Genomic DNA, 57,671 nt, shown 5'->3' with positions numbered 1-57,671 from the left:
CAGCTCCGCGCCGCCGCCGACGCCGTAGGCGCGGGCGCCGGCGCCCTCGACCCGCTTGGCCAGCGCGACGGTGCCGGGCAGCGTCGGGCCGGAGTCCGCGGCGACCAGCAGCGCGGGGGTCTGCGCGTCTACGACGGCGATCGGGCCGTGCAGCAGGTCGGCGTACGACAGGCCCATGGCGTGCAGGTAGCACGCCTCCTTGATCTTCAGGGCCAGCTCCAGCGCGGTGCCGAACGCGATGCCCCGCCCGGACACGACGGTGCCCGGGACCTTCGCCAGCTCCTCGACGATCTCCGGGAGCGCGGGGGACGCCTCGGTCAGCGCGATCATCCGGGCGGCCTCGTCGGGGACGCGGCGCAGGTCGTCCACGTCGACGTCGGCGCCGAGGCCGAGAGTGAACACCGCCAGCGCGGCGAGCTGCGTGGTGTACGTCTTGGTGGCCGGGACGGCGATCTCGGCGCCCGCGTCCGTGACCAGCGCGACCTCGGCGGCCTCGGCGAGCGGGGACCCGGCGCCGTTGGTGACCGCGACCGTCCGGGCGCCGCAGTCCCGCGCCCAGTCGAGGGTCTCGACGATCTCCTCGGTCTTGCCGGACTGGCTGATCGCCACGGCCAGCACGCCGTCCAGGTCCAGCCGGCGGCCGTACGCGGTCGCGATGGACGGCGCGGCCAGCGTGGCCAGTCGGCCGGTGTGCGCCTCCACCAGGTAGCGCCCGTACACCGCCGCGTTGTCGGACGAGCCGCGCGCGATGAACAGCACCTGCCGGGTCTCCCGCGCGAGCGCCGCGACGTCGGCGGTGCGCGGGAGGAGCGCGTCGATCGTCCGGCGCAGCGCGTCCGGCTGCTCACCGATCTCGGCGCGCATCTGACTGGTCATGATCCCCCTCCGAAGACTTTCTGCCCGTTGACCCACGTGGTACGCGCCCGGTGGTCCGGCCCCAGCCAGACGAGGTCGGCGGCGGCGCCGGGCGCGATCCGGCCGAGGTCGGAACGTCCGATGAGGTCGGCCGGAACCCGGGTCGCGGCGTCCACCGCGGCGGCCGGGTCGAGGCCGAGGCCGATCGCGTTGCCGACCGCGGCGTCCAGCCGGAGGCCGGACCCGGCGATCGTGCCGTCGGCGCGCAGCGGCGGGCCCTGCGCGGGCATCGTGATCGGCTCGCCGCCGAGGTCGTAGGTGCCGGGCGGCATCCCGGCGGACGAGGCGGCGTCGGTGACGAGGACGACCCGTCCCGGCGCGGCGCGGAACACCAGCTGCGCCACCTTGGCCGCGACATGGTGCAGGTCGAGGATGAGGCCGGGGTGGAGCCGGTCGTCGATGAGCGCCTGCACGGCGACGCCCGGGGCGCGGTGGCCGATGCCCGTCTGCGCGTTGAAGATGTGGGTGACCATGCGGGCGCCCGCGTCGGCCGCGGCCTCCGCCTGGGCGGCGGTGGCGTCGCTGTGCCCGACGCTGACCAGGACGCCGGCGGCGGTGAGGGCGCGGATCGCCGCCGGCGCGCCGTCGCGTTCGGGCGCGAGCGTGACGAGCTTGACGAGGCCGGTCTCCAGCAGCGTCTCGATCGCGGCGGGCGCTGGGTCGGTGAGGTACGCGGCGTTGTGCGCACCCTTGCGCTTCTCGGACAGGAACGGGCCCTCAAGGTGGACGCCGAGGACGCGCGTTCCGTCCGGCAGGTGCGGCAGGAGGTCGCGGGCCCTGCGCAGCGCCGCGGCCTGGGTCTCGACCGGCGCGGTGATGAAGGTGGGGAGGAACGCGGTCACGCCCGTCTCGGGGAGGCGGGCGACGACGGTGCGCCAGCCGGCCTCGTCGGCGTCCACCATGTCGTGGCCGAAGAAGCCGTTGACCTGGAGATCGACCAGGCCGGGCGCGAGCAGTCCGTCGGGAAGGTCGACGTCGGGCGCACCGGGCGGACGGCCCTCGCCGGCCTCCGCGACGACTCCGTCCACCACTCGGACGTATCCCGGGGAGACGACGCGGGTAGGAGTGCCCGCGGGGGTCATGATCATGCGGTCGGCCGTGATCAGTAGTGGTGCCATGGTGCGCGCTCTCTGTGACGCGATCGATCGCGGGGCGGTGTTCCCTCGGGGGCGAGGTGTTCCTCCGGGGCAACTGGTCTAGTCCGGACTAGACCAGTACGCACCATACTCCACGAATCGGATGGAGATGAAGATGCGGGGCGAAACTCGTGCGGGGCCGGATCCGTCGCCATCGGACGGGCCGCCCGCCGCCCGCCGGGACGGCGGCCCGAGGAGGGCGGGCCGGCGGAACCGAACCGGATGCCGCGTCCGCGAAGGCGGTCTGACCTGCGGTTTCTTCGATCTTGACAGGGCGGATGCGTGACCAGGTCGTTATAAATTCGTGCATTGACATGCCTTTCGATCCTGTGGTCTAGTCCGGCCTAGACCAGTACGAACCGAATCGAATACCTTCTATCCACCGCCAGTCCACTCTTCCGTCGCAACCCGGCGAACCCCGTCGATCCGGCCCCCGGCCATCGAGGACCCCCGTGACCACCATCGATCCGCACAGCCCCGTACCGAAGTACTTCCAGCTCCGCGCGATCCTGCTCGACCTCATCGAGAGCGCGGAACTGCCCGTCGACGCCCCGATCCCCTCGGAGCGCGAACTGTGCGTCCGGTACGAGCTGTCCCGCATGACCGTCCGGCAGGGCGTCGACCAGCTCGTCTCCGAGGGACGGCTCTACCGCGTCCCGGGGAAGGGCACGTTCGTCGCCCGTCCCAAGATCGAGATGCCGCTGCGGCTCGTCTCGTTCACCGAGGACATGCTGGCCCGCGGGCTGCGGCCGGGCGCGATCGACCTCGACCGCCGGACCGTCCCGGCCGACGCGCGGCTCGCCCGGATCTTCGACGTCGAGACCGGCACCGAGATCCACGTCATCGAACGCCTGCGCACCGCCGACGGGGAGCCCATGGCCCTGGAGCGCGCGCACATCCTGGCCTCCCTCGCCCCCGACCTGCTCGACCGCCGGCTCGCCGACCGCTCGCTCTACGGCGTCCTCGAAGCGGTGTACGGGCTGGTCTTCGACGCGGGCGACCAGACCATCGACGCCAGCCTGGCCGACGCCGCCGACGCCAGGCACCTGCAGATCGCCCGGGGCAGTGCCGTGCTGCTCCTGCAACGCCGCTCGTACACCGGAGGCGTGTGCGCCGAGCTGGGCGTGTCGACCTACAGGGCGGACCGCTACCAGATCCACACGGCCCTCGGAAACCCCCCGCCGCACTCCTAAAACCCCTGAGGAGGAACCTCGCGATGACTGCGACAACAGTGGACTCCGCACCGCGCCGAGGGTCGAGCACCCTCGCGGTGCTGCAGCGGATCGGCCGCAGCCTCATGCTGCCGATCGCCGTCCTGCCCGCCGCCGCGCTGCTGCTGCGCTTCGGCCAGCCCGACATGCTCGGCGCCGACGGCCTCGGCTGGGACCGCGTCGCCGAGATCGTCGGCGAGGCCGGCAACGCGCTGTTCGCCGCCCTGCCCCTGCTCTTCGCCGTCGGCGTGGCGATCGGCTTCGCCAAGAAGTCCGACGGCTCCACCGCGCTCGCCGCCGTGGTCGGCTACCTGGTCTTCGACCGGGTCTCCAAGATCATGTTCTCGCACACCGAGGAACTCAAGGGCAACGTCCTCATCACCAAGGTGGCGGACGGCGCGCAGTCGCAGGTCATCGACTGGGGGGCGAAGAACCCGACGGACGTCCTCGGCGGCATCCTGATGGGCGTCATCGCCGCGCTGCTGTACCAGCGGTACTACCGGATCAAGCTGCCGACCTGGCTCGCGTTCTTCGGCGGCCGCCGGTTCGTGCCGATCGTCACCGCCGTCGCCGGCCTCGCGCTCGGCATCGTGATCGGTTTCATCTGGCCGTACTTCGGCGAATGGCTCACCGACTTCGGCGAGTGGATCACCGGGGCGGGCGCCGCCGGGGCCGGCATCTACGGAATCATCAACCGCCTGCTGCTGCCCTTCGGCCTGCACCACATCCCGAACTCGCTCATCTGGTTCGTGTTCGGCGACTACAACACCTCCGACGGCGTCGTCCACGGCGAGATCAACCGCTACCTGGCGGGCGACCCCAACGCGGGCGGCTTCCTCGCCGGGTTCTTCCCCGTCCTGATGTTCGGCCTGCCCGGCGCCGCGCTCGCCATCTGGCACGCCGCGCCCAAGCACCGCCGCCCCGCGGTCGGCGGCATCATGATCTCGGCCGCGCTCACCGCGTTCGTCACCGGCGTCACCGAGCCGATCGAGTTCGCGTTCATGTTCGTCGCGCCCGTCCTGTACGGCGTGCACGTCGTCCTCACCGGCATCTCGATGGCCGTCCTGGAGGCGGCCGGCGCCAAGCTCGGCTTCGGCTTCTCCGCCGGGCTCATCGACATGCTGCTGAACGCCCGCAAGGAGAACACCTCGGGACTCCTGCTGATCCTCGGCATGGGCGTCCTGTACTTCTTCCTCTACTACTTCATCTTCAGATTCCTGATCACGAGGTTCGACTTCGCGACCCCGGGCCGGGAGCCCGAGGGCGAGGAGTCGACCGCCGCCGACCCGGGCGCCAGCCCCGAACTCGCCGGCGTGGAGAAGGAGAAGCGCCCCCGCGAGGACGCCGGCGAACCGCAGGAATCCCCCACCGGCTGACCGTCCCCCGGGCGCCGCGACGCCCCGCACCCCTTGTCGCGGCGCCCACCCCGGCCGGCCCAGCCCACCGGCCCAGCTCCCAAAGGTCCCGGACTCCCCGCACCCGTCCGGGACCTGCTCCCGAAAAGGCGGCGGGACGCCCCCCAGCGTCCCGCCGCCTTTTCGTGCGCCCGCCTCCCCTGGCGCCCCTGGGTGAAGGCCCGCGTTACAGGAGAGGCCGTATGCGGTCAGGACGTATTTTTCGCGGCGCGCGCGACTCCTGTTTCCAAACGACTCGGGAGGTTCTCATGCGTCGACGTCCGGTGGGCTCTTCGGCAGTTCGGATCATTCGGTACCGGCCGGTGCCCGCCACGCGGGGAGCGCTGGCGCTGCGGCCGGCGCCGATGCCGGTGCGAGGCCCCGGGTTGCGGGTCGTGCGGCCAGGGGACGGGGTGGACGCCGAGGTCCGGGCCGTCGCGGACACGGCCGTGCGGCTCGTCGTCGAGGTCCTGGCGGGGACGCGGCCCGCACACCAACTGTCGCTCGTGGCCGTCCCGGCGGTGTGCCGGGCGGTGGCCTCGCACGGGGACGCGGGGCCGCGCGGGAGGCGGATCGTCCCGCCGAAGGTGCTGTCCAGCCGAGTGCAGCGGCCGTCGCCCGCGGTGGCGGAGGCCGTCGCCGTGGTCGTCGTGGCCGGACGCGTCCACGCGCTGGCGCTGCGGCTCGCGCACACCCGGGGACGGTGGCGCTGCACCGCCCTGGAGACGACGGCGCCCTGACCCCGGAACGTGCTCTGACATGCGGAAGCGGCCTCCCCGACGTCCGGGAGGCCGCCTCGCGCGGGCCCTACTTGTTCTTGTTGCGCGGGTCGCCGTGGCAGCGCTTGAACTTCTTGCCCGAGCCGCAGGGGCACGGGTCGTTGCGGTTCACGTCGGCGTACTCGTCGGTCTCCTCGCTGTGCAGCTCGACGCCACCCTCACCGTCGACGGTCGGGGCCGAGTACTCCAGCTTCTTCGGACGGGACGGCTTCTCCAGCCCCTTCGCCTTGATGGCGGGGTGCTCGTCGGCCTCCTCCACGTCCACGGCGACGGCGCCCTCCTCGTCGGCCTCCTCGCCCGCCGCGGGGGCGGACTTGGCGACCGAGACGGGCGCGGCGCCGACGGTGGGGGCCTCCGGCTGCTCCTCGACCTCGACCTCGAGGTTGTACAGGTAGCCGACCGACTCCTCCTTGATGCCGTCGAGCATCGCGTTGAACATGTCGTAGCCCTCGCGCTGGTACTCGACCAGCGGGTCGCGCTGCGCCATGGCCCGCAGGCCGATGCCCTCCTGGAGGTAGTCCATCTCGTAGAGGTGCTCGCGCCACTTGCGGTCGAGCACCGAGAGGATGACGCGGCGCTCCAGCTCGCGCATGACCTCAGCGCCGAGCTCCTCCTCGCGCTTGGCGTAGGCGGCCTGCGCGTCCTCGCGGATCTTCTCGGCGAGGGTCTCGGCGTCCAGCCCGGAGATGTCGCCGCCGAGGTCCTCGACGAGCTCGTCCACCGTGAGGGAGACCGGGTACAGCTGCTTGAACGCCTTCCACAGCTTGTCGAGGTCCCACTCCTCGGCGAAGCCCTCGCCGGTGGCGCCCGCGACATAGCCCGCGACGACCTCGTCGATCATGCCGCGGATCTGGTCGTGCAGGTCCTGGCCCTCCAGCACCTTGCGGCGCTCGGCGTAGATGACCTTGCGCTGCCGGTTCAGGACCTCGTCGTACTTCAAGACGTTCTTGCGCATCTCGAAGTTCTGCTGCTCGACCTGGCTCTGCGCCGACTTGATCGCGTTACTGACGATCTTGGACTCGATCGGCACGTCGTCCGGGATGTTCAGCCGGGTCATGATCGACTCGACGCGGGCGGAGTTGAACAGCCGCATCAGGTCGTCCTCCAGCGACAGGTAGAACCGGGACTCGCCCGGGTCGCCCTGCCGGCCGGACCGGCCGCGCAGCTGGTTGTCGATGCGCCGCGACTCGTGCCGCTCGGTCGCGAGGACGTACAGGCCGCCGACGTCGACGACCTCCTCGTGCTCGCCCTTCACGGCCTCCTTGGCCTTCTCCAGCGCCTCCGGCCACGCCTCCTCGTACTCCTCGGGCGTCTCCAGCGGGTTCAGGCCGCGCTGGTGCAGCTCGAGGTCGGCGCGGAAGTCGGGGTTGCCGCCGAGCATGATGTCGGTGCCGCGGCCCGCCATGTTCGTCGCGACGGTGACGCCGCCCTTGCGGCCCGCCTCCGCGACGATCGCCGACTCCTGCTCGTGGTGCTTGGCGTTCAGCACCTGGTGCGGGATGCCGCGCCGCTTGAGCATCTTGCTCAGCTTCTCGGACTTCTCCACCGAGGTGGTGCCGACCAGGACCGGCTGGCCCTTCTCGTTCCGCTCGGCGATGTCGTCGACGACGGCCTCGAACTTGGCCTGCTCGGTCTTGTAGACGACGTCCGCGACGTCGTCGCGGATCATCGGCTTGTTCGTCGGGATCGGCACGACGCCGATCTTGTAGGTCTTGTTGAACTCCGCCGCCTCGGTCTCGGCGGTGCCGGTCATGCCGGACAGCTTGCCGTAGAGGCGGAAGTAGTTCTGCAGGGTGATCGTGGCGAGCGTCTGGTTCTCGTCCTTGATCGCCACGCCCTCTTTGGCCTCGATGGCCTGATGCATGCCCTCGTTGTAGCGGCGGCCGTGCAGGATGCGCCCGGTGAACTCGTCCACGATCAGGACCTCGCCGTTCATGACGACGTAGTCCTTGTCGCGCTTGTACAGCTCCTTGGCCTTCAGCGCGTTGTTGAGGAAGCTCACCAGCGGCGTGTTCACCGAGTCGTACAGGTTGTCGATGCCGAGCCAGTCCTCGACCTTCTCGACGCCGGACTCGGTGATGCCGACCGTGCGCTTCTTCTCGTTCACCTCGTAGTCGCCGGGGCCGTACTCGTCGACCTGGCCGGCGGTGCTGACCAGCTCGGCCCGCTTCAACCGCGGGACGATCTTGGCGAACTCCGAGTACCACTTCGAGTTCTGCTCGGCCGGACCCGAAATGATCAGCGGCGTCCGGGCCTCGTCGATGAGGATCGAGTCGACCTCGTCCACGATCGCGAAGTTGTGGCCGCGCTGGACGCATTCCTCCAGGCTCCACGCCATGTTGTCGCGCAGGTAGTCGAAGCCGAACTCGTTGTTCGTCCCATAGGTGATATCGCAGTTGTAGGCCGCACGGCGCTCGTCCGGGGTCATCTGCGGGAGGATGACGCCGACGTCCAGCCCGAGGAACTGGTGGACGCGCCCCATCCACTCGGCGTCGCGCTTGGCCAGGTAGTCGTTGACCGTGACCACGTGGACGCCGTCGCCGGACAGCGCGTTCAGGTAGGCGGGGAGCACGCAGGTCAGGGTCTTGCCCTCACCCGTCTTCATCTCGGCGATGTTCCCGAGGTGCAGCGCCGCGCCGCCCATCACCTGGACGTCGTAATGTCGCTGGCCGAGGACGCGCTTGGCGGCTTCGCGCGCGGTCGCGAAGGCCTCGGGCAGCAGGTCCTCGAGGGACTCGCCGTCGGCGATGCGCTCCCGGTACTTGTCGGTCAGCTCGCGCAACTCGGCGTCGCTCATCTCGAGGAAGTCCTCCTCGATCGAGTTGACCTGATCCGCGAGCTTCTTGAGCTTGCGCAGGGTTCGTCCCTCGCCCGCACGAAGGATCTTGTCGATGACTGGCGGCACTCTCGAAGGCTCCTTGCAGATCGTGGTTCACCGCTCTGGGCGGCACGCACACCACACGTACGATGCCATCGTAGGCGAGACCCAGAATGGTCTAGGTCACTCCGCAGCGCAATCCACAGCGGCTTCCGTTTGATTTTCCCGGCCCCGGAGAGGATCTCTCAGACCGTACGGAGGGAGTCCTGATGTCCTCAGAGGGTTCGCACGCCGGCCGGCCGAGTTCCTGGGCCGCCGTGGCCGTCATCTTCGCCGGCTTCGTCGTCGGCGGCCTCGCGCTCTGCCTCGGCCCCCTGTGGATCATGCTGTGGGTCGGGGTCGGCATCGTGGTCGCGGGCCTGCTCGTCAGCTGGATGGTCCACCTGTTCTCCGACGTGGTCGTGGACGCGCCCCGCGTGATCCCCGAGATCGTCGACTACTCCCTGTTCGGCGCCCGCTCGGCCAAGCGGCGCGGCGGCGAGGCGGGCGAGGTCATCGACACCCCCGTCTCGACCGACACGCAGGAATCCCCGCACGGCTGACCCGTCCCCCGGTGGCCGGTCCATTACGGTCCGGCCACTTCGCATGTCAACGCCCCGTCCCCCTCCCCCATTCCAACCGCCGCCACCCGCACGGTCCGGTCAGGCCGGGGCGGCGTCGTGCAGGGCGGTTTTGAGCAGGGCCGGGGGCAGGGGGGTGCGCTCCACCCGGACGTCGTCGCAGCCGACCCAGTCGGCGGCGCGCCACAGGGCGGTGGCGAGGGCGGCCGCCGAGGTCTCCGTCCGGGCGGCGGTGCGGGTGGCCCAGGGCTCCAGGGACGCCTGGCGGGCGATGAGAGTGCGGCCCTCGCGGGCGGGGTCGACCCGTCCGATGAGGCGGCCCCCGGCGAGGAGCGGCATCGCGAAGTATCCGTGGACGCGCTTGCCCTTCGGGACGTACGCCTCCAGGCGGTGGTCGAAGCCGAAGACGCGGGACGCGCGGGCGCGGTCCCAGACGAGGGAGTCGAACGGCGAGAGCAGGGTGGTGGCGTGCCTTCCCCTGGGCGCGGCCGACAGCGCCGCGGGGTCGGCCCAGGCGCGCTGGGACCATCCGGCCACTCTGGCCGGCACGAGCCCGGTCGCCTCGATCACCCGGTCGACCTGGTCCTGCCGGACCCGGTAGTAGTCGGCGAGGTCGCCGCGGGTCGCCACGCCCAGGGCGCGGCCGGCGCGGGCGACCAGTTCGGTCAGGCAGGCGTCGTCGTCCGGGTCGCGCGCGAGGAGCCCGGACGGGACGGCGCGCTCCGCGAGGTCGTAGACGCGACGCCAGCCGACCCGCTCGACGCAGACGACCTCGCCGATGTCCAGCAGCCACTCGATGCCGATCTTGTGGTCGCTCCAGTCCCACCACTCGGCGCTGGCCTTGGCGCCGCCGAGCTCCTTGGTGGTGAGCGGGCCGTCCGCGTTCAGGCGGGCGCGGATCTGGTCGCAGACGCCCTCCGGCACCTTGTGCCAGCGCCAGCCGCGCCGCAGGTAGGCGCGGCGCCGGAACGCGAACAGCGGCCAGTCGGCCATGGGGATCACGGACGCGGCGTGCGCCCAGTACTCGAACGCCGGATACCCGCCCCCGGGACGCGAACCGGGACGGCTCCCGGCACGCCCCTTCCCACCTGGGGCGTTCTGGCCGTCGACGCGCCGGGAGGCCGACTGGGAGCCGTCGCCCCAGTAGGCGGCCTCGATGGCAGTGCGCTCGACCGGGCCCAGGCGGGCGTAGGGCACCAGCTCGTGCGACCGCGCCAGGACCGAGATCGTGTCGAGCTGGACGGCGCCGAGCCGTTCCAGCATCGCCGGGACCCCGCCCTTCGGGCGCGCGCCCAGGAAGCCCTGGGCCCGCAACTGGAGCCGCCGTGCCTCGTCCGCGCCGAGTTCTACCTGGCCGGATGCGCCTGTACCGACTTCTGCGTCCACCACGCCCGCGATGCTACGACACAACACCGACAAAACCGGATTGCCGGTCTCACCGTCCGCGCGGGGCGGCTCAGGTGATCTCCAGGAGCTTCTCGCGGACGGCGTAGACCACGGCCTCCATCCGGGAGTGGAGCTGGAGCTTCTCCAGGATGTTGCGGACGTGGTTCTTCACCGTGTTCTCGGAGATGAACAGCTCGCGGGCGATCTCCCGGTTGCCGAGGCCGCGGGCGACCAGGCGCAGGACCTCCATCTCGCGCTCGGTGAGCCGCGGCGCGGGGACCTGCTGGGTGCGCTCCTCGCTGCGCTTGGCCAGCGCGGCGAACTCGGTGATGAGCTTGGACGCCATCGACGGGCTGATCAGCGACTGGCCGCCGTGCACCGCGCGGACGGCCTGCGGCACCTCGTCGATGGAGATCTCCTTGAGCAGGTAGCCGCTGGCCCCCGCCTTGATCGCCTCGAAGAGGTCCTCCTCCTCGTCGCTGATGGTCAGCATGACGATCTTCGCGCTGGGCGCGGCGTCCTTGATGGCGGTGCACGCCTCGATGCCGCTGCGGCGCGGCATCCGGATGTCCATGAGGACGATGTCGGGCAGCAGGTCGCCGGCCATCTCGACGGCCTCGTGCCCGTCGCCGCCCTCGCCGATGACCTCGATGTCCTCCTCGCCTTGGAGGACCATCTCCAGGCCGCGGCGGAACAGCGCATGGTCGTCGACGATCAGCACGCGGATGGGGTCGGCCGCTCCCGGCGGCGCCGCCTCCCGGCCGGCGGGGGCGGCATCGGCGCCGGCCTGACGGGGTACCGCCGCGGCGTCGCGAGTCTCGGGATTCTCGCTCACCAGAGTCGCGGCGTGGAGGAGACGCCGCTTCCCCCCTTCACTATTCAGCGATCTGGAACTACCGGAGGGTTGTCGTCCATCGGGTCGTCCTCGGGAACTTACGTGCTCCGGGGACGATCCCCGGGGATGTCGGACCGGGGTGTCTCCCGGTCGACCGCCGCGCGCCCCGGGAAATTCCCGGGACGCGCCGCGTCCGCGGATCGGCTGATGCGCCTTTTCAGATCATGACATGGTTCTAGCGGTGACGTGACGCGTCCGCCGCATCACCGAGCCCTGTCCCGGCGGCCCGCACCGGACAGAAGGCTCATTCTTCGACAAGCCTGATGACTCCGTAGTCCCAGCCTCTTCTCCGGTATACGACCGAGGGGTGCCCGGTGGCCTTGTCGCGGTAGAGGAAAAAGTCGTGGCCGACGAGTTCCATCTCGAAGAGGGCCTGCTCGATGCCCATCGGCTCGGCCCGGTGGAATTTCTCGCGGACGATCAGGGGGCCGTCGCCGTCCATGGGGATCGGGACGATGCCCTCTTCGGCGGTGACGGATTCGGGCGCGGTGTCCGCCCCGGCCTCGGTCCGGCCGGCGGAGGACTCCACGGGTTCGGTGACGGGTCCGGTGACGGGCTCGGGCAGCGTCTCGGGGAGGGTCTCCATCGTCGCGAGCTTGTCGCGGCCCTTGCCGTGGCTCTTGCCGTGGTTCTTGAGGCCGTGGCCCTTGCGCCGTTCGGAGTCGCGGCGCAGCCGCGACTCCAGCTTGTCGAGCGCGAGGTCGAGGGCGCCGTACCGGTCGTCGGCGGCGGCTTCGGCGCGGACCACGGGGCCGCGGGAGCGGATCGTCAGTTCCACCCGTTCGCGCTGGTCGGCCAGCCGGGGGTTGCGTTCCTCGGACACCTCCACATCCACCCGGATGACCTTCTGGTCAAGCCGTTCGATCTTGGCGAGCTTGTTGTCGACATGCCTGCGGAACCTGTCGTTGACCTCGGTGTGCCGGCCCCTCACGGTGATGTTCACGCGGGCCCCCCCTTCTCCCGGTTGCGCTTGTCGCCCAGCCCGGGACCCTGCCGGTCCCGGACGGGCACCACAGGACGGTGGGTCGCACCCGCCCGGCCGACCTGGTCTTCGTCCCCACATCCGCCTGCTGAGGGGCTCGCGGCGCTCTCGCCACTACTGCCCTTCTCCCGGTACGGGGGATGTCGGATCCCCCGATGGGGCAGGACTTACCTCTAAGGCGCACCGTGATCGGTCGACGAGAAGTCGCCTTACGTGGGCCGTTTCGCCTGCGCCTGGCATCGGCTAGCCGGATCGTCTGCCGTGCTCCTGACGAGCACTGCGATCCGACGCAACCACGGACCCGGGCGGGTGCCATGTCAGGAACGCTAACCCCTTACGCGACGAATGTCAGGAGGGTGGGCTGAGGAAAAACTCACGTACCGTCATCGGCGGCTGCCGCAGCGGGTTCCCCCGGCGCCTCCCGGACCCCCGGTCACCTGCCGTGAGCCCCGACGCGCCGGGCGTTCCCGCCGTTCTGCGCACGCGCAGGTCAGCCAGGACTGACCGCGGGGTGAGTTTGGAAAATCTCTACTCTCTCGATGACGAGATGTGACCTACATAACCCATGACACCCCCTCAAGACCAGACAAGCCGGACAGCGCCCGACTACATCGGGTAGCTAACTGCCGCCCGTCCGAAGAAAAGTGAAGAAAGTCACCATTGCCCGATTGCTCCTCCCCGGCTCACGGACACGGGCGCCGCGCCTCCCGGGGAGTCACCAGGGGCGGCGGCGCGGAGTCGCGGCGATGGTGGCCGCCGCGGTGACGTCCGCGCCTGCGGCGCGCAGCGCCCGCGCCGCCTCGGCGAGGGAGGCGCCCGTCGTGACCACGTCGTCCACCAGCACGACACGGCGACCGGCGACGCCGGCCCGCGCCTCGACGGCCCCGCGCAGGTTGGCGGCGCGCTGCACCGCCGTCAGCCCGGCCTGGTCGGCGACCCCGCCGCGCTGCCGCAGGGCGTCCAGCATGGTCAGCGGCGTACCGCCGGCCCGCAGCCGCCGCACCGCGACACCGGCCACGCCCTGCAACGGATCATGGCCGCGCCGCCGCACGGCCCGCCGCCCCGAGGGCACCCACACGACCACGGGCGGGTCGGGGCCCGGGGTCAGGGCGGCTCGGACGGCCGTGGCCAGGGCCTCGCCCAAGGGGACGGCGAGAGCCGTCCGGCCGCGTTCCTTGTAGGCGGCCAGGATCGCGCGCAGGGGCCCCTCGTAGGCGGCGACCGTCCACGGGGGAGGGAGACCGGCCGGCGCGGGCCTGGCGGGCCGTGCGGACGCGCGCAGGGGCCTCCCGCAGGCGTCGCAGAGCAGCACCGGCTCCCGCCCGCACCCCGCGCACCGCTCGGGCAGCAGCAGATCGATCAGGTCAGTGAAGAATGCCGTCCGGACGAATCCCATGCGCCCGACGATGCCGCGCCGCGCCCGGCGCCGTCCCGCGTTCCGCCGACTGTGGATAACCCGTCAGCGGGGGTAGCCGGGGTCCTTGGCGGGAGTGGGGCAGATCCAGGGGCTGTAGGAGTTGCTCGGGGAGCGCTGGCGGCAGACCTGGTCCTTGCCGGACGAGCGGGTGCCGATGAGGATCGCCGCGCCGGGGGCGGCGGCGATGGTGCGGGGCTCGCCGAGGGAGCCGACGCCCAGGGACGTGATGGCGCTGCCGCTGATCGGCATCAGGAACGGAAGGGTCTGCGAGTCGCGCTTGGCGCGGCCGAGGACGGCGAGGGTGCCGTAGTCGCGCCAGGCGAGGTCGACGGCGTCCTGGAGTTCGGAGCTCACCGGCAGGAAGGAGCCGACGTCCAGGGAGCCGTCGGGGTCGTAGGCGATGCGGCCGAGCTGCACTTGGGGGCGGCCGTCGATGCGGGCGATCACGGCGGCGCGGACGCCGTCGCGGGCGACGCGGAAGGCGAGCACCTCGCGGCCGCCGAGGCCCCAGTGGGCGGCGCGGACGGGGGCCTTGCCGGGGCGGCGCACCCACAGCCACGACTCGTCCTTCCTGCTCTCCACGACCCACAGGGTGCCGTCGCCGCTCCAGGACGGCGCGGTGAACCGGGCGCCCGCGTGCGCGGTGAGCAGGACGTGCAGAGGGGGCGAGCCGCTGACGGGGGCGGCGGCGAGCAGCTGCGTCCCGTCGGGGCTGAGGCCGGCGACCTCCTGGTAGCCGGGCGAGACCGCGGGGCGGGACAGGCGCCCGGCGGGGCCCGTCACGGTGGGCTGGGCGCGGTCGCCCTCCAGGGTGCCGAGGAAGCCGGACGGGCCGACGACGTAGGCGTTCTGGTGGACGCCCTCGTGCGACAGGCGGCCGTCGGGCGAGTTCTCCTCCCAGGCGTTCATGGGCTGGGTGGCGTCCATGCCGTCGGGGGCGACGGTCTCCCCGTCGATGCGCAGCCGCCACTGCTTGATCTCCGACAGCTGCCGCATCGTCCAGCTGAGCTGGGCCGACATGCGTCCGACGTCGCCGCCGCGGGCCTCCTTGGTGAGGTCGACGGTCGCGACCTCCTTGTCGATCTGGACGGTGCGGCGCAGCCGGGTGCCCTCGGGGAAGGCGCTGTCGACGGACCCGGTGAGCCAGGACGTCGGCCCGGCGAGCAGGGCCTGGACGAGCTGGGTCGGCAGCGACTGCCGGTTCGCGACCGGCAGGAAGATCCCGTTCGGGACGAGGGTGTGCCGGTCGGGCGCGAAGAAGAACAGGTTGACGGTGCGCATCGCGCGCTCGACGTCGTCCTTGGTGAGCAGCAGGCCGGACTTCTCGTCGCCGGGCAGACCGGTGATGCGCCAGACGCCCTGCGGCGTCCTGGCGAGCTGGAAGGCGGCGTCGAGGCTCTTCGGGGACGCGGTGTACTGGCCGTCCGCGGTGATGGTGCCGAGCTCCTCGCCGGTGATCCGGACGGTCGCCTGGTTCCCGGACGACTTGATCACGTGCGGGTCGGTGACGCGGCTCGCGAGGACGGTCACCGACGGGCGCAGCCCCGGGTTCCAGGACGTCTGCCCGCTCAGGTACATCTTGGCGACCTTGTGGCCGTCGTCGAAGCTGCCGGACGCGGCGAGGAACCCGGAGACGATCTCGGCGGGCCCCCAGTCGGGCCGCGGTTTGACCGGGATGAGCCGGACGTACGGGTCGTCGACGCGTTCGGCGCGTTCGGCGGGCCTGCCGCTGACGACCTGCCCGCCGCTCGGCACGGTGGCGCATCCGGCGCCGCCGAGGACGAGGACGGCCAGCGTCAGCAGGCCGGTGATCCGCCGGGTGCCGGGGCAGGCGCTCATTCGCCGGCCTCCAGTTCCGCGAACAGCGGGCGGGCGTCGCCGGCCCCCGGCGGGACGAGCGGCAGCGGCGAGCCGCGGAGCTCGGCGCCCGCGACACGGGGCAGCGACAGGCGGAACTGGGAGCCGGCGCCGGGTTCGCCCCATGCCTGCAGCCAGCCGCCGTGGAGCTGCGCGTCCTCGCGGGAGATCGACAGGCCGAGCCCGGTGCCGCCGGTGGTGCGGGCGCGGGCGGGGTCGGCGCGCCAGAAGCGGTCGAAGACCATCTGCCCCTCCCCGGGTTTCAGGCCGACCCCGTGGTCGCGGACGGCGACGGCGACGGCGTCGCGGTCGGCGGCGACGGAGATGACGATGTCCTCGCCCTCGCCGTGCTCGACGGCGTTGACGAGGAGGTTGCGCAGGATGCGCTCGACGCGGCGGCGGTCGACCTCGGCCATGCAGGGGTCGCCGGGCAGCTGCAGGACGACCTTGCTGCCCTTGCGCTCGGCGAGGCCCTGGATGTCGCCGACGACGCGCAGGACGAGGTCGCGCATGTCGAGGGACTCGGCGTCCAGCGTCGCGGCGCCCGCGTCGTGCCGGCTGATCTCCAGCAGGTCGGCGAGCAGCGACTCGAACCGCTCCAGCTGGCTCTGCAGCAGCTCGGCGGACCGTCCGACGGCGGGGTCGTCGAAGGTGTCGCGGTACTCGTAGAGCATGTCCGCGGCGATCCGGATGGTGGTCAGGGGCGTGCGCAGCTCGTGCGAGACGTCGGAGACGAACTGCCGCTGGACCTGCGACAGGTCCTCCAGCTCGCCGATCTTCTCCTGGAGGTTCGCGGCCATGTCGTTGAAGGAGCGGGCGAGCCGGGCCAGGTCGTCCTCGCCGCGGACCCGCATGCGCTCTTCGAGGCGTCCCGCGGCGAGCCGCTGCGCGCCCTGGGCGGCGAGCCGCACCGGTATGACGACCTGCCGCGTGACGAGCGAGGCGATGGCGGCCAAGAGCAGCACCAGGACGATGCCCACTCCGGCCAGGGAGCGGCTCACGTTGGTGAGGGTCTGCTGCTCCTGCGTCAGCGGGAACAGGTAGTACAGCTCGAACTGGCCGGTCCGGCCGCCGACGATGAGGCCGCGCTCGTCCGGCCTGCCCCCGAGGTAGGAGAGCCTGCCGTAGGTGTAGGCGCGCGAGCCCGCCGGCGCGCTCTTCAGCTCCTCGCGGAGCCGCTTGGGGACGCTCTCCGGGCGCAGTTCGTTGGTCGTGTACCCGTCGAAGTACTGCTCGTTGGTGTCGCGGATGTAGACCTCGTAGAGGCCGGACGGGCCGCTGCGCGACTTGAGGCGGTCGATCGTGGAGTTGAGCCTGCTGCCGTCCCCGGCGGAGTTGCCCAGGTCGCGCTGGACCTGCGCCAGGCCGTCGTCCAGCTGGAGGCGTGCCGCCTTGACCTTGCCGTCCATGAGCGCCGACGACATCTGCTGCATCAGGAACGCGCCGAGGATCGCCACCACGATCGCGGAGATGAACAGCGTGGACGTGACGACGCGGATCTGGATGGAGCGGCGCCAGCGCAGGTAGGCGGTGCCGACGACGCCGGCGAGGAAGCGGCGCAGCGCGCCCAGGCCGCGCCGGACGAACCGCCTGGCCCTCCTCAGGTCGGCCTTCATGGGGAGCCTGGGGGGCGGCGGTCGGGTCCGCACGGGCACTGGACGTTCATCGGCATGTCATGGGGACGAGGAACGGGACGGGCAGGGGGGACGGAGCGGCGAGGGGGGACGGGACGGGGAGGGGGGACGCGGCGGGTTCAGGCGGGCCCGGCCTTGTAGCCGACGCCGCGCACGGTGACGACGATCTCGGGCCGCTCGGGATCTTTCTCGATCTTGGCGCGGAGCCGCTGGACGTGCACGTTGACCAGCCGGGTGTCGGCCGCGTGCCGGTAGCCCCACACCTGCTCCAGCAGCACCTCGCGGGTGAAGACCTGGCGGGGCTTGCGGGCGAGCGCGACGAGGAGGTCGAACTCCAGCGGGGTCAGCGGGATGTGCCGGTCGCCGCGCTTGACCGAGTGCCCGGCGACGTCGATGGTGATGTCGCCGATCTGCAGGGTCTCGGGCGCGGGCTCGTCGGTGCGGCGGAGCCGGGCGCGCACGCGGGCCACCAGCTCCTTGGGCTTGAACGGCTTGACGATGTAGTCGTCGGCGCCCGACTCCAGGCCGAGGACGACGTCCACGGTGTCGCTCTTGGCGGTCAGCATCACGATCGGCACGCCGGACTCGGCGCGGATCTGCCGGCACACGTCGATGCCGTCGGCCCCCGGCAGCATCAGGTCGAGCAGCACGAGGTCGGGCCGGGTCTCCCGGAACGCCTCCAGCGCCTTGTCGCCGTCATGGACGAACGAGGGCTCGAAGCCCTCCCCGCGCAGCACGATGCCGAGCATCTCGGCGAGCGCGAGATCGTCGTCGACGACCAGTACACGTCCTCTCATGGCCCTCATCGTCACAAAGTCGGGGTTCGGTGGAGTGGGGTGCGTTGCTCCGGCGCCACCTTGCCAGGGAGAGATATACCTTGGCGTGCAAGGTTACCCGCGTTTGCGTCGTACATGGCTCCCCCGCATCGGCTGGGCGGCTCGGAATCGTAGAGGTGACTCCTGAAACTGGCGCAAGGTTGACATGTCGCCCGTGACAGGATGACCTGACCTCCGCTCACAGACCCAGGGAAAACCGCAGGGAGCCGAGAATGCCGGGACCGGACGGCTGGGACGACGACGACGCCGCCGACGTGGTGCGGGGCGTCCCGTTCCGTCCCATGTCCATCTCGGAGATGCTGGACGGCGCGATCGCCGGGATCCGCCGCCGGCCGCGCACCACGCTGGGCCTGGCGGTGGCGATCAGCACGGTGATCCAGGTGACCAGCTCGGTCGCCGCGTACTTCTTCATCGGCGACGAGGCCCGCGACGAGGTCACCCCGGACGTCCTGCTGGAGTCGCTCGGCGCGCAGGTCACGCTGACGGTGCTCGGGCTGGTGCTGTCGGCGTTCGGGATCCTGCTGATGGCGGGGCTGGTGGCGCCGATCCTGGGCCGCGAGCTGGTGGGGCTGCCGATGGCGCCCCGGCAGGCGTGGCGGGACGCGCGGCCGCGGCTCGGGCGGCTGGCCGGCGCCGCCGCGGCCGTCATGGGCGTGTCGCTGGGCGCGCTGGTCCTGCCGGTCCTGCCCTTCTTCGCGCTGATCGCCGTGGACGCGCATCCGGTCTTCGGCGTCCTCGCCGGGATCATCGGGTTCCCGGTCGGCATCGGCCTGATGGTGTGGCTGTACATCCTGTTCGTCCAGGCGGTCCCCGCCGTCGTCCTGGAGCGGCAGACGGTCGCGGGCGCGCTGCGCCGGGCCGTCACGCTCTCCAAGGGCCGCTGGTTCCGGACGTGCGGGACGCTCCTGCTGGCCATGCTCGTGACCGTGTTCATGGGCTTCTTCGCGCTCCGCATCCCGTTCCTGATCGTGCAGCTGATGTTCTTCGGCGACGCGTCCGGCAGCGGCGCGACGATGGGCGCGCTGGCGGTCGACACGCTCGGCCGGATCGTGAGCTGGTCGGTGGTGCTGCCGTTCGACGCGGGCGTGATCACCCTGCTCTACATGGACCGGCGGATGCGCCGCGAGGGCTTCGACCTCGACCTGCGCGTCCGGGGGCGGTCCGCCGCGGCGATCACCGGCGGCGGGGCCGGCCCGGACGCCCGCGACGACGGGTTCATCGACCTGTGGCGGACCGAGCCGGTGCCGGCACATCCGTGGACGGGAGCGAACCCGTGATCCTCGACCCGATCGGCCGCGACGAGGCCCGCGAGCTGGCCCGCCGCGAGCTGGAGAAGCAGATCTACCAGCGCGACAAGCCGTCCTGGCTGGAGCGCTGGTGGGGCGAGTTCACCGAGTGGCTGGCGCGGCTGTTCAGCCGGGCGCCGAACCCGGAGGCGCAGGGCAGCGGCGGCGGCTGGGCGTCCATCGCGATCATCGTCGTGATCGCGCTCATCGCGATCGCGCTGGTGGCGTGGCTGATGTGGGGCCGCCGCAACCCGCGCTCCCGCGCGGACGCGCTGCTGGACGACGAGCCGTCCACCGCCCTCGACCACCGGGACGCGGCGGAGCGGCACGCGGCGGCCGGGCAGTGGGCCGAGGCGATCCGCGAGCGGCTCCGCGCGATCGCCCGCGACCTGGAGGAGCGGGCGGTGCTGTCGGCGCGGCCGGGACGCACCGCGGACGAGCTGGCGGCCGAGGCGGGCGAGGCCGTGCCGGAGCTGGCCGACGAGCTGGCGGCGGGCGTGCGGGTCTTCGACGACGTCTGGTACGGCGACCGGCCGGGAACCGCCGAGGGGTACGCGCGGATGAGGGATCTGGACGAGCGGCTGCGGGCGACGAAGCCGAAGCCGCTGGAGAGCGACGACCTCAGCCTGGCCGGGGCCGGCGAGGAAGGGGGCCCGCGGTGGTGACCCAGGCCCCGCCCCAGGCCGGGCCCGCGGAGCCGTCCGCGCGGCAGGTCGCGGGCCGCCGCTGGCGGTCGGCGCGCGGCGTGGTCGCCGTGCTGCTCGCGATGCTCGTGATCGCGGTGATCCTGGCGGCGCTGCGCCCCTCGACGCCGGCGGACGCGCTCGACCCCGGGTCCGCGAAGCCGGACGGCGCGCGGGCGCTCGCGGAGATCCTGGGGCAGCACGGCTCGCCCGTGACCATCACCCGGAACACGCAGGACGCCCTCGTCCTGGCCGACCCCCGCGGCGCCGTCGTGGTGACGCGCACCGAGCGGCTCACCGAGGACGACCTGCGGATGCTGGGCGGCACGCAGGTGAACCTGCTCCTCGTCCGGCCGACGGCGGCCGCGCTGGACGTGCTCGCCCCGCAGGTGCGGCGCAGCGGCCCGACCTTCGAGGAGACCGCCGCGCCCGGCTGCGCGCTGCCGGTCGCGTCCCTCGCCGGGACGGCCGCGTTCCACGAGTCGGAGACCTACGAGGTCACCGGCCAGGGCACCGCGTGCTACAAGACCGAGTACGGCGGCGCCAGGGTCGTCCAGGTGCGGAACGGTTCGAGCACGATCACCGTCCTCGGGTCGGCGGCGCCGCTGACGAACCGGCGGCTCGCCGAGGAGGGCAACGCCGCGCTCGCCATGAACCTGGCGGGGCCCGGCGCCTCGACGGTGTGGCTCGTCCCGGACCTGCCGGAGGCGGGCGAGGGCGCCGGGCAGCAGTCGCTCGGCGACCTGCTGCCGTTCGGCGTCAAGCTGTTCTTCCTCGAACTGCTCGTCGCGGTGCTGCTGGTGGCGCTGTGGCGGGCCCGCCGCCTCGGCCCGGTCGTGGCGGAGGCGCTGCCCGTCGTCGTCCGGTCCGCCGAGACGGTCGAGGGCCGCGCCCGCCTCTACCGGGCCGGGCACGCCCGCGACCGCGCCTCGGACGCGCTGCGCTCGGGCGCCCGCGAACGGCTCGTCCCCCTCCTCGGGCTGCCCCGCAGCAGCGCGCAGGACTTCTCCGCCGCGCAGGAGATCGTCACGGCGGTCGCCCGTCGCACCCCGTACGACGAGGCGTACGTCGGGGCGGCCCTGTACGGTCCTGAACCCTTGGACGACGCCGGGCTCATCGCCCTCACGGACGTCCTCGACGACCTGGAAAGGCAGGTACGGCAGTCTTGAACACCCCTGTAGAGCTCGGGAAGGACGACGTGCCCGGCGGCGGCGCTGGGCCCGGGGCGCTGTCCGAAGAGGCCCGGCGGCAGGCCGAGACGGCCCGCGCGGCGCTGACGGCGCTGCGCGGCGAGGTCGCCAAGACGGTCGTCGGTCAGGACTCCGTGGTGACCGGTCTCGTCATCGCGTTGCTGTGCCGCGGCCATGTGCTGCTGGAAGGCGTCCCCGGCACGGCCAAGACGCTGCTCATCAAGACGCTGTCGCGGGCACTCGACCTCGATTTCAAGCGCGTCCAGTTCACCCCCGACCTGATGCCCGGTGACGTGACCGGCTCGCTCGTGTACGACAACCGGACGTCGGAGTTCGAGTTCCGCCAGGGTCCGGTCTTCACCAACCTCCTCCTGGCGGACGAGATCAACCGGACGCCGCCGAAGACGCAGGCGTCCCTCCTGGAGGCCATGGAGGAGCGCCAGGTCTCGGTGGAGGGCTCCGCGCGCCCCCTGCCCGACCCGTTCGTGGTGTGCGCCACGCAGAACCCGATCGAGTACGAGGGCACCTACCCCCTGCCCGAGGCCCAGCTCGACCGGTTCCTCGTCAAGCTGACCGTGCCCGTCCCCACGCGGGACGAGGAGATCTCCATGCTCCAGCGGCACGCGGCCGGGTTCGACCCGCGCGACCTGTCGGACGTGAAGCCGGTCGCGGGCGCGGGCGAACTGGCCGCGGGCCAGGCCGCCGTCAGGGGCGTCCACCTCGACCCCAAGGTCGCCGCCTACGTCGTGGACCTGTGCCGGGCGACCCGCCAGTCCCCGTCCCTCCAGCTCGGCGTGTCGCCGCGCGGCGCGACGGCGTTGCTGGCGACGTCCCGCGCGTGGGCGTGGCTGTCGGGCCGCGACTACGTGACGCCGGACGACGTGAAGGCGCTGGCCAGGCCGACGCTGCGGCACCGCGTCCAGCTGCGTCCCGAGGCGGAGCTGGAGGGCGCGACCGCCGACGGCGTGCTGGAGGGCATCCTCGCCCACGTCCCCGCACCGCGCTGATGGCGCTGACCGGGCGCCTGGGGCTGCTGGCCCTGCTCGGCGCGCTCGTCCCGCTGTTCGCGCCGAGCTGGTGGGCGATGCTCGCGGTCTGGGGCGTCCTGCTGCTCGGCGTCGTGGCCGACCTCGTCCTCGCCGGGAACGTGCGCGCGCTGCGGTTCCACCGCGCGGGCGACACCACCGTGCGCCTCGGCGAGACGGCCCGGGTGTCGCTGATCGTGGAGAACCAGGGCCGGCGGCGCCTCAAGGCCCGCCTGCGGGACGTGTGGCCGCCCAGCGCGGGCGCCGCCCCCCGCACGGTCGAGGTGGACGTGCCCGCCGGTGAGCGCCGCCGCGTCGAGATGACGCTGACGCCGACGCGGCGCGGCGACCGGAAGGCCGTCACGGTCGTCGTCCGGTCGGTGGGGCCGCTGGGGCTGGCGGCGCGGCAGCTGTCCCGGGCCGCGCCCTGGACGGTGCGGGCGCTGCCCGCCTTCCCGTCCCGCCGCCACCTGCCGGCGAAGCTGGCGCGGCTGCGGGAGCTGACCGGCGCGCACGTCGCGCTGATCCGCGGGCAGGGCACCGAGTTCGACTCGCTGCGCGAGTACGTGGACGGCGACGACGTCCGGTCCATCGACTGGCGGGCCACCGCGCGGCGCGGCGACGTCGTCGTCCGCACGTGGCGGCCCGAGCGCGACCGGCGCATCTACCTGGTGCTCGACACCGGCCGCACGTCCGCCGGCCGCGTCGGCGACATCCCCCGGCTGGACTGCTCGATGGACGCGGCGCTGCTGCTCGGCGCGCTCGCGTCCCGCGCCGGCGACCGGGTCGACCTGCTCGCCTACGACCGGCGCGTCCGCGCCCGCGTGGAGGGCGCGTCCCGGACGGACCTGCTGCCCGCGATGGTGCACGCCATGGCGCCGCTGGAGCCGGAGCTCCTCGAATGCGACGCCGCCGGGATGGTGTCGACGCTGATGGCGCGCGTCCGCCAGCGGTGCCTGGTGGTGCTGCTGACCGAGCTGAACACGGCCGCGATCGAGGAGGGGCTGCTGCCGCTGCTGCCGCAGCTCACCGCCCGGCACCTGGTGATGATCGCCGCCGTGTCGGACCCGCGGGTCGGCGAGATGGCGGCCGCGCGCGGCGACCTCGCGGCCGTGTACGACGCGGCCGCCGCCGAACGGGCCCGCGCCGAGCGCCGCCGCCTCACCGCCGAGTTGCGCGGCCACGGCGTCGAGGTCGTGGACGCCCCGCCGGACGAGATCGCCCCCGCCCTCGCCGACGCCTACCTCGCGCTCAAGGCGGCGGGCCGGCTCTGAGCGGGTCAGCCGGCGACGGGGGCCAGGTCGGGGCGCAGTTCGGCGTCGCCGGTCTCGCCCTGGCGGGTCGCGCGGCGGCCGAGGACGATCACGTAGCTGAGGAACGCGACCTCCGCGACGACGCCGATCGCGATGCGCAGCCACGTGACGTGCACCCAGCCGGTCACGAAGCCCTCGATCAGACCGGACACGAGCAGCACCGCGATCAGCCCGATGGCGATGCTGACGGCGGCGCGCCCCTCTTCGGCGAGGGCCTGGCCGCGGCGGCGCGGGCCGGGGTCGATGATCGTCCAGCCGAGCTTCAGGCCGCCCGCGACGGCCAGGTACACGGCGGTGAGCTCCAGCAGGCCGTGCGGCAGGATCAGCCCGAAGAACACGTCGCCCTTGCCGTTGGCGAACATCAGCCCGGCCGTCAGGCCGAGGTTGACCTGGTTCATCAGCAGGACGTACACGGTCGGGATGCCGAGCAGGATTCCGAACATCAGCGCGATCGCCGACACCCACGCGTTGTTCACCCAGACCTGGAACGCGAACGACGCCGCCGAATGCTCGGTGTAGTAGTTCGCGAAGTCGTGGTCGACCAGCTCGCGGATCTCGTCCGGCGTCGCGATGCTCGCCTGCACCTCCGGGCTGTGGACGACCCAGATCGCCAGGGCGAGGGCGAGCAGGTTGCCGAGGACGGCGTTGCCCAGCCACCACCACTTCATCCGGTACGCGGCCGCCGGGAACGACACCGTCGCGAAGCGGGTGACGTCCCGCCAGAGCGGCGCCTGGGCCCCGGCCACCGTGGCCCTGCCGCGCGCCACGAGCGACGACAGCCGGCCCACCAGCTGGGGGTCGGGCGAACTGGAGCGGACGACGGACAGGTGCGTGGTGGTCCGCTGGTACAGCTCGACCAGTTCGTCCGCTTCGGCGCCGCTCAGCCTGCGCCTGCGGTTGATGAGCTGCTCCAGGCGCCGCCACTCGGCGTTGTGCGCGGCCACATAGGCGTCGACGTCCACCCGGCGAGACTAACGTGTCGGCTTACCGGACCGGCAAAATGGACTTACCCCCGGCACAGGAGGAGCAGGACATGGCCGAACTCGTCACCGGCGAGGCCGTCGCGCTCGACATCCGCGTCGCGCGGCTGGCCAGCCGTGGCTGCGCCTTCCTGCTCGACCTGATCTTCCAGGGCGTGGCGCTCTACATCGTCCTCTACCTCACCGCGATGACCTCGCTCGTCGCGGACGAGGCGTGGACGGTCGGGCTGTCGCTGCTCGCCATGGTCGCCGTCCTCGTCGGCTACCCGTGCCTGTTCGAGACGCTGCTGCGCGGCCGGACGCTCGGCAAGATGGCCGTCGGGCTGCGCGTCGTCGGCGACGACGGCGGGCCGGTCCGGTTCCGGCAGGCCCTCGTGCGGGCGCTGGCCGGGTTCATCGAGTTCTGGACGTTCTACGGCTCCCCCGCGCTGATCACCTCGTTCTGCAACCGGCGCGGCAAGCGGCTCGGCGACCTGTTCGCCGGGACGATCGTCATCCAGGAGCGCGCCCCGGCGTCGGCGCTGTTCGGCCCGGTCGCGGTGATGCCGCCGCAGCTCGCCTGGTGGGCCCGGACGCTGGAGATCTCGATGCTGTCGGACGAGCTGGCGATGACGGCCCGGCAGTACCTGTCGCGGTTCTGGGAGCTGCTGCCCGAGGTGCGCGACTCGCTGGGCGTGCGGATCGCCGCGCAGGTCGTCGAGGTGATCAGCCCGCCCCCGCCGCCGGGGGTGCGGCCGGAGATCCTGCTGTCGGCGGTGCTCGCCGAGCGCCGGCACCGCGAGGAGGTGCGGCTCGCGGAGCGCTGGGCGCGGCGGATGCGGCGACTGGGCCTGCCCGCGTGGGGCCCGCCCGGCTCGGCACCGGCGCCGGTTCCGGCGATGGCGATGGCCGGGCCGCCCGCGGCCGCCGGCCCCGTCCGGCCGGGCCCGCCGCCTCCGCCGCGGTTCAGCGCCCCCGCGCCGGGCCAGCCGCAGTTCCTCCCGCCTCCCAACTACGGCGCGGGGCCGTACCAGAACGTCCTGAACACACCCCCTCCCCCACCCCCGCAACAGCCCCCGTACCCGCCTGGCCGCTGACGCGGACCGTTGGCAATCACGGACGTGGTCCGGCGCGTTCGTTGTGAACTTCTGTGGCTTCCCGGGGCTTCACGCTGCTTCTAATGTCCGAAGAAGTTTCGGGTTTTGGAGGCGGGATGCGCGTCCGTACTGCCCTCGGCCGGGTCGCTCTGGCGGCGCTCACCGTGGCCCCCGCGTTGGTCGTGGTGTCCCCGGCGCACGCCGATCCCGCGCCGCTCCCCGCCATCACCGACGACCAGGGCCGGACGCTCGTCTTGCACGGGCTCAACACGGCCGGCAGCGCCAAGGGGCCGGACGGGCTTCCCTGGGTCAGCCGGGACGACATCGTCCGCGAGGCCCGCGACCTTGGCACGAACTCCGTGCGATACCTGATCCAGTGGAAGAACGTCGAACCTGCGGCCGGTCAGTACGACGACGCATATCTGGACGACGTCGCCGAACGCGTGGCCTGGTACCGCGAACAGGGGATGCACGTCATCCTCGACATGCATCAGGACATCTACGGCCCGGCCGCCTGTGAGGGCTCGGGCAACGGCGCCCCGGCGTGGGCGACCTTCACCGACGGGCTGCCCTGCACCCCGCAGGACCCCTGGGTGCTCACCTATCTGCAACCGGCCGTCCTGCGCGCCTACGACAACTTCTGGAACAACACCGGCAAGCATCCGGAACTGATGCAGCACTACACCGCGATGTGGAAGCACGTCGCGAAGCGCTTCGCGGACGACCCCGCCGTCCTGGGCTACGACCTCATGAACGAGCCGTTCGGCGGGACGAGGCAGTTCGGCTTCTTCGAAGGGCCCATCCTGACGCCGTTCTACCAGGGGATCGTCAACGCGATCCGCGAGGTGGACGGCGACAACTGGGTGTTCGTCGAGCCGCAGGCCCTCGGACCCAACGAAGGGGCGGAGACGTCGCTCGGAACGGTTCGCGACCCACGTCCGGGTACGCCGCGCATCGTTCTGGCGCCGCACTTCTATCCCGGTGGGGTCGACCTGGGCGGCTCCTACGACGGAGTGGCGAAGCTGCTCGTCCAGGCGCAGTTCGCGCTCTGGAAGCGGAACATGCCCGCCGCCGCGCGCCGCCTCAACACCCCGATGTGGCTCGGCGAGGTCGGCGGCATGGGGCAGGGCGCCCCGGGCGCGGCCGACTTCACCGGCGACTGGCTCTCCATGGCGGACGAGCTGGGCATCGGCTGGGCGTACTGGTCGAACGACCGGGGCTCGGGCGGCGTCGTCGACGGGGACGGCAGGCCGACCCTCTTCACCGAACTGCTGGCCCGCCCCTATCCGCGCGCCGTCGCGGGCACCCTCGCCAAGGTCGCCTACGCCTCGGACACCCTCACCGTCACCTGGCGCAACAAGGCCGGCGTGACCGGACCCACGGAGATATGGTTCCCGGCCACCCCCAAGGTCACGTCCACCGACCCCGACGGAACGTGGCGGACGCACTGGGACGCCTCCCGCCACGTCCTCTCGGTGTGGGCCGACCCCGGCACGGCGTCCCACACCGTCACAGTCGGGCCTTAGCCGGGCAGGGAGCGGAGCTTCTCGCCCGCGCCAGGGTGCGGGCCCTTGAGGTTGCGGACGCACGCCTCGTTCACGCCGCGGACGTCGGTGACGGCCCGTGTCAGGCGCGGAGGTTGGGCGGGGACTCCAGCTCGGTCAGCTCGACCCCCGGGGCGGCCAGGAGGACGTCGCCGGACACGTGGAGCGTCTCGATCTCGCCCGTGGCCAGGTCGGTGACCGCGTACTCCGAGACGGGCAGCGGCTCGGTCTCCGTCTCGTAGGCGGACGTCCCGGTATGGCGCCAGCGCCACATGGTCGTCAACGCCGAAAGGGACGTCCCGCTCACCTGGACGAGGCGGACGTCGGTCTGCGCTCCCCGGTCCAGCTTCAGCGAATGCGCGATCGCCACCAGAAACCCCGGCGAATCGGTCACGAATCCGGCTGCGCGCTCGCCGTGCTCGGTGCCGGTCTCCCCGGCCCCGCGCACCCACGCCAGTTCGGGTCCGGTCAGGCCGCCGCGCAGCCACCAGCCGGGCGTGACGAGTTCGACGCGGATCTGCCGCCACCGCGCGTCCACGACGAGGTCGACGCGGACGCCGTCGTCCCGCCGGGACGTGTAGCGCCAGCCGCCGGGGCCGGGCGCGCACTGGAAGCGCTCCGCGAACCCCTCCGCAAGGTGCAGGTACGTCCCGGCGGGCATCAGGAGCCGATGCGCCAGGAGTGGAGGTAGTCCTCCTGGTCCGGGGTCAGCAGATCGATGGAGATGGACATCGACGCCAGCTTGAGGCGCGCCACCTCCGTGTCGATGTCCTTCGGCACCTCGTGGACGGCCGGGGACAGCGTCGCGTGCGACTTCGCGAGCCACGCGCACGTCAGGGCCTGGTCGGCGAAGGACATGTCCATCACGGCGGCAGGATGGCCCTCAGCGGCGGCCAGGTTCACCAAGCGGCCCTCGGCGAGCAGGACGAGACGTCGTCCGTCGGACAGCACGTACTCATCCGTCTGGGGCCGGACCCCCCGATGGACCTCGACCGCCATGTCGCTGAGCGCCCGCACGTCGATCTCGACGTCGAAGTGGCCCGAGTTCGCGAGGATGGCGCCGTCCTTCATCACGGCGAGGTGGGCGCCGTTCACGACGTCGCGGTTACCGGTGACGGTGATGAACACGTCGCCGTCCACGGCGGCCTCGGCCATGGGCAGGACGGAGAAACCCTGCAACGCCGCGTCCAGCGCCTTCACGGGGTCGATCTCAGTGACGACCACACGGGCGCCCAGCCCCCGTGCCCGCTCGGCCAGGCCGCGCCCGCAGTATCCGAAGCCCGCGATGACGATGGTCTTGCCCGCCAGCAGCGTGTTCGTCGCGCGCACGATTCCGTCCAGCGTCGACTGGCCGGTCCCATAGCGGTTGTCGAACATGTGCTTCGTGTCGGTGTCGTTGACCGCGACCATGGGGAACCTCAGCGCGCCCTCCAGCGCCATCTGGTGCAGCCGGATGACACCGGTCGTCGTCTGCTCGCACCCCGCCTTGACGGTGCCGAGCAGGTCCGTGCGCTCGACGTGGAGCGTGTTGACCAGATCGCAGCCGTCGTCCAGCACGAGGTCGGGCCCGGTCTCCAGAACCTTGTCGATGTGGACGTAGTACCCCTCGCGGTCGATGCCCGCGCGCGCGAAGACCTCGGCCCCGTACTCGTGGACGAGCGCCGCGGCGGTGTCGTCCTGCGTGGAGAGCGGATTGGACGCCGCCAGCGCGACACTGGCGCCGCCCGCCTGGAGCGTGCGGATGAGCCCGGCGGTCTCGGTCGTGACGTGCATGCACGCCGCGATCTTGAGCCCCTCCAGCGGCCGCTCCTCGGCGAACCGCTCCCGGATCTGCCGCAGCACGGGCATGCTCCGGTCGGCCCACCCGATCCGCTTCACGCCCTCGTAGGCCAGCGAACCGTCCGCGATATCGCTCATCTGCTCCCTCATGCGCAACTACACCAGCCACCGCCGACCCCGAGCGCCGCGATCGCGTCCGAAGGCGGGATCGAGCCCGCGAGATCCTGATCGCGCAGCGAGCCGCTAGGCGAGACGGAGCGATGCGGCAATCGCACGTTCTGTCTGGGCGGCCGGGGGCCGCGGCGCCCCGCCCGCCCAGCAGAACAAATGAACTCAGTACCGGTAGTGGTCGGGCTTGTAGGGGCCCTCCACGTGGACGCCGATGTAGTCGGCCTGCTCCTTGGTGAGCTCGGTGAGCTTGACGCCGAGGGCGTCAAGGTGGAGGCGGGCGACCTTCTCGTCCAGGTGCTTCGGCAGGACGTAGACGCCGACCGGGTACTCGTCGGTCTTGGTGAACAGCTCGATCTGCGCGATGACCTGGTTCGTGAACGAGTTGGACATCACGAACGACGGGTGGCCGGTGGCGCAGCCGAGGTTCATCAGGCGGCCCTCGGCGAGGACGATGATCGAGTGGCCGTCGGCGAAGCGCCACTCGTGCACCTGCGGCTTGATCTCGATCTTCTCGATGCCGTCGGTCTTGGCGAGGCCGGCCATGTCGATCTCGTTGTCGAAGTGGCCGATGTTGGAGACGATCGCCTGGTGCTTCATCCGCGCCATGTGGGCGGCCGTGATGATGTTGAAGTTGCCGGTGGTCGACACGAAGATGTCGGCGATCTCGACAGCGTCGTCCAGGGTGGTGACCTGGAAGCCGTCCATCGCGGCCTGGAGCGCGCAGATGGGGTCGATCTCGGTGACGATGACGCGGGCGCCCTGGCCGCGCAGCGCGTCCGCGCAGCCCTTGCCGACGTCGCCGTAGCCGCACACGACGGCGACCTTGCCGCCGATCAGCACGTCCGTCGCGCGGTTCAGGCCGTCGATGACGGAGTGCCGGCAGCCGTACTTGTTGTCGAACTTCGACTTGGTGACCGAGTCGTTGACGTTGATCGCCGGGAACGCGAGCGTGCCGGCCTTCGCCATCTCGTAGAGGCGGTGGACGCCGGTGGTGGTCTCCTCGGTGACGCCCTTGATCGCGGCGGCGGTCTCGGTCCAGCGGCCGGGCTTCTCGGCGATCGTGCGGCGCAGGGTGTCGAGGACGATGCCCAGCTCCTCGGGGTCGTCCTCGGTGGCGGTCGGCACGGCGCCCGCCTTCTCGTACTCGACGCCCTTGAGGACGAGCATGGTGGCGTCGCCGCCGTCGTCGAGGATCATGTTCGGGCCGGTGCCGTCCGGCCACTGCAGGGCCTGGTCGGTGCACCACCAGTACTCTTCGAGCGTCTCGCCCTTCCACGCGAACACCGGGACGCCCTTCGGGGCGTCGGCGGTGCCGTCCTTGCCGACGACGATCGCGGCGGCGGCGTGGTCCTGCGTGGAGAAGATGTTGCAGGACACCCAGCGGACGTCGGCGCCGAGGTCGACCAGCGTCTCGATCAGCACGGCCGTCTGGATCGTCATGTGCAGCGAGCCCATGATCTTGGCGCCGCGCAGCGGCTGGGCGGCGGCGTACTCCGCGCGCACCGCCATCAGGCCCGGCATCTCGTGCTCGGCGAGCCGGATCTCCCGCCGCCCGAAATCGGCCAGCGACAGGTCGGCGACCTTGTAGTCCATGCGTTCGTGCTCCCTTGGGTCGATGGCGCGCGGTCGGCGTGTGCGGGCCGGTACGCGAGTCCTTGACGGGCGCCTGCGGGCCGCGTCAACGCCGCGAGTCTACGGGCGGCCGAGGCGCCAAGGCACGCCCGAGGGCGACTTCCTAACACGAATTTGTCAGAATTGCTCCATGCGCATCACGGAGGCCGCCCGGCGGCTCGGCACCTCGCCCCGCATGCTCCGCTACCGCGAGGCCCTCGGGCTGCTGCCCGTCACCCGCGACGCGGCCCTGACCAGGCGCGGGAACGGCCACCGGCGGTTCGGCGAGGCCGAGCTGCGGGCCGTCGCGCTCGCCCTCGCCCTGGAGAAGCGCTACGACATCGGCCCGGCCGAGCTCGCGTTCGGAGTGCGCGTCCTGGCCGAGCCGCAGGTGCAGGCGCACGTGCGCGAACTCGGCGAGCGCATCGGACGGCTGTCCGCGCCGCCGGCCCGCGCGCTCGACTTCGAGAAGGAGAAGGCGATGCGCCTGCTGCGCCGGCGCTGACCACCGCGATCCGCCCCAGTCTGCGGCTAGTTCGCGGCGTTCTCGCCCGGGACCACCACGCCCGACTCGTAGGCGAGCATCACGGCCTGCGCGCGGTCGCGCAGGCCCAGCTTGGTGAAGACGCGCGCCACATGCGTCTTCACGGTGTGCTCGCTGACCACGAGGCGCCGGGCGATCTCCCCGTTGGACAGGCCGCCCGCGATCAGCACGAGGACCTCGGTCTCCCGGGCGGTCAGCGTCGCCAGCTCCGCCGGGGCCTGCGGCCGGTTCCGGCGCTGCTTGGTGAACTCGCGGATGAGCCGCCCGGTCACCTGCGGGGCCAGCAGCGAGTCGCCCCGCGCCACCACCCGGACGGCGGAGACGAGCTCGTCGGCCGTCGCGTCCTTCAGCAGGAAGCCGCTGGCGCCGACGGCGAGCGCCTCGTAGACGTACTCGTCCACGTCGAACGTCGTCAGCACCAGCACGCGGACGCTCTCGGCACCGGGGAGGGCGAGGATCCGGCGGGTGGCCTCGATGCCGTCCATGCCGGGCATCCGGATGTCCATGACGACGACGTCGGGACGGGTCCGCGAGGCGAGCACGACCGCCTCGCGGCCGTCGCCGGCCTCGCCGACGACGGTGATGTCGTCCTGCGCGGCGAGCAGGGCGGCGAACCCGGCCCGCACGATCGTCTGGTCGTCCACGACCAGCACGTTGATCACCGGAGCCGTCCCGGAACTGCGGCGCGGCGGTCAGGGGCGATGCCCGGGGGGCGCCTGCGAACCGTGTCCACGGTGGGAATTCCCCTCCCTCGTCAGCGGAAGCTCGGCCTCCACCAGGAACCCGCCCTCGGCGGCCGGCCCGGCGGAGAACCGCCCGCCCAGCATGGTCGCACGTTCCCGCATCCCGACGAGCCCGTGTCCGCCACCGGACTCCGGCGACTCCAGCCGGGTGCGCCCGTCCGCGCCTCCATCGTCGAGGGTCGGGCCCGCGGGGTCCAGTATCGCGGTACGGGGACGGGGGCCGTCCCGGTTCAGCACCTGCGTCCGCGCGGACGCGCCGTCGTCGCGGACGCGGACCTCCAGCCGGTCCGCCATGAACATCAGGTCGACGTGGACGCCCGCGCCGGGCGCGTGCCGCCGCGCGTTCGTCAGCGCCTCCTGGACGATCCGGTACGCCGACAGCTCGACCGTCGTGGACAGCCCGCGCGGGTCGCCGTGGACGGCGAGGTCGACGTGCCCGCCCGCGCCGCGGTGCTGCTCGATCAGGTCGGGCAGCCGGTCGAGCCGCGGCTGCGGGGAGTTCGCCGCGTCCGGCTCGGGCTTGGCGTCGGCGCGCAGCACGCTGAGCAGCCGCCGCATCTCCACCAGCGCCTCCCGCGCCGTCTTGGCGATCTCGGTGTAGCCGGCGCGGGCCTCGGCCGACAGGTCCTCCATCGTGTACGGGGCGGTCTCCGCCTGCACCGCGATCATGGAGACGGAGTGCGCGACGACGTCGTGCAGCTCGCGGGCGATGCGGGCCCGCTCCCGCATGACGGCCTGCTCCCGCTGGACGGCGGTGAGCCGGGTGAGGGTCTCGTTGGTGCGCTCGGCGGCCGCGGCCTCCGTCCGCCCGGCGGACTCGACGACGCGCCGCGCGTCGCCGAGCCCGATGGCGGCGAGGACGGCGACGATCGGCGCGGGCCACGGGATCTCGTCGAGCGTCCCGGCGGCGAGGTAGACGACGGCGATCGTGGCGACGCTGCCGATCGCGAGGACGCCGGTGGACTGGCGCGGCAGCCGCCGTCCCAGCGCGTACAGCGTGTAGAGCGCCGCGAAGCTCGTGGTGACGAGCAGGATCTGCCCGGTGAGCAGGCTCGCCGCGACCGCGCTGAGCACGACGGCGGCGACCGGGCGCAGGTTCTCCCGGCGCCAGACGAGCGGGAGCGTCGCCGCGACCGCGAACCCGCCGGCGAGGCTGAGCGGGGAGTCGACGCGGGGCGCCAGCTCGGCCAGCGCGGCGATGGTCAGCGCGAAGCCGGTCAGCGGGGCGAAGTACCAGGAGCCGACGACCTCCCGCCAGGTGTTGATCCACCGGGGCAGCGGCGCCGTCGGGCCCGCCGCCCCCGGCATGCCGGGCGTGCCGGGCGCCGGGCGCCGTCCCGCGCCGCCGGTCAGCCGAGCGCCGAGCCGCACCGCCAGGGGACGCAGCAACGTCCCGATACCGGTGAGGATCCACAGCAGCAGCTGGCCGACGCCCGCCACGATCCGGCCGGACAGCCGCCACGCGTGGTGCGCGACGGCTGGGCCGAACCCCGCGGGGCCGGGTCCGGTCCGGGCCTTGTCATCGGGAATCACCCCTCAATACTGACCGCTGCGGAGCGAAGTCACCTCACCGCGCGGATGTATAGGGAGGAGGCGGGTCCACCTGGAGTACGACGCGGGTTCCCTCCTTGAGGGGGACGTACAGGTGAGGACCGCGAACGTAATGTCTTAATCGTGACCGCGACGGTGGCCGTCGCCGGCGTAGGGGGTTCGGCGGCGCCACCGCGGTCACACCAGAACCGTCCGGTTTCAGGGGTCCGGGCGGGGAGGCATGGGAAGCACCTCGCCGGACGGCCGCGATCCGCCTCCGCGGAGGCATCGCCGGTCTCGCCTGGGCTGGGGAACGGCCGGCAGTGCGGCGGCCGTCCGGCGAGGGGTTCCCATGTTCCTGAGGTGGGCCAGAGGCGGGCCGTGGACGGTCAGGACGACGCCGGCGCCTCCGGGGCGCTCTCCGCGTCCGTGACACCCTTGCGGGACGCCTCGTCCAGCGCCGGCTCCAGGTAGATCAGCTTCGCCTCGGGGAACTGCGCCCGGATCTTCGCCTCGGCCGCGTCGATGCCCCGCGCCACCTCGGCGGCCGTGTCGTCGTGGTAGACGGCGATCTTCGCGGCGATCAGCAGCGCCTCCGGGCCGAGGTACTCGGTCCTGATGTGGATCAGGCGGGCGACCTCCTCCACCGACTCCAGCGCCTCGACGATCTGCTGCTCGGTCGCGGGGTCGACGCCCTCGCCGATCAGCAGGCTCTTGGTCTCGATCGCCAGGATCGTCGCGACCACGCCGAGCAGCACGCCGATCGCGACCGTGCCGACGCCGTCCCAGACGCCGTCGCCGGTGGCCACGGCCATCGAGACGCCGAACAGCGCGAGGAACAGGCCGACCAGGGCCGCGAGGTCCTCCAGCAGGACGACCGGCAGCTCGGGCGCCTTGGCGCGGCGGATGAACGCCCACCAGGACTGGCCGCCCCGGACCTGGTTCGACTCCTTGATCGCGGTGCGGAAGGAGAACGTCTCCAGCACGATCGCGACGATCAGCACGGCGAACGCCCAGATCGGGGACTTGACCTCCTCCGGGTGGGAGATCTTGTGGTAGCCCTCGTACAGCGAGAACGCCGAACCGACGGTGAACAGGACGACCGCGACGACGAACGCGTAGAAGTAGCGCTCGCGGCCGTAGCCGAACGGGTGCTCCGGCGTCCGGTCGCGCTCGGACCGCTTGCGGCCGATCAGCAGCAGGCCCTGGTTCCCGGAGTCGGCCACCGAGTGGATCGACTCCGCCAGCATCGACGACGAACCGGTGAACGCGAACGCGACGGCCTTGGACACCGCGATCCCGAGGTTGGCGGCCAGCGCGGCGACGATGGCCTTTGTTCCACCCTCAGCACTCATCTACGTAATCCTCGCTTTGAGCTCGTCAACGGCAGGCACGGGCGTCGGATCCACGCCCAGTGCGATAGCCAAGTAAACCGTGACATAGTCCGCCAGGGCGATCAGTGTCGCGATTCTCTCCAGGGGATGCTCGCCCTCGGCGCGGACCTCGGTGACCGCGACGCCCCGGTCGCGCGCCATCGCGACGGACGCCTCGCAGCGCCTGCGCACCCGGTCATGCTCCTCCACGTCCCGCAGGACGACGAGGTGCAGACCGTGCTCGGGGTCGTCCGTTCGGTCGCGGAAGAAATAGTCGTCGCCTGAGGATGTGGGGGCGGGGGTGCTGCCGTGCGCGAAGTAGCCGTCGAACACCGCGATCTGCCCGTGGCCGGTCTCCGGCACCTCGCCGAAGACCGCCGGGTACTTGGCGTTCTTGGCGAGCTGGCCGCACAGCCGGTACGCCGCCGCCACCGCCACGTCGGACGAGCCCCACACGAGCGGCACGTCCCCGGCCAGGTCTAGCGCGATCCGCTTCGCCGGGTTGACGAACGGCTCGCTGGACGGACGGCAGCGGTGCGCGACGTCCTCCAGCCGCGCGGCCGTGGACTCCAGCACCGCACCGGGGACGTCCGCCAGGCGCAGCGCGTGCGCGGCGAGGACCAGCGGGACCGCCAGCCCCCACAGCGCCGAGCGCGGCTGCCCCGCCGACCGCACGGGGACGAACAGCCCGCGGGTCCGCGCCGCCAGGTCGGCGAGCGGCGACTCCGCCGCGCCGACGAACATCAGCCTGCATCCGCGCCGGGCCGCCTCGACGGCGACCTCCAGGGTCTCCTCGGTGCTCCCCGAGGAGGACACCGCGATCACCAGGTCGGCCGCGCCCACCCAGCCGGGCAGCCGGTGGCCGCGCACCGTGAGCACCGGGACCGCGCAGCCCACGCCGCACACGGCCGCGAGCACGTCGCCCGCGATGCCGGAGCCGCCCATGCCGGCGACCACGACCGCGCGCGGGCGGCCGTCCTCGGCCAGCCCGCCGACGCCCGCCTCGGCCGCCGCCCGCTGCGCCTCGCGCACCTGCGCCGCCGACGAGGCGACCTGCCGCAGCATCCCGCCGGGATCGGCCGCCTCGATCGCCTCGGCGGCCTCCAGCCTGGAGGGGTCCAGCCCTCCTGTCACGGGGCGGGGGTCCTCGCCTCGTCGACGAGCAGGACGGGGATGTCGTCGCGGACGGGGTAGGCGTAGCCGCAGGAACCGGTGCACACCAGCTCGTCGGCGCCCTCGTCGGCGCGCAGGTCGCCACCGCAGTTCGGGCAGGCGAGGATCTCCAGCAGCCAGGAGTCCAGCTTCATCGTCATGGCAGCGTCACTTCTCCCTACGGTCGGTCTTGCCCGACCCTGTCGTCACTTGTCCCTGACCAGGGCCAGGACTTCGTCGCGGATGGCCGCCATGGTCCGCTCGTCGCCGGCCTCGGCGTTGAGGCGCAGCAGCGGCTCGGTGTTGGACGGGCGCAGGTTGAACCACCATCCGGCGGACTCGTCGCCCACGGTCAGCCCGTCCAGCTCGTCGATCTGGACGCCGGGCCGCCCGGCGAAGGCGTCCTCGACCTTCGCGGCGGCGGCGTCCTGGTCGGCGACCTCGCTGTTGATCTCGCCGGACGCGACGTAGCGGGTGTACTCGCCGAGCAGCTCCGACAGCGGCCCGTCCTGCTCGCCGAGCGCGGCGAGGACGTGCAGGGCCGCGAGCATGCCGGAGTCGGCGAACCAGAAGTCGCGGAAGTAGAAGTGCGCCGAGTGCTCGCCGCCGAACACCGCGCTCGTCTCCGCCATCGTCTGCTTGATGAACGAGTGGCCGACGCGGGTGCGGACCGGCGTCCCGCCGTGCTCGGACACGATCTCCGGGACGGCCTTGGACGTGATCAGGTTGTGCACGATCGAGGAGCCGGGGTGCTTGGCCAGCTCCCGCGTCGCGACCAGCGCGGTGATCGCGGACGGGGCGACGATCTCGCCGCGCTCGTCCACCACGAAGCAGCGGTCGGCGTCGCCGTCGAACGCGAGCCCGATGTCGGCGCCCGTCTCGCGGACCTTGGCCTGGAGGTCGCGCAGGTTCTCGGGCTCGATCGGGTTGGCCTCGTGGTTGGGGAAGGTGCCGTCCAGCTCGAAGTACATCGGCACGAGGTCGATCGGCAGGCCCTCGAACACCGACGGGACGGTGTGCCCGCCCATGCCGTTGCCCGCGTCCACGACGACCTTCAGCGGGCGGATCCCGGTGAGGTCGACCAGCGTCTTCAGGTGCTCGGCGTAGCCCTTGAGGACGTCCCGCCGCGACACGGTGCCCGGTTCGCCGTCGTACGCGGGGACGCCGCTCTCGATCATCTCGCGGATCTCGCCGAGGCCGGTGTCGCGGCCGACCGGGCGCGCGCCGGAACGGCACAGTTTCAGCCCGTTGTACCTGGCGGGGTTGTGGCTCGCGGTGAACATCGCGCCGGGCAGGTCGAGGCTGCCGCTGGCGTAGTAGAGCAGGTCGGTGGAGCCGAGCCCGGCCTCGATCACGTCCGCGCCCTGGGACGTGGCGCCCCGCGCGAACGCCTCGGACAGCGGGACGGACGACTCGCGCATGTCGTGCGCGGTGACGATCGCGCTCGCCCCGGTCACCCGCACGAACGCCGCCCCGGCCGCCTCGGCGATCTCGGGGTCGAGCTCGTCCGGGACGACGCCGCGGATGTCGTACGCCTTGAAGATCTTGCCGAGGTCGCCCACTCCTGCTCCCTGTCCGAAAACCGTGCCCGGAAGATTGTGTGCCCAGGAGATCCTGTGCCCCGTGAAACCGGGTTCACGAGCCTACCGGGAAGGGCGGACGCGACCGGCCGCGACATCACCCGGGCGGCGGCGGTGAATCCGCCGCGGAGCGGGTTGGGGCTAGTCCTGGCCGGGCTGGGTGGCGGCGGGCTCGGAGCGCAGTACGCGCAGGTGGCCGCGGCGGCCGATCTCCGTCCCCTGGCCCACGGGTTCGTGGCCCGATCCGGGGGCGGGCTTGGCGGCCTCCCGGACGGCGTCGGCGAGGGCCTCCAGGTCGTCCGCGCTGGGCTCGGTCTCCTCCTCGACGGGGAGCCGCACCAGTTCCCACCCCATCGGGGCGGTGAGCCGCTCGGAGTGCTCCGCGCACAGGTCGTAGCAGTGCGGCTCTGCGTACGTGGCGAGCGGCCCCAAGACCGCAGTGGAGTCGCGGTAGACGTACGTGAGCGTGAACACTGCGGGCGCCTTGCAGGCGGTGCGGGAGCAGGTGCGGACGGGGCTCACGATGGCTGACCGTACCTCCCTCCCAGCGGCTCCGCCACCACCCCGGCGCCCGTGTCGCCGTTACCGGGTGATTTCCGGGGTAAGAACTACATTCCGTACGACCCCGAATTCTCACCGTGCGGGATCTGGCGATACGTGTCCTCGGGCCTCTGCGCGGGGCGGCGGCGTCCACGGAGGTAGGCTGGACGCGTGCGATCCCGTGTGGCAGGCGGACGGCGCCGCGACCGGCACGGTCGTGGCCTCCGTGGCCCTCTGACGCCCCCGCAGGCGCCGGTCTCGCGGACCCGCGCGGAGCGGTTCGACGACCTCGTCGACGACGAGGTGCGCCGGCTGGTCCAGCGCTGGGGCCGGGAGCTGGCCCGCGTGGAGTTCGCCGTCGACGACGTCCCGGACGTCGGGCCGGGGTTCGACGGCCCCGTCCCGCTCGGGGCGACGCTTCTGCACGCCCCGCCCGGTGCCGAGCGTCCGGCGGGCTCCGACCCGGGTGAGGACGACCCGGGTGAGGACGGCCCGGCGGTGCGCATCGTGGTCTACCGCCGCCCCGTCGAGGCGCGCGCGTCCGGCGACGCCGAACTCGCCCGCCTGGTCCGCGACCTGCTGGTCGAGGAGGTCGCCGAGCTTCTCGGCCTCTCCCCCGAGTCCGTCGACCCGAGCTACGACTTCCCCGACGACTGAACGCCGCGGAGCCGGGCCCCGGGCCCACGCCCGCGCACGCTCAGCCGGGCGTCAGGGCGGTCTGGGAGTCGGCGGTGTCCGGAAGGTGGACGGTCGTCGCGGCGGGCATGATCGGCAGGATGGTGAACAGGTAGCCGTCGCCCTTGCCCTTGGCGAGGGTGCGGGACGCGTAGACGGGCGCCGAGCCGGGCTTCACGGTGATGACGGCGCCGAAGGCCGTCCCGTCCTTCGGGTCCGTGCCGGGCGGGGTCAGCTCGGTCTCGACGGTGCGCCCGGCCGGGACCCTGACCTCCTGCGGGCCGCTCCGGCCCGCCGCGTTGACGGTCGTGACCTGGACGGCCGCCGCGCCGTACGGCGCGGTGAGGACCAGCGACGAGTCGAACCGGTTGTCGGCGACGACGCCCGAGCCGGCCGCGGCGAGCGGCGCCGTGGCCGTGCCGTAGGCGATGTCGGCGCCGCGGGTGGCGGCGAAGCCCGCGAGGACGGGCCGGTCCGCGACCAGCCGGACGGCGGCGGCCTTCCCGGAGAGCGCGCCGGTGAGGGGCACGGACGTCACGGTCTTGGCGGGGGCGTCCAGGACGTCCTGCCCCTGCGGGGCGAACGCGCCGCCCGACGTGATGACCTGGACCTTGATGCGGGCGTCGGCGTCGCCGGGGACGGAGACCAGCAGCCGGCGCTGCCCGTCGCCGCCCGGCACGCCCGGGACGAGGACGGACGTCGCGGGCCCGCCCGACTGCGGCAGCCACTCGATGCCCTTCTTCTCGCCGATCCGGGCGCGCAGCGACGCGGCGACGCGGCCGCTCGTGGTCCGCACCCGCAGCGTGAGGTCGGCGGCGGACTTCACGATGTCGCCGAGGCCCTCCGCTGAGTCGCCGAGCTTCACGACCCTGGTCGTGTAGGGCGCGACGGGCGTGGCGAGCCCCTCGGCCGTGTCGAGGGGCCCCTCGCCGGACAGGGCGCTGAGGTCCACCGACGCAGGCTGCGCGTCCACGTTGGTGAGGTAGAGGTCGAGTTCGTCGGCGGAGACGGGGCCGGGGCTCATGAACCAGAGGTCGGTGCCAGGGACGGCGCAGCGGGCGCCGGCGAGGCCGCGGTCGGGGCCGGCGCCCCAGTGGGTGGTCTGCTCGGCCTCCAGTCCGGCGGCGAGGGCGCCGGTGGCGCGGAGGGTGTAGGAGTCCTCGCCGGACTTGGTGTCCTCGCCCCAGGCTTGCCCGGACGCGGTCATGGACGCGAACGGGGGGCCGCCCTTCGTCGGCGTCATGTCCACGCGCCCGGTCCCCTTCCGGGGCAGGGACTGGACGGCCAGCCGCCCGCCCTCGTGCCCCGGGCAGACCACCACGGCGTGGGTGACGGGCGCCGCACGGCCCTGCCCGGACGCCTCGCCCGGACGGGAGAACGTCGCGGCCCCGTACAGGGCGGCGACGGCGACGAGCATGAGGGCGGCGGTGGCGTAGCGCATGCCGAGAAGGCGCAGGACCTTGTCCACGGGTCAGGTCACCTCCTCGCGGCTCGGTTCGTTCAGCGGCTCTGGGGGCGGCTCGGGCTGGACGCGGGCATGGCTCGCGCGGCGGTGTCCGCGCCGTGCGCCGCGTGCGCCCCGTGCGCCGCGTGCACCCCGCCCGCCGAGTGCGCCGAGTGCGCCGCGCCGTCCGCGATGGCCTCGTTCCCGGTCGCCGGTGAACCCGAAGGTGTCGGCCTGGGCTCCCGGCAAGGCCAGGACGACGACGAGCAGGACGGCGACGCCCTGGACGACGATCCACGTGTGCCGCAGCCTGTCCGACCGTGTCAGCTTGAACTCGCCTCCGGTCGCGGGGATGTCGTATCCCTGCGCCCACCCGTCGACCGTGTGCTCACGGATCTCTTCGCCGTTCAGGGTTGCCCGCCAGCCTCCGTCGCCGGTTTCGGCCAGGAGCAGGGTGCGCTTGCCCGTACCCGGCGGGATCTGCACGCGGGCGTTGACGCGACCCGCCGGCAGCGGCGTGACCGTGGAGCCTTGCAGCAGCATCATCCGGGCGGACGTCGCCTGGAGCCGCCACACGGCGAACGTCCCGGTGCGGCTGAGGCGGGTCAGCTCAGGGGACGCGTCCAGAACCTTGGTGACGGGGTCCTCCCGGGGGTGCGGCACAAGGAGGTACTGGACGCCCATCCGGGTCAGTGCGGGCCCGTCGTCGCCTTCACGTCCTGCGGCGAGGCCGGAGACGAGGTCGTCCAGGCGTTCGTGGGCCTCGCCGCCCACGGTGACCTCTGATTCGCCCAGCCTCGGACGCTCGTCCCTGAGGACGGTGTAGGAGATCCGCCCGGTGGGCTCCCTGTGCAGGACGAGGGTTCTCGGCCCGCCCGGCGCGCGCAGGAACAGGGGGACGGTGTCGGGGTCGACCTTGCCGAGCGGCCCGCCGGCCCCGCCCGCCACCCAGAAACCGGCGGACAGCAGGGGCGCGGACAGCGCGGCGAGCACCACGACCGCCCCGCCCGCCCGGTAGACCAGGTGCTTGCCCGCGAGGGCCTCGGTGGCGCGCTGCACGGCGGCGGTCGCGGCGAGCAGCACCCCCGCCCCCGCGAAGATCAGCGCCACGCCGGGCCAGACCGGCGCCGCGTCCGCGCCCTTGGTGACGGTCGCGGCGCTGGTCAGCACGGCGACGAGCAGCCCGAACACGGCGAGCAGCCAGCCCGCCAGCACGCTGCCCCGGCGGCTGCGCAGCGGCAGCGCCAGCACGGCCACCGCGAGCAGGCCCGCGAGCGCCCACCGCGCGGGCGTGCCGGGCCCGCCCGGGTCGAGCGCCAGCAGCCCGGCGGCCGTCGCGGGCTCGAACTCCCGGTGCAGGCCCGCCTCGGTGAGGAGGCGGGACGGGTGCAGCAGGAGGCCCGCGGCCCACGGGAGCATCAGCAGCGGCGGCACGCCGAGCGCGATGCCGAGGTCGCGGCGGCCCTGCCGGTGCGCGGGACGGTCGAGCAGCGCCCACACCATCCCGGCCGTCAGCGCGGCGATGAGCCAGACGAGCGGGACGAACGCCGTCGCGGCGGCGAGCAGCAGCGCGACCGTCCAGGCGGCCCGTCCCGAGCGCTTGCGCCGCGTCGCGGCGTCGAACCGGGCGGCCTCCGAGCGCGGCAGCCCGTAGACGCGCGCCGCGTACAGGCCGATGAGCGGGAGCAGGACGAGGACGACCGCGGTGCCGAGCCGTCCGCCCGCGACGGCGCCGGTCGCGGCGGGCAGCAGCGCGTACACGGCGGCGAACCACGCGCGGACGGCGGACACGGGGACGCGGCGGCCCGCGGTGCGGGCGCGGCGTCCCGCCGGCTCGGCGACCAGCAGCCGGGACGCGCGGTAGGCGGTGAGCCCGGCGAGCGGCACGCTGCCCAGCAGCAGGACCGACACGGCCAGCCACGGCTTCCCGAACAGCACCGTCGACAACGCGGCGAGGACGCCGACATAGGGCGGGCTCCCCGCGCCGGTGCCGAGCCCGACCGGATGCCAGCCGGACAGGTACTGCTCCCACAGGTCGCTCGCGCCGCCCCACGCCGGGACGAGCGCGCCGCCGCCGAGCCGCCCGGCGGCGGTCAGCAGGGACCGCTCGGCGGCGACCGCGACGGCGGTCAGCGCGAGGACGAGCAGGACGCCGGGGCGGGCGAGGAACCGGCGGATCGGGCCGGGCTCGTCCACGACGATGTCGTCCTCGTGCTCCTCCCGCTCGCGCTCGTGGGCGGCGAGCCGCTCCGCGGCCGCCTCGACGGCCCGACGCAGCACGAGCCCGCGCGGCTGGAAGCGGCGGACGGTGCGGTGCACGCGGGCCCGGCCGTCCGCGCGGGCGGCCCGCGCGCGCCGCAGCCGGCCGGGGTCGCGCAGGACGTCGGCGAGCGCGCGCAGCTCCTCGCGGGCCGCGCCCGGCCGCTTGGTGGCCAGCAGGAACAGGGCGTGCACCAGCGACGCCCACACGTTGCGGACGGCGGCGCGCAGCATCGCGGGGAACGGCTGCCCGGCGAGCAGCGTGAACAGGGCGTTGCGCCGGTCGCGGCGGGCCGGATGGTCGGCCGTCATGCCGATCTCGCGGAGCCCGCGCCGGGACGCCTCCGCGTGGTACACGACCGCGTCGGTCGCCGTGACGACCCGCTGGCCGGCCGCGTGCACCCGCCAGCAGAAGTCCAGGTCGTCGCGGAAGATGCCGTACTCGACGTCGAAGCCGCCGAGTCGCTCCCACACGTCGCGGCGCACCAGCATCCCGGCGCTGCCGACGGCGAGGACGTCCCGGACGCCGTCGTGCTGGCCCTGGTCGAACTCGTCCCGGTCGAGGCCGCGCTCGCGGCGTCCGACGGCGTCGACGGTGACGCCCACCTCGCGGAGGACGCGCCGGTCGTCCCAGTCGCGGACCTTGGGGCCGAGCACCGCCACGTTCGGGTCGGCGCCGGCCGTGCGCAGCAGCTGGGCGAGCGCGTCGTGGGCGGGCGCGGAGTCGTCGTGCAGCAGCCAGATCCACTCGGTGCGCGGGTTCCCGGGGTCGTCGTCGGGGACGGGGGCGGACGCCGCGTCCTGCCGGAGCGCCTCCGCGATCGCCTCCCCGTAGCCGGTCGTGCGCGGCAGCGTGAGGACCTTGCCCGCGCCGACGACCTCGGCGAGCACGGCGGGCCCGCGGTCGCGGCTCCCGGTGTCCACGATCACGACGCGCTGCGCGGGGCGCGCCTGCGTCAGCAGCGCCTTCAGGGTCTCCGGAAGCCAGCGCGCGCCGTCGTGCGCGACGAGGACCGCCGTGACGACGTGGCGATCGAGAGTGGGGGCCAATGATCGCTCGATCTGTGGGACGACAGGGTCGTGCCGGAAAGGTACGGCAGCCGTGGCCGCCCCGGGCCCGCCCGGCTGCCAACTGTACGCGTGGCCGCGCGGGGCACGCTCCGGATACGCGGAGATCCGGGCGCGCGGCCCGGACGTCCCGCCGGCCTTAGACGGCCTGGCGCTTCAGCTTGCGCCGCTCCCGCTCGGAGAGTCCCCCCCAGATGCCGAAACGTTCATCGTGCTGCAGCGCGTACTCCAGGCACTCCGTACGCACCTCACATGCCCGGCACACCTTCTTGGCCTCGCGAGTGGAGCCGCCCTTCTCCGGAAAGAACGCCTCCGGGTCGGTCTGCGCGCACAGGGCGCGCTCCTGCCAGCCCATCTCTTCGCCGTCGCCGTCTGTGCCGTGCGCCAGCGGGATGACCACCTCGCTCACAGCGCACCTCCCTGCCCGTGGAACCCCCTGGTCAATGCCATCCCTCCGGTTCCTTCCCCCGAGAAGGCATTGAAACTACACGGACGAAATTACACGCGTGTACCTACTGCCCCGTCAAGCCGGAGAGGTTTCTTGGGCGACAAAACGGGTTATGCCGGGACGCCCTTTAGCTGGAGATCGGTTAATCGGGCGGCCGGCGGCGGACCGGGGTCACTGCGGCGGCGGGGGACGGTCGTCCCGGTACCAGTCGCCGCCCTGCTCCCCGCCCTGCGGCGGCGCGGGCTGGGTGCCCTGCGGGTTCTGGTCCTGGCCGGAGCCGCCGTAGGCCCGCGTCCACTCGCCCATGTCCTCGTCGGCGGCCGGCTGGTGCTCCGGCTGCCGGCCGGCCGGGTAGCCGCCGCTCTGGGCGCCGTACTGCTGGTAGTCCTGCTGCCCGTACTGCTGGGGCTGCTGCGGCTGCTGGCCGTACTGCTGCTGCCCGTACTGCTGCTGGGCCTGCTGCCCCTCGGCGCCCGCCTGCTGCCCGTACTGCTGGTACTGCTGCTGGCCGTACTGCTGCTGCTCGTAGCCCGGCTGCTGGCCGTACTCCTGCTGGCCGTACTGCTGGGGCTGCTGCCCGTACTGCTGCTGGCCCGGCTGCCCCTGCTGGTACCCGAAGTCGGGGTAGCCCTGCTGCATCTGCGGCTGCGGACGCGCGGGCTGCATCCCCTGGAACACGGTGAAGACGAACCATCCGCCCACGCCGACGACGGCGAGCTTCCCGGCGCCCTCCAGGAACGCGGACAGCTTCGTCAGGGCGGAGGTGTACTCGGAGTCGGCGAGCATCCCGCTGAGCCACGAGACGACCCCGAACAGGGCGATCCCGCCGAGGACGCCGAGCGCCCCCATGGTGATCGTCCTGGCCTGCGGCGTCTGCTGGTCGCCCCACGTCACCAGGAGCACCGCGAGGACGAGCAGCCCGACGATCGCGATCTGCAGGAACGTCCCGCCCTGGGTCTCGCCCAGGGCGCGCGAAGTGAACGAGCCGCCGCCGCCCAGAAGGTAGATGAGGCCCGCGAGCAAGTGCAGTCCCGCCGCGGCGAGCAGTACCCAGGCGGCCGGTTCGCGCAGGCGCTGGACGGCTTCCTTGTTCACGGTGCATTCTCCAGACCGAGGCAACCTATTTACACGCAAAGCTTTGCACAGTCTCGCGTGGGGGGGCGACCCCTGTTGGCCCAGGGGGGCGACCCCCTGGAACCCCCGTCAACGACGCAGGCGATCCTCACGCCGCCGTTACGGCCTGTCCTGCCCGTGCTGACGTGCGCGGCGTCGCTGCGGTCGCCTGCGTCGTCGGGCATGCCCGCTGCGCTCGCTTGCGCTCGCTCCGCGTGCCTGCCCGTACTCCGGTGGCTGGGGTCCTCTCCAAGAGGGGGATTCTTACTCATTCTGGAGGGTGGGGGTGGCTCGTGCAGGTGGGGGCTTGGTGGGATCGCGGAGCGCCGTAGGGTTGGGTTATGCGGATCGTGTGTCTGGCGGGTGGGATTGGCGGAGCCCGGTTCTTGCGCGGGTTGCGGGAAGCGGCTCCGGAGGCGGAGATCACCGTCATCGGCAATACCGGGGACGACATTTCGCTGTTCGGGTTGCGGGTGTGCCCCGATCTGGACACCGTGATGTACACGCTCGGCGGCGGCATCAACGAGGAGCAGGGGTGGGGGCGGGCGGACGAGACGTTCACCCTCAAGGAGGAGCTCGCCGCGTACGGGGTCGGGCCCGCATGGTTCGGGCTCGGGGACCGCGACTTCGCGACCCATATCGTCCGGACGCAGATGCTGGCGGCGGGGTACACGCTGTCGGCGGTCACCGAGGCTCTGTGCGACCGGTGGAAGCCGGGGGTCCGGCTCATTCCGATGACCGACGACCAGGTCGAGACGCATGTGGTCGTGGAGGACGAGAAGGGGCGGCGGGCGATCCACTTCCAGGAGTGGTGGGTGCGGCTGCGGGCGTCCGTTCCGGCGCTGTCGATAGCGGCGGTCGGCGCGGAGGACGCGAAGCCGGCGCCCGGTGTGCTCGCGGCGATCGACGCCGCCGATGTCGTGCTGTTCCCGCCGTCCAATCCCGTGGTGAGCATCGGGACGATCCTGGCGGTGCCCGGTATTCGGGACGCCATTGCGGCGAAGACCGTTGTCGGCGTCTCTCCCATCATCGGCGGGGCGCCCGTGCGCGGAATGGCGGACGCCTGCCTGACCGCGATAGGCGTCGACACGTCGGCTCAGGCGGTCGCCGAGCTCTACGGGCTCGGCCTGCTGGACGGGTGGCTCGTCGACGAGGCCGACGCGGACGTGCGGGTCGAGGGCATCGAGATCCGGTCCCGGCCGCTGCTGATGAGCGACGACCGGGCCACGGCGGGCATCGCGCGGGCGGCGCTGGATCTCGCGGTGGAGCTGAAGCGGGCGGAGGACGGCGCGTGAGGTTTGAGGTGTTCGGCGTCCCGGGGCTGCCCGAGGTCGCCGAGGGCGATGACATCGCGGCGCTGGTCCCGCCCGGCGCGGTCGAGGACGGTGACGTGCTCGTCGTCACGTCCAAGATCGTCAGCAAGGCGGAGGGCCGGGTCCTGGTCGCGGACGACCGGGAGAAGGCCATCGACTCCGAGACCGTGCGGGTCGTGGCGCGGCGGGCGCACGCGCGCGGCGAGACCCGGATCGTGGAGACGCGGCAGGGGCTCGTGCTCGCGGCGGCCGGGGTGGACGCGTCCAACACCAGGCCGGGGACCGTGCTGCTGCTGCCCGAGGACCCGGACGCGTCGGCGCGGCGGATCCGGGCCGGGGTGCGGGAGCGCGCCGGCGTCGACGTGGGCGTGATCGTGTCCGACACGCTGGGGCGGCCCTGGCGGAACGGGCTGATCGACGCCGCGATCGGCGTCGCGGGGCTGGAGCCGCTCAGCGACCTGCGCGGGCGGGACGACTCCTACGGCAACCGGCTCGACGCGACCATCACGGCCGTGGCGGACGAGATCGCCGCGGCGGGCGAGCTGGTCAAGGGCAAGCTCGACGGGGTGCCGATCGCCGTCGTGCGCGGGTTGGCGGGAATCGTCACGCCGGAGGACGGGCCGGGGGCGCGGGCGCTGGTGCGTCCGCCTTCTGAGGACATGTTCCGGTTCGGTTCGGCCGATGTGCTGCGTGCGCGCCGCACGATCCGGGAGTTCACCGGCGAGCCGGTCGACCCGGCGGCGGTGCGCCGGGCCGTGGGCGCGGCGATCACCGCGCCCGCGCCGCACCACACGACGCCGTGGCGGTTCGTCCTGCTGGAGTCGGCGGAGTCCCGGACGCGGCTGCTGGACGCGATGCGCGACGCCTGGGAGGCCGACCTGCGGCGGGACGGCTTCTCGGACGAGTCGGTCGCCAAGCGGCTGCGTCGCGGCGAGGTGCTGCGGCGGGCCCCGTACCTGGTGGTGCCGTGCCTGGTCATGGACGGTTCGCACGACTACCCGGACGAGCGCAGGTCGCGCGCCGAGCGCGAGATGTTCGTCGTGGCGGCGGGCGCGGCCGTGGAGAACCTGCTGGTCGCGCTGGCGGTCGAGGGGCTCGGCTCGTGCTGGGTGTCGAGCACGATGTTCTGCCGCGACGTCGTCCGCGACGTCCTCGACCTGCCGGACGAGTGGGACCCGATGGGCGCCGTCGGGGTCGGGCACGCGGCCGCGCCCCCGCGCGACCGTCCGCCGCGCGCCGCCGACGCCTTCATCGAGGTCAGATGACCGCTTCGACACGCCGTCGGCGCGGGGAGCGCCCGGCCTCGTGCCGGGGGCCGTCCCCCAGGTGGACACTGGCCCAGGAATAGATCGCGGGCGGCCGGGGCTGGCCTCTGTGCGCGGCCTTCCCGGGACCCCGGCGCGGCGCGAATTATGACGATTGGCATAGAGTGCCGCCATGGACGCCCCGAGCTCCGCTCTTCGCCGGGCACTGGCCCGCGCGCGTGACGGCAAGACACTGGACCGATCCGAGGCCACGACACTGCTGCAGGCCCGCGGGGCGCAGCTCGACGATCTGCTCTCCTATGCGGCCCGCACCCGGGACGCCGGTCTGGACGCCGCAGGCCGTCCGGGCGTCATCACCTACAGCCGCAAGGTGTTCATCCCGCTGACGCGCCTGTGCCGGGACCGCTGCGGCTACTGCACGTTCGCGACCGTCCCGCACAAGCTGGACTCGCCGTACCTGAGTCCGGACGAGGTGCTGGAGATCGCGCGGCGGGGCGCGGAGATGGGCTGCAAGGAGGCCCTGTTCACGCTCGGGGACCGTCCCGAGGACCGGTGGAAGCCCGCCCGCGAATGGCTGGACGCGCACGGCTACGACGACACGCTCTCGTACGTGCGCGCGATGGCGATCCGTGTGCTGGAGGAGACCGGGCTCCTGCCGCACCTGAACCCGGGCGTGCTGACGTGGCGCGACTTCCAGCGGCTCAAGCCGGTCGCCCCGTCGATGGGGATGATGCTGGAGACGACGGCGACGCGGCTGTTCAGCGAGCGCGGCGGCCCGCACTTCGGTTCGCCCGACAAGGACCCGGCCGTCCGGCTGCGCGTCCTTGAGGACGCGGGACGCACGAACGTGCCGTTCACCACCGGGATCCTGATCGGCATCGGCGAGACCGCCGAGGAGCGCGCGGACGCGATCTTCGAGATCCGGCGGACGATGCGGGAGTACGGGGCGATCCAGGAGGTGATCGTCCAGAACTTCCGCGCGAAGCCCGACACGAAGATGCGCGACACCCCGGACGCCGAACTGGAGGAGCTGGCCGCGACGATCGCGGTGACCCGGCTCGTCCTCGGCCCGAAGGCGCGGGTGCAGGCGCCGCCGAACCTGGTCGCCGACCAGTACGCGCTGATGCTGCGCGCCGGCATCGACGACTGGGGCGGGGTCTCGCCGCTGACGCCCGACCATGTGAACCCGGAGCGGCCGTGGCCGCAGCTCGACGAGCTGGCCGGGCGGACCGCCGACGCGGGCTTCGAGCTGCGCGAACGGCTCACGATCTACCCCGAGTACGTGCGGCGGGGCGAGCCGTGGCTCGACCCGCGGCTGATCGGGCACGTCGCCGCGCTGGCCGACCCGGCGACCGGGCTGGCGCGCGAGGACGCCGTCCTCGAAGGACGCCCCTGGCAGGAGCCGGACGGCGGTTTCGAGGCGTCCGGGCGGACCGACCTGCACACGGAGATCGACACGACCGGGCGGACGAGCGACCGGCGCGACGACTTCGACGAGGTCTACGGGGACTGGGACGCCCTGAAGGAGAGGATGTCCGCCCCTCAGCGGTTCGACGCCGACGTCAAGGCGGCCCTCGCGCGCGCGGAGCAGGACCCCGCCGGGCTGTCCGACGACGAGGCGCTCGCCCTGCTGCACGCCGACGGGCCCGAACTCGACGTGCTCGCCTCGCTGGCCGACGACCTCCGGCGCGAGACCGTCGGGGACGACGTCACGTACGTGGTGACGCGGAACATCAACTTCACGAACGTCTGCTACACGGGCTGCCGGTTCTGCGCGTTCGCGCAGCGCCGGACCGACGCCGACGCCTACACGCTGTCGCTGAGCCAGGTCGGCGACCGGGTGGACGAGGCGTGGGCGGCCGGAGCGACCGAGATCTGCATGCAGGGCGGAATCCACCCGGATCTGCCGGGCACCGCGTACTTCGACCTCGCGCGCGAGGTGAAGCAGCGTGCCCCCGAGATTCACCTGCACTCCTACAGCCCGATGGAGGTCGTGAACGGCGCGTCCCGGACCGACCTGTCGATCCGTGAGTGGTTGCAGGCCGCGAAGGAGGCCGGGGTCGACTCGCTCCCTGGCACGGCTGCCGAGATCCTGGACGACGACGTCCGGTGGGTGCTGACCAAGGGGAAGCTCCCCACCGACCAGTGGGTCGAGGTCGTCACCACCGCGCACGAGATCGGCATACCGACGACGTCCACGATGATGTACGGGCACGTGGACACGCCGTCGCACTGGGTCGCGCACATCAAGCTGCTGAGGTCCATCCAGGAGCGGACGGGCGGATTCAGTGAGTTCGTGCTGCTTCCGTTCGTCCACCACAACTCGCCCATCTACCTCGCAGGGCTGGCGCGTCCCGGGCCCACGGTCCGGGAGAACGTGGCCGTCCACGCCTTGGCGCGGATCCTGTTGCACGGCGCGATCCCCAACATCCAGACGTCGTGGGTGAAGCTGGGGGACGAGCAGTGCACGCGCGTCCTGCAAGGTGGTGTGAACGACCTGGGCGGCACGCTGATGGAGGAGACCATCAGCCGGATGGCCGGGTCGGAGAACGGCTCGTTCAAGCCCATCAGCGACCTGGAGGCGATCGCGGAGCGCGCGGGGCGACCCGCGAAGCAGCGCACGACCCTCTACGGCGAGGTGCCGCCGGAACGCCTGGAAGCGTCCCGCCGCACGGACGGCATAGGCAACTTCGGCCGCCTCCCCCTCACCCCCATCTCCCGTTGACCTGCGGCGTGTTGTTGTTATGAGAGCGTCATAACAACAACACGCCGCAAGTGAACGCACGGTCCGGTATGACTGACGCGTGGACGACGAGACGCGGTCGCTGTGGCGGCGCCCGGCCGTGTGGGCGGCTGGGGCGCTGCTGCTGTCAGGCGCGGGCGGCGGCGCGTGGGCGTCCGGCCTGTTCTCCGCGCCGGCCTGCTCCGGCGCGCCGCTGCGGATCACCGTCGCGGCCCAGCCGGAGATCGCGCCCGCGCTGAGCGGCGTGGCGTCCCGCTTCAACGTGGAGAAGCACCGGGTGAGCGGACGCTGCGTCCACGCCCGCGTGGCCCCGGCCGCGCCCGCCGCCTACAAGGGGGGCACGGACGCGTGGGTGCCGGAGTCGTCGCTGTGGCTGAGCATCGCCAGGGAGGGCGGCTACACGTCCGTCCCCCTGGCGGCGACGTCGGTGGCCTCGACGCCGGTCGTCCTGGCCACGACCCGTCCGGTGGAGAAGGAGTTCCGGGACGCCGACGTCGACATCGGCTGGAGGCTTCTGCTCAAGGACAAGGCGGGCGGGCTGGCCCTGGAGCGGATCGCGGCCGACCCGAGCGCCGGCATGACCGGAACGATCGCCATGCTGGCCGTCGAGCAGGTCGACAAGGACGCCGACAGGGACGCCGACGTCGCTGAGGCGCTGCGCAAGAACGGCGGATCCACCTCGACCTTGGCCGACCTCATCGGCGCCGAACGGTTCGACCGTCCACTGGCGGTCACCACCGAGCAGGCGGTGGTCGCCTATAACGAGACCCACCGTCCGAACCCTGTGGTCAGCCTCATGCCGGACGAGGGCACGCTCATGCTCGACCACCCCTATGCCGTGACCACGAAGGACCAGCGGCGGCGTGACGCGGCGGAGGCGTTCCAAGCCGCCCTCGGCACGCGCTCGGCTCGCGACATCCTCCAGCGCGCGGGCTTCCGCGTCCCCGACGGCACGCTGACCGCCGCGTACGCGAGCGAGTACGACCTTCCGGAGAAGGCGCCGAAACCGCTCCGGCTGCCGACGCGCAAGGAGATCGACGAGGCGTTCTCGTCCTGGAAGGCGTGATCAGGGGGCGCCGCGGAGGCAACTGGGACGCCGCTCGACCAGCGCGTCCGCCGACCTCCGCAGTTCCTCCAGGACGGCCCGGACGGACGGGCGCACCTCGGCGCCGACCCTCGTCCACAGCACCATGCGGCGGTCCACCGGCGCGTCGGCCACGTCCCGGACGACGATGCCCTCCTCCCGCTCGGCCAGCGCCAGATCGGGGATCAGGCACACCGCCCCGCCCGAGGCGACCATCGCGAACATGATCAGCAGGTCGTTCGACCGGTACCGCACATCGGGCCGGAAACCGCCCAGCTCGACACACGTCCGCTCCAGCAGATCGGCGTGATTCGTCCCGACATGGCCCGTCACCCAGGGATGCTCCGCCAGGTCGGCGAGCCGGACGGGGGTCCCGTCCAGCGCGAGCGGATGATCCTCGGGCAGCGCGACCCGCATCATCTCGGTGACCAGCACCTCCGACGTCAGCTCGGGACGCCGGGGACGCGGCAGATGCGAGTACTCGTCCGTCAGCACGACATCGATCTCCTGCAGCACCAGCGCCTGCAGAACCCGGTGGAACTCCTCGTCCAGCACATCGACCACGAGCTCCGGATACGTCTGCGCCAAACGAGGGAGGGCGGGCGCGAGCACATGCAGCAGCGCCGTCTGGAACCCGACGACCCGCACCACCCCGGCGACCCGCCCGCTGGCCGCGACCGCCGCCTCCTCCGCCCGTTTGGCCTGCGCGAGCAGCGTCTCGGCGTGCTCGGCGAGCACCTCCCCCGCCGTGGTCAGCCGCAGCCGCCGCCCGGCCCGCTCGACCACCGCAACGCCGACGTCCTTCTGCAGCTGGGCGAGCTGCTGCGACACCGCGGACGGCGTGTACCCGAGCGCGTCGGCCACGGCGCCGAGCGTCCCGCGCAGCTTGAGCTCACGCAGCACCCGCAACCGTCCGAGATCCAGCATAGTGAAGCGATTCTTACACAATCCCTCCAGGAAAGGTCGCTGGACCTGAACGTTGGACCGGGTCACACTGGAGATGCGACGGAGAGGGACGGACACCCCGGCTCGACCGATCGCCCCGCGCGGGAACGCCCCTCAGCGATCCCACTGGAAGAAGAAGACCATGCTGTACGTGCTCGGCATCATCATCGCCCTCGCCGTCCTCGGCCCCCTGTTCGGCGCCGACAGCCGCGACGGCCTCGACTGGACCCCGAACAACTTCTGGCTGCGCCGCCGCGCCGCGGCGGACCCGGTCAGAAAGACCGGTAGTCCCGAACGGCCAAGCGGGGGCCGCGCCTCGGCGGGCGCCTCCCGGACGATTCCAGCAGCCGGGTGACCCGGTACCGATGACCGGCGTAGGGCTCCAGCAGTTCGAGCATCCCGGCGTCGTCCACCTTGCGGCCCGCCAGCGCCCAGCCGACCAGGCCGGGCAGGTTGTAGTCGCCCACGGAGACGGCGTCGGGATCACCGGCCGCCCGCTGCCGGATCTCGGCCGCCGTCCAGACCCCGATACCGGGCAGCGACCTGAGCCGCGCCTCCGCCGGATCCTCCTCCAGCCGCTTCGCGACCCGCGCGGCCCCGATGATCGTCCGGGCCCGGACGGCCTCCAGCCCGGACCGGTGCCACTCCCACGAGGGAATCCGGACCCACACCTGCGGCGGCGGCGGAACCCGCATGTGCGGCGCCCCCGGCGCGGGCTCCCCGAACCGCCGCAGCAGGTACCCCCACCCGCGCCACGCCTCCTGCGAGAGCACCTTCTGCTCCATGACGGCCGGCACGAGCGCCTCGAACACCCGCCGCGACCTCCCGATCCGCAGCCCCGCCCGCTTCGCGGCCTGCTCCCGGACGACGTCGTGCCGCGCCACCAGCTCCTCCGGCGCGTCATCGACCCCGAGTAGCTCGGGCACCCCGTCCAGCAGCCACTCCGCACCCGCTCCCCACGCGGTGGCCTCGACGACGTCCCCGCTCAACCGAAGCCGCAACGTCCCCGGCCCGTCCGGCGTGTAGGACGCGCGCCACACGGAACCGTCCCGCTCCACCCGGCACGCCGGATCATGAAGCCCCCGCTGATGCGGCGAGACCGTGCCGAGCAGATCGAGCGGCCAAGGCGGCCGCCACTCCCGAACCCGGCCGGGGAGACGCCCAGCGGTCTTCTCCCCGGCCGCACGGCCGGACGGCACCAGAGCCACCGACCACCCACCGTCCACTCGACGTCCGCACTTCGCGCTGCCCGCGCCCAGTGTGCCACCGCCAGGCAAATCCGAGTTCACCGGCGAGATCCACGGCGAAGCAGGCCACCGTCCACCCCACGACACCACAGCCCGAAGTGCGCGCCCCCTACCGCCGCGCTGCCCAAGCCCCACGCCGCACCTCAGCGTGAGGTACGGCATGCGATGAGGAGAGATCAGAGGTCGTACGCGCCCCGCTTGATCTGCGACACCATCGCCGCCCACACGTCCCGCTCCAGGGACAGGACGTCGCCCTCGGGGTCCTTGGAGTCCCGCATGGCGTTCACACCATCGAGGAGCGCAACCTCCACGCACTCGCCACCCGAACTGCCGCTGTGGGAACTCTTGCGCCACACCACGCCACTCAAGGCAGGTTTCTCCATTACGGGACCTCGTCTCTGCGTCATACCAGCTCCGCGGCTGCCTTCTGGATCAGAGCGACCGACTGCTCCGGGCCGAGCGCATCAGCGCGGAGAGCGTCGAACGTCAACTTATGTATCTCGATCTCCGCCGCCTTGTCCATCATCACCGATCCTGCACGGTTTTCGACGTACACGTACTCGGCGACCGCGGCCTCCCCCAGGTCCAGAGTCACCAGAGTGAACGCTCCGCTGACTGCCGGGTGCGCACCACAACTGAAGGGCAGGATCTGGAGCTTGACGTTGCGCTGGCGTACTTTCGCCACCAGAGCGTGGAGTTGCTCCGCCATGAGCTCAGAACTGCCCACGATCCGATGGAGCACTGCCTCACTGAGCACGGCCCAGTACTGGACGGGCTCGTCGCCTCCCAAGATCGCCTGGCGAGCAAGCCGGGTTCCGGCTTCAAGCGGCCAGCGTTCGCGGGCGTCCACATCGGGCAGCAAGTGGCCGGTGAAGGTGTCAAAGGACGAGGTCGTCAACGACGCCGATCCGCTCGTGCGGAGTGTCCGGATCGAGGAAGTGTTCGCTCGCCTTGTTCAGCAGTGGGTGAGCTTTCTCGTCCAGCGGAGCAGAAGCCGGCGGGACGGGCAGGCGCAGATCCTCGCGCAGGCAGCGGAGGGTAGGGCGGACCGGCACTACTCCACTCGTCCCAGTCGCCGACACCGCCGAGTTGCTCGATCCGCTCGGGCGACAGGCCGGTCAGCGCGGCAACACTGGAGGTGAGCGAGCCGTCCAGCACCTTCATGGATTCGATGAGGAGGTCCGCGGCCTGCGTGATCAGCTCATCCGTTACACGCACAACACGCCGCTCCTCGACACGAAGCACACGGTACGACGTTTGATCAGGTTGGCTCAGAGGTCATACGTGCCCTGCTTGATCTGCGACACCATTGCCGCCCACACTTCCCTCCGCATGGCCAGGACTCCACCTTCGGGGTCCTTCGAGTCCCGAACCAGGTGGCGCGTATCGCGGACGCAGGTCTCGACGCAACCGTTCGCGCCCTCGCTGTGGCTGCTCTTACGAAAGACAGTCCGGTGAAGACAGAGACTGGACACTTTGTCCCTCCATGTGCTCATTGTCGCGCTAGCCGTTCGAGCATAGCCACCGACTCCTCGGGGCTCAGCGCCATGGCTGCCATCTGCTCGAACGCCAGCGAGTACGCGTGCACTTCCTTCTCGTCCTCGATGTAGAGAGCGCTCGTCATGTTCTCGACATACACCACGTTCGGGGTGAACCGTTGGGGAAACCCCAGCACGGCGAAGCTGCCTACGACTCCCGGGTGTCCACCGGCGGCTACAGGCATGATCTGAAACATCACGTGCGGCTGCTCGGCCAACTCGATGATGCGTCTGTACTGGGCACGCATCACCTCCTGACCGCCGATGACCCGTCTGAGCGCGGTCTCGTCCAAGATTGACCAGAGTCGCGTGGGATCTTCCCGCTCCACCCACGCTTGCTGTCGCGCCATGCGGGCCGCGACGCGACGCTCGACTTCTGAGGCCGGCGAGAAGCGCATCAAGATCGACTTAGCTACGTGGTGGGTGTAGTCCTCGGTCTGCATCAGGCCATGCACGAGCCCCATCGTGTAGGAGTTGAGCCACTCGGCTTCAGCCTCCAGCCCCATGTAGGTGGCATAGTCCGCGGGCAGGCTGTTCTCATAGACGTCCCACCACCCACGCTGCCTGGCCGTACGAGCGAAGCGGGCGAGCCCGTCCAAGCGGGGTCCGCTCACGCCGTAAAGGGTCAGCATCTGCTGGACCTCGCTCACGGTGACCCTGCGGATCGCGTTCTCGATCCTGGACAGCTTGGTCTTGCTCCAACCAAGCCGTTCAGCGGCCTCTTCCAAGTTCAGCGTCGTCGTAGATTCCCTGAGCCTTCGCAACTCACTGGCGAGGCGGCGCTCACGAACGCTGGGTGGCCTGCTTGTCATGTGATCGAGCATGCCCGCTGAGTAGTCACGCCTCAAGCCGTTTGAAAGAAGCTTCCCGAAATGATCTTTAATTTCCTCCTTGAAACAGTTGCGACCATCGCCTCGAGGCTCGCATTATGTGTTCCGAGACACGCAACAGAGGGTGATCTAAATGTCGCTTTCTGTATCAATTGCGGCGATAGTCGCGCGGAGGAGGTAGGTCTCGATGGAGGTCAAGGGGGCGTGGGGGCTGGTGACCGGGGGGTTGTGCGCATGGCGGCTGCCCGGGGACGAGAGCGGGCCCGCGATGGCGCGGCGGCTCGTCCGGCAGACGATGTCCGAACTGGCGCTCGACCGGGACGTCATCGAGGACGGCAGGCTCGCCGTGTCCGAGACCGCGACGAACGCGCTGCGGCACGCCAAAGTCGGGCGGGGTGACCGGCCGCCCACCCCGCCGGAGCTGTGGATCTGGGCGCGGACCGTCCCGTCCCCGCAACTCATCGTCTCCGTCTTCGACGGCGCGCGAACGACCACACCGCACAACTCCGGAGCCGGGCTGCTGGACGAGCACGGCAAGGGGCTCGAACTCGTCCGCCAAGTCACCGCCGCCTGGGGCAGCACCCCGACCCGCTCCCGGGTCGACACCACGTCCGTCCCCGGCAAGACCGTCTGGTTCGCCCTACCGCTCCCCCGCGACTGGCCCGGCCTGCACTACCGCGTCCACCCGGGAACCGCCGCACACCACCTGCTTCTCAACCTCACCCGACGCGGCTTCGAGGGAAAGCGCAGCACCACCGACGACGGACTCTCCGTCCTCGTCCTCTCCAACCTCAACGTGTGGGTCCACCGCCGCACCTTCTGCTGGTGGTCCACCCCCCACCGCTACCTCCGCCGCCCCCTCATCGACCTCCAGGAAACAACCGAGCTCCTCGTCCACCACCTCGAAACGACCCTCACCCCCGCTTACTCCCCCGCCTCGCATTGAGCCGGGCGATCGCCCGGCCGGGGCACCGCATCAGAGTGAACTGCCCTTGGCCTTCATGGGTCCCGACAAGTCGAGGAGCAAGACACAGACGTTGGGATTCTCCGTCCTGGCCGAAGACCGGCCCGTCCCCGATGAGCTCGTCGATTACTTCGGCGACGGAAACCGGTCCGCCTACCTCCGCGCGACCTACCGCGTCATGAAGACGATCATGCTTGCCGAGCAGCTTCGCGATCTGCAGGCATACGGGCAGCGGCGCACCGCCGAACTCGGGATCGAACCCGCCGACGTGCCCGACCGCGTCCGGGAGTTCCTCAAGGGCAAGGACGGCGCCTGACCATGCCGGCCTCCGTGGTCTACGACTTCAGCGTGCTGGTGACGGCGGCGGCCACCGGCGACAGCCCCTTCCCCGGGTAGCCGTCCGCCTCCGCCGACCGTTTAGGCGTCACACCCGGCGCCGCCGCTGACCGGCCTGCCGGGCCGTGTTCACGACGGGGCGGGTACCTGTCAGGGGCCGGTGCTCCAGTGGTAGAGCGCGTCGCGGTCGTGGGTCAGCCAGGTTCCGTCTCCGAGGGGCACGGCCGGGCCCGGGTCGGCGGCGTGGGCCCGATCGGCATAGGCGATCATGTCGTGCGAGCGTCCGAAGGCCGCCAGCCAGTGGCTCGACGGCCGCCAGCGCTCCGCTCCGAAGATCTCGACGTCGCTCTCGTCGTAGTCGTCCTCCACCGCGAGCAGTAGGACGCCCTCGCGCAGGAG

At 72.2% G+C, this 57,671-nt stretch carries 51 protein-coding genes (2 of these 51 running past the window's edge); 19 read left to right on the top strand and 32 right to left on the bottom strand.

The genetic code is table 11. The annotated features are described in order from the left end of the window. Positions 1-876, bottom strand: the 5' portion of a protein-coding gene (locus ACA511_RS08105) for an SIS domain-containing protein (protein WP_375023427.1). It extends 165 nt beyond the left edge of the window; only the first 876 of its 1,041 coding nucleotides appear in the window; it begins with the start codon at positions 874-876; its stop codon lies beyond the left edge, outside the window. Then, positions 873-2,033, bottom strand: coding sequence for an N-acetylglucosamine-6-phosphate deacetylase (gene nagA / locus ACA511_RS08100; RefSeq protein WP_375023426.1), 1,161 nt, complete (start codon positions 2,031-2,033; stop codon positions 873-875). Before nagA ends, ACA511_RS08105 begins: the two co-directional genes overlap by 4 nt. A 470-nt stretch (positions 2,034-2,503) precedes the next feature. On the opposite strand from nagA, the gene ACA511_RS08095 reads away from it, so the two are divergent. The 3 genes from ACA511_RS08095 to ACA511_RS08085 all read left to right on the top strand — a co-directional run bounded on the left by ACA511_RS08095 (position 2,504) and on the right by ACA511_RS08085 (position 5,396). After that, the gene (locus ACA511_RS08095; protein WP_131943112.1) at positions 2,504-3,244 is read left to right on the top strand and encodes a GntR family transcriptional regulator; all 741 of its coding nucleotides are present in this window, start codon (positions 2,504-2,506) and stop codon (positions 3,242-3,244) included. 23 nt (positions 3,245-3,267) lie between these two features. Beyond that, positions 3,268-4,638 (top strand): PTS transporter subunit EIIC, encoded by a 1,371-nt coding sequence (locus ACA511_RS08090; RefSeq protein ID WP_375023425.1) that lies wholly within the window; start codon positions 3,268-3,270, stop codon positions 4,636-4,638. A gap of 341 nt (positions 4,639-4,979) precedes the next feature. Then, entirely contained in the window at positions 4,980-5,396 is a 417-nt protein-coding gene (locus ACA511_RS08085) for an Rv3235 family protein (RefSeq protein ID WP_375023424.1), read from the top strand. Between the two features lie 67 nt (positions 5,397-5,463). On the opposite strand, the gene secA is transcribed toward ACA511_RS08085, so the two are convergent. Next, on the bottom strand, positions 5,464-8,340 hold the full coding sequence (secA, locus tag ACA511_RS08080) for a preprotein translocase subunit SecA (RefSeq protein ID WP_375023423.1): 2,877 nt from the start codon (positions 8,338-8,340) through the stop codon (positions 5,464-5,466). Positions 8,341-8,522: 182 nt separating this feature from the next. Between secA and ACA511_RS08075 the strand changes: the two genes are divergently transcribed. Next, the gene (locus tag ACA511_RS08075; protein WP_375023422.1) at positions 8,523-8,855 is read left to right on the top strand and encodes an HGxxPAAW family protein; all 333 of its coding nucleotides are present in this window, start codon (positions 8,523-8,525) and stop codon (positions 8,853-8,855) included. A 99-nt stretch (positions 8,856-8,954) separates the two neighbouring features. On the opposite strand, the gene ACA511_RS08070 is transcribed toward ACA511_RS08075, so the two are convergent. The 7 genes from ACA511_RS08070 to mtrA form a co-directional block, all read right to left on the bottom strand. After that, positions 8,955-10,262, bottom strand: coding sequence for a winged helix-turn-helix domain-containing protein (locus ACA511_RS08070; RefSeq protein ID WP_375023421.1), 1,308 nt, complete (start codon positions 10,260-10,262; stop codon positions 8,955-8,957). Positions 10,263-10,329: 67 nt separating this feature from the next. Next, positions 10,330-11,094 carry a response regulator gene (locus tag ACA511_RS08065; RefSeq protein ID WP_375023420.1) on the bottom strand — a complete coding sequence of 255 codons (765 nt, stop codon included), beginning with the start codon at positions 11,092-11,094 and terminating at the stop codon, positions 10,330-10,332. A gap of 304 nt (positions 11,095-11,398) precedes the next feature. Next, positions 11,399-12,097, bottom strand: coding sequence for a ribosome hibernation-promoting factor, HPF/YfiA family (gene hpf, locus ACA511_RS08060; RefSeq protein ID WP_375023419.1), 699 nt, complete (start codon positions 12,095-12,097; stop codon positions 11,399-11,401). 754 nt (positions 12,098-12,851) lie between these two features. Then, positions 12,852-13,532 carry a ComF family protein gene (locus tag ACA511_RS08055; protein WP_375023418.1) on the bottom strand — a complete coding sequence of 227 codons (681 nt, stop codon included), beginning with the start codon at positions 13,530-13,532 and terminating at the stop codon, positions 12,852-12,854. Between the two features lie 63 nt (positions 13,533-13,595). Beyond that, positions 13,596-15,392 (bottom strand): LpqB family beta-propeller domain-containing protein, encoded by a 1,797-nt coding sequence (locus tag ACA511_RS08050; protein ID WP_375023417.1) that lies wholly within the window; start codon positions 15,390-15,392, stop codon positions 13,596-13,598. Beyond that, positions 15,389-17,026 carry an MtrAB system histidine kinase MtrB gene (mtrB, locus tag ACA511_RS08045; protein ID WP_375023416.1) on the bottom strand — a complete coding sequence of 546 codons (1,638 nt, stop codon included), beginning with the start codon at positions 17,024-17,026 and terminating at the stop codon, positions 15,389-15,391. Before mtrB ends, ACA511_RS08050 begins: the two co-directional genes overlap by 4 nt. Positions 17,027-17,163: 137 nt before the next feature. Then, entirely contained in the window at positions 17,164-17,841 is a 678-nt protein-coding gene (gene mtrA / locus ACA511_RS08040) for an MtrAB system response regulator MtrA (RefSeq protein WP_021598338.1), read from the bottom strand. Positions 17,842-18,092: 251 nt separating this feature from the next. On the opposite strand from mtrA, the gene ACA511_RS08035 reads away from it, so the two are divergent. From ACA511_RS08035 to ACA511_RS08015, 5 genes are read left to right on the top strand one after another with little or no spacing between them, the layout of a single operon-like run. Beyond that, positions 18,093-19,157, top strand: a complete 1,065-nt coding sequence (locus tag ACA511_RS08035; RefSeq protein ID WP_375023415.1) for a hypothetical protein — start codon at positions 18,093-18,095, stop codon at positions 19,155-19,157. Then, on the top strand, positions 19,154-19,831 hold the full coding sequence (locus ACA511_RS08030) for a DUF4129 domain-containing protein (protein ID WP_375023414.1): 678 nt from the start codon (positions 19,154-19,156) through the stop codon (positions 19,829-19,831). Before ACA511_RS08035 ends, ACA511_RS08030 begins: the two co-directional genes overlap by 4 nt. Beyond that, the gene (locus ACA511_RS08025; protein WP_375023413.1) at positions 19,825-21,018 is read left to right on the top strand and encodes a DUF4350 domain-containing protein; all 1,194 of its coding nucleotides are present in this window, start codon (positions 19,825-19,827) and stop codon (positions 21,016-21,018) included. Before ACA511_RS08030 ends, ACA511_RS08025 begins: the two co-directional genes overlap by 7 nt. 59 nt (positions 21,019-21,077) lie before the next feature. Next, a complete protein-coding gene (locus ACA511_RS08020) occupies positions 21,078-22,046 on the top strand; it encodes an AAA family ATPase (protein ID WP_375024709.1) in 969 nt (322 codons plus the stop codon). Then, positions 22,046-23,338: a DUF58 domain-containing protein gene (locus tag ACA511_RS08015; RefSeq protein ID WP_375023412.1), complete on the top strand. Its 1,293-nt coding sequence runs from the start codon at positions 22,046-22,048 to the stop codon at positions 23,336-23,338. The genes ACA511_RS08020 and ACA511_RS08015 overlap by 1 nt, the downstream gene beginning before the upstream one ends. A 5-nt stretch (positions 23,339-23,343) precedes the next feature. On the opposite strand, the gene ACA511_RS08010 is transcribed toward ACA511_RS08015, so the two are convergent. Then, positions 23,344-24,339 (bottom strand): stage II sporulation protein M, encoded by a 996-nt coding sequence (locus ACA511_RS08010; RefSeq protein ID WP_375023411.1) that lies wholly within the window; start codon positions 24,337-24,339, stop codon positions 23,344-23,346. Between the two features lie 71 nt (positions 24,340-24,410). Here ACA511_RS08010 and ACA511_RS08005 point away from each other — a divergent pair, with 71 nt between their 5' ends. Beyond that, positions 24,411-25,433: an RDD family protein gene (locus ACA511_RS08005; protein WP_375023410.1), complete on the top strand. Its 1,023-nt coding sequence runs from the start codon at positions 24,411-24,413 to the stop codon at positions 25,431-25,433. Between the two features lie 116 nt (positions 25,434-25,549). Next, complete coding sequence (locus tag ACA511_RS08000; RefSeq protein WP_375023409.1) at positions 25,550-26,959, top strand: cellulase family glycosylhydrolase; 1,410 nt, start codon at positions 25,550-25,552, stop codon at positions 26,957-26,959. A 100-nt stretch (positions 26,960-27,059) separates the two neighbouring features. On the opposite strand, the gene ACA511_RS07995 is transcribed toward ACA511_RS08000, so the two are convergent. The 3 genes from ACA511_RS07995 to ahcY (ACA511_RS07985) form a co-directional block, all read right to left on the bottom strand. Beyond that, entirely contained in the window at positions 27,060-27,638 is a 579-nt protein-coding gene (locus tag ACA511_RS07995; protein ID WP_375023408.1) for a hypothetical protein, read from the bottom strand. Then, a complete protein-coding gene (gene ahcY, locus ACA511_RS07990; RefSeq protein ID WP_375023407.1) occupies positions 27,638-28,894 on the bottom strand; it encodes an adenosylhomocysteinase in 1,257 nt (418 codons plus the stop codon). Before ahcY (ACA511_RS07990) ends, ACA511_RS07995 begins: the two co-directional genes overlap by 1 nt. A 195-nt stretch (positions 28,895-29,089) precedes the next feature. After that, positions 29,090-30,520, bottom strand: coding sequence for an adenosylhomocysteinase (ahcY, locus tag ACA511_RS07985; protein ID WP_375023406.1), 1,431 nt, complete (start codon positions 30,518-30,520; stop codon positions 29,090-29,092). A 169-nt stretch (positions 30,521-30,689) separates the two neighbouring features. Here ahcY (ACA511_RS07985) and ACA511_RS07980 point away from each other — a divergent pair, with 169 nt between their 5' ends. Next, on the top strand, positions 30,690-31,043 hold the full coding sequence (locus ACA511_RS07980; protein ID WP_375023405.1) for a MerR family transcriptional regulator: 354 nt from the start codon (positions 30,690-30,692) through the stop codon (positions 31,041-31,043). A 26-nt stretch (positions 31,044-31,069) separates the two neighbouring features. Here the strand turns inward: ACA511_RS07980 and ACA511_RS07975 are convergent, their stop codons facing one another. The 7 genes from ACA511_RS07975 to ACA511_RS07945 form a co-directional block, all read right to left on the bottom strand. Then, a complete protein-coding gene (locus tag ACA511_RS07975; RefSeq protein ID WP_375023404.1) occupies positions 31,070-31,744 on the bottom strand; it encodes a response regulator in 675 nt (224 codons plus the stop codon). A 30-nt stretch (positions 31,745-31,774) separates the two neighbouring features. Next, positions 31,775-33,358: a sensor histidine kinase gene (locus ACA511_RS07970; RefSeq protein ID WP_375023403.1), complete on the bottom strand. Its 1,584-nt coding sequence runs from the start codon at positions 33,356-33,358 to the stop codon at positions 31,775-31,777. 386 nt (positions 33,359-33,744) lie between these two features. Then, positions 33,745-34,710, bottom strand: a complete 966-nt coding sequence (locus tag ACA511_RS07965) for a cation diffusion facilitator family transporter (protein ID WP_375023402.1) — start codon at positions 34,708-34,710, stop codon at positions 33,745-33,747. Beyond that, positions 34,711-35,862, bottom strand: a complete 1,152-nt coding sequence (locus tag ACA511_RS07960; RefSeq protein ID WP_375023401.1) for an SIS domain-containing protein — start codon at positions 35,860-35,862, stop codon at positions 34,711-34,713. It lies immediately after the preceding gene. Beyond that, positions 35,859-36,041, bottom strand: a complete 183-nt coding sequence (locus ACA511_RS07955) for a Trm112 family protein (protein WP_138636623.1) — start codon at positions 36,039-36,041, stop codon at positions 35,859-35,861. The genes ACA511_RS07960 and ACA511_RS07955 overlap by 4 nt, the downstream gene beginning before the upstream one ends. Before the next feature lie 45 nt (positions 36,042-36,086). Continuing rightward, entirely contained in the window at positions 36,087-37,442 is a 1,356-nt protein-coding gene (locus ACA511_RS07950) for a phosphomannomutase/phosphoglucomutase (protein WP_375023400.1), read from the bottom strand. A 159-nt stretch (positions 37,443-37,601) separates the two neighbouring features. Then, the gene (locus tag ACA511_RS07945) at positions 37,602-37,982 is read right to left on the bottom strand and encodes a DUF3499 domain-containing protein (RefSeq protein WP_375023399.1); all 381 of its coding nucleotides are present in this window, start codon (positions 37,980-37,982) and stop codon (positions 37,602-37,604) included. Between the two features lie 189 nt (positions 37,983-38,171). On the opposite strand from ACA511_RS07945, the gene ACA511_RS07940 reads away from it, so the two are divergent. After that, positions 38,172-38,657 carry a metallopeptidase family protein gene (locus ACA511_RS07940; protein WP_375023398.1) on the top strand — a complete coding sequence of 162 codons (486 nt, stop codon included), beginning with the start codon at positions 38,172-38,174 and terminating at the stop codon, positions 38,655-38,657. A 40-nt stretch (positions 38,658-38,697) separates the two neighbouring features. On the opposite strand, the gene ACA511_RS07935 is transcribed toward ACA511_RS07940, so the two are convergent. The 4 genes from ACA511_RS07935 to ACA511_RS07920 all read right to left on the bottom strand — a co-directional run bounded on the left by ACA511_RS07935 (position 38,698) and on the right by ACA511_RS07920 (position 44,989). Further along, a complete protein-coding gene (locus ACA511_RS07935) occupies positions 38,698-40,143 on the bottom strand; it encodes a DUF5719 family protein (protein ID WP_375023397.1) in 1,446 nt (481 codons plus the stop codon). A 3-nt stretch (positions 40,144-40,146) separates the two neighbouring features. Then, complete coding sequence (locus tag ACA511_RS07930; protein ID WP_375023396.1) at positions 40,147-43,428, bottom strand: glycosyltransferase; 3,282 nt, start codon at positions 43,426-43,428, stop codon at positions 40,147-40,149. A 157-nt stretch (positions 43,429-43,585) separates the two neighbouring features. Next, entirely contained in the window at positions 43,586-43,801 is a 216-nt protein-coding gene (locus ACA511_RS07925) for a WhiB family transcriptional regulator (protein ID WP_171064042.1), read from the bottom strand. 264 nt (positions 43,802-44,065) lie between these two features. Continuing rightward, positions 44,066-44,989, bottom strand: coding sequence for a hypothetical protein (locus tag ACA511_RS07920; protein ID WP_375023395.1), 924 nt, complete (start codon positions 44,987-44,989; stop codon positions 44,066-44,068). A gap of 359 nt (positions 44,990-45,348) precedes the next feature. Here ACA511_RS07920 and cofD point away from each other — a divergent pair, with 359 nt between their 5' ends. The 4 genes from cofD to ACA511_RS07900 all read left to right on the top strand — a co-directional run bounded on the left by cofD (position 45,349) and on the right by ACA511_RS07900 (position 51,394). Beyond that, positions 45,349-46,302, top strand: coding sequence for a 2-phospho-L-lactate transferase (gene cofD, locus ACA511_RS07915; protein WP_375023394.1), 954 nt, complete (start codon positions 45,349-45,351; stop codon positions 46,300-46,302). After that, positions 46,299-47,585 (top strand): coenzyme F420-0:L-glutamate ligase, encoded by a 1,287-nt coding sequence (locus ACA511_RS07910; protein ID WP_375023392.1) that lies wholly within the window; start codon positions 46,299-46,301, stop codon positions 47,583-47,585. Before cofD ends, ACA511_RS07910 begins: the two co-directional genes overlap by 4 nt. A 172-nt stretch (positions 47,586-47,757) precedes the next feature. Beyond that, positions 47,758-50,310, top strand: coding sequence for a bifunctional FO biosynthesis protein CofGH (locus tag ACA511_RS07905; protein ID WP_375023391.1), 2,553 nt, complete (start codon positions 47,758-47,760; stop codon positions 50,308-50,310). A gap of 79 nt (positions 50,311-50,389) precedes the next feature. Further along, positions 50,390-51,394: a substrate-binding domain-containing protein gene (locus ACA511_RS07900; RefSeq protein ID WP_375023390.1), complete on the top strand. Its 1,005-nt coding sequence runs from the start codon at positions 50,390-50,392 to the stop codon at positions 51,392-51,394. On the opposite strand, the gene ACA511_RS07895 is transcribed toward ACA511_RS07900, so the two are convergent. The 6 genes from ACA511_RS07895 to ACA511_RS07870 form a co-directional block, all read right to left on the bottom strand. Further along, entirely contained in the window at positions 51,395-52,339 is a 945-nt protein-coding gene (locus ACA511_RS07895; protein WP_375023389.1) for a LysR family transcriptional regulator, read from the bottom strand. 290 nt (positions 52,340-52,629) lie between these two features. After that, the gene (locus ACA511_RS07890) at positions 52,630-53,415 is read right to left on the bottom strand and encodes a DNA-3-methyladenine glycosylase family protein (protein WP_375023388.1); all 786 of its coding nucleotides are present in this window, start codon (positions 53,413-53,415) and stop codon (positions 52,630-52,632) included. A 365-nt stretch (positions 53,416-53,780) separates the two neighbouring features. Next, positions 53,781-53,987, bottom strand: coding sequence for a DUF397 domain-containing protein (locus tag ACA511_RS07885; protein ID WP_375023387.1), 207 nt, complete (start codon positions 53,985-53,987; stop codon positions 53,781-53,783). A 20-nt stretch (positions 53,988-54,007) separates the two neighbouring features. Continuing rightward, on the bottom strand, positions 54,008-54,502 hold the full coding sequence (locus ACA511_RS07880) for a DUF5753 domain-containing protein (protein ID WP_375023386.1): 495 nt from the start codon (positions 54,500-54,502) through the stop codon (positions 54,008-54,010). Between the two features lie 373 nt (positions 54,503-54,875). Beyond that, positions 54,876-55,100, bottom strand: coding sequence for a DUF397 domain-containing protein (locus tag ACA511_RS07875; RefSeq protein ID WP_375023385.1), 225 nt, complete (start codon positions 55,098-55,100; stop codon positions 54,876-54,878). Next, positions 55,097-55,966 carry a helix-turn-helix domain-containing protein gene (locus ACA511_RS07870; RefSeq protein WP_375023384.1) on the bottom strand — a complete coding sequence of 290 codons (870 nt, stop codon included), beginning with the start codon at positions 55,964-55,966 and terminating at the stop codon, positions 55,097-55,099. Before ACA511_RS07870 ends, ACA511_RS07875 begins: the two co-directional genes overlap by 4 nt. Before the next feature lie 193 nt (positions 55,967-56,159). Here ACA511_RS07870 and ACA511_RS07865 point away from each other — a divergent pair, with 193 nt between their 5' ends. Beyond that, positions 56,160-56,918, top strand: coding sequence for an ATP-binding protein (locus ACA511_RS07865; protein WP_375023383.1), 759 nt, complete (start codon positions 56,160-56,162; stop codon positions 56,916-56,918). Positions 56,919-57,009: 91 nt separating this feature from the next. Next, positions 57,010-57,252: a hypothetical protein gene (locus ACA511_RS07860; protein ID WP_375023382.1), complete on the top strand. Its 243-nt coding sequence runs from the start codon at positions 57,010-57,012 to the stop codon at positions 57,250-57,252. Positions 57,253-57,422: 170 nt separating this feature from the next. On the opposite strand, the gene ACA511_RS07855 is transcribed toward ACA511_RS07860, so the two are convergent. After that, a protein-coding gene (locus ACA511_RS07855; protein WP_375023381.1) for a hypothetical protein crosses the window boundary here: on the bottom strand, positions 57,423-57,671 show its end. Its footprint extends 858 nt past the window's final position; only the last 249 of its 1,107 coding nucleotides appear in the window; its start codon lies beyond the right edge, outside the window; its stop codon occupies positions 57,423-57,425.

Origin of the sequence: Actinomadura sp. GTD37 (assembly GCF_041951365.1) — a bacterium.
In the GTDB taxonomy this organism is placed as follows: domain Bacteria; phylum Actinomycetota; class Actinomycetes; order Streptosporangiales; family Streptosporangiaceae; genus Spirillospora.
This window is presented reverse-complemented; position numbering and strand designations above follow the sequence as displayed.

Bases quoted from the DNA above. Each gene is read 5' to 3' on its own strand.
- nagA (WP_375023426.1), bottom strand. From the start codon at position 2,033: ATGGCACCACTACTGATCACGGCCGACCGCATGATCATGACCCCCGCG.
- cofD (WP_375023394.1), top strand. From the start codon at position 45,349: ATGCGGATCGTGTGTCTGGCGGGTGGGATTGGCGGAGCCCGGTTCTTG.
- ACA511_RS07955 (WP_138636623.1), bottom strand. From the start codon at position 36,041: ATGACGATGAAGCTGGACTCCTGGCTGCTGGAGATCCTCGCCTGCCCG.
- ACA511_RS07895 (WP_375023389.1), bottom strand. From the start codon at position 52,339: ATGCTGGATCTCGGACGGTTGCGGGTGCTGCGTGAGCTCAAGCTGCGC.
- ACA511_RS07865 (WP_375023383.1), top strand. From the start codon at position 56,160: ATGGAGGTCAAGGGGGCGTGGGGGCTGGTGACCGGGGGGTTGTGCGCA.
- ACA511_RS08055 (WP_375023418.1), bottom strand. From the start codon at position 13,532: ATGGGATTCGTCCGGACGGCATTCTTCACTGACCTGATCGATCTGCTG.
- ACA511_RS07995 (WP_375023408.1), bottom strand. From the start codon at position 27,638: ATGCCCGCCGGGACGTACCTGCACCTTGCGGAGGGGTTCGCGGAGCGC.
- ACA511_RS07905 (WP_375023391.1), top strand. From the start codon at position 47,758: ATGGACGCCCCGAGCTCCGCTCTTCGCCGGGCACTGGCCCGCGCGCGT.
- mtrA (WP_021598338.1), bottom strand. From the start codon at position 17,841: ATGAGAGGACGTGTACTGGTCGTCGACGACGATCTCGCGCTCGCCGAG.
- ACA511_RS08005 (WP_375023410.1), top strand. From the start codon at position 24,411: ATGGCCGAACTCGTCACCGGCGAGGCCGTCGCGCTCGACATCCGCGTC.
- ACA511_RS08015 (WP_375023412.1), top strand. From the start codon at position 22,046: ATGGCGCTGACCGGGCGCCTGGGGCTGCTGGCCCTGCTCGGCGCGCTC.
- ACA511_RS07965 (WP_375023402.1), bottom strand. From the start codon at position 34,710: ATGAGTGCTGAGGGTGGAACAAAGGCCATCGTCGCCGCGCTGGCCGCC.
- ACA511_RS08075 (WP_375023422.1), top strand. From the start codon at position 8,523: ATGTCCTCAGAGGGTTCGCACGCCGGCCGGCCGAGTTCCTGGGCCGCC.
- ACA511_RS07870 (WP_375023384.1), bottom strand. From the start codon at position 55,966: ATGCTCGATCACATGACAAGCAGGCCACCCAGCGTTCGTGAGCGCCGC.
- ahcY (WP_375023407.1), bottom strand. From the start codon at position 28,894: ATGAGCGATATCGCGGACGGTTCGCTGGCCTACGAGGGCGTGAAGCGG.
- ACA511_RS07885 (WP_375023387.1), bottom strand. From the start codon at position 53,987: ATGGAGAAACCTGCCTTGAGTGGCGTGGTGTGGCGCAAGAGTTCCCAC.
- mtrB (WP_375023416.1), bottom strand. From the start codon at position 17,026: ATGAAGGCCGACCTGAGGAGGGCCAGGCGGTTCGTCCGGCGCGGCCTG.
- ACA511_RS07925 (WP_171064042.1), bottom strand. From the start codon at position 43,801: ATGGGCTGGCAGGAGCGCGCCCTGTGCGCGCAGACCGACCCGGAGGCG.
- ACA511_RS07875 (WP_375023385.1), bottom strand. From the start codon at position 55,100: ATGAGCACATGGAGGGACAAAGTGTCCAGTCTCTGTCTTCACCGGACT.
- ACA511_RS08050 (WP_375023417.1), bottom strand. From the start codon at position 15,392: ATGAGCGCCTGCCCCGGCACCCGGCGGATCACCGGCCTGCTGACGCTG.
- ahcY (WP_375023406.1), bottom strand. From the start codon at position 30,520: ATGGACTACAAGGTCGCCGACCTGTCGCTGGCCGATTTCGGGCGGCGG.
- ACA511_RS08035 (WP_375023415.1), top strand. From the start codon at position 18,093: ATGCCGGGACCGGACGGCTGGGACGACGACGACGCCGCCGACGTGGTG.
- ACA511_RS08090 (WP_375023425.1), top strand. From the start codon at position 3,268: ATGACTGCGACAACAGTGGACTCCGCACCGCGCCGAGGGTCGAGCACC.
- ACA511_RS08000 (WP_375023409.1), top strand. From the start codon at position 25,550: ATGCGCGTCCGTACTGCCCTCGGCCGGGTCGCTCTGGCGGCGCTCACC.
- ACA511_RS07980 (WP_375023405.1), top strand. From the start codon at position 30,690: ATGCGCATCACGGAGGCCGCCCGGCGGCTCGGCACCTCGCCCCGCATG.